Origin of the sequence: Aquimarina acroporae (genome assembly GCF_023195925.1) — a bacterium.
Classification (GTDB): domain Bacteria; phylum Bacteroidota; class Bacteroidia; order Flavobacteriales; family Flavobacteriaceae; genus Aquimarina; species Aquimarina acroporae.
Genome location: NZ_JALPRE010000007.1, coordinates 57672 through 115342, shown reverse-complemented (window position 1 = coordinate 115342; position 57671 = coordinate 57672). Strand labels below are relative to the sequence as shown.

Here is a 57671-nt window from a genome sequence, read left to right as displayed (position 1 = left end):
GAGGTTATTGGTGATTTTGTGCAGTTAAAAAAGGCTGGAAGTAATTTTAAGGGGTTAAGTCCATTTAGTGAAGAAAAAACACCTTCATTCATGGTTTCGCCGGTAAAACAGATATGGAAGGATTTCTCCAGTGGTAAAGGAGGGAATGCTGTTGCTTTTTTGATGGAACATGAGCATTTTACCTATCCGGAGGCTATTAAATACTTAGCTAAAAAATATAACATTGAAGTTGAAGAGACCGAGCAGACAGATGAGCAAAAGCAACAGGCAGATGCACGGGAGAGCATGTATTTAGTGAGTGAATTTGCAAATTCATACTTTAAAAATACCTTACATAAAACAGAGCAAGGAAAAGCAATTGGGTTAACCTATTTTAAGGAAAGAGGATTTACCGAGGAAACCATCAAAAAATTTGATTTAGGGTATTCTCCAGATTCTTGGGATGCCTTTACAACTGAAGCTATAAAAAAAGGATATAAGCTAGAGTACCTTGAAAATACCGGCCTTACCATTGTAAAAGAAGAAAAACAGTTTGATCGTTTTAAAGGTAGAGTGATGTTTCCTATACAGTCAATGTCAGGGAGAGTACTTGGTTTTGGTGGTAGAATTTTGACCAATGATAAAAAAGCGGCTAAATATCTCAATTCACCAGAAAGCGAAATCTATCATAAAAGTAAGGTGTTATATGGGATTTATCATGCGAAACAATCGATAGCCAAAGAAGATAATTGTTATCTTGTTGAAGGATATACCGATGTCATTCAGTTTCATCAAACCGGAATTAAAAATGTAGTTTCTTCTTCGGGTACCGCGTTAACAACCGATCAAATACGCTTAATAAATAGACTTACCAAAAACATTACGGTACTTTTTGATAGCGACGCTGCAGGAATGCGAGCATCAATGCGTGGAATCGATTTGATTCTGGAGCAAGGTATGAATGTGAAAGTGTGTTCTTTTCCTGATGGAGAGGACCCAGATAGTTTTGCGAAGCAAAATACCATGGAAGAGCTTACATCATATCTTGAAGAGAATGTGCAAGACTTTATGAGTTTTAAGGCTTCTATGTTGCAAGAGGAGTCTAAAAACGACCCGATAAAAAGAGCAGAGCTGGTAAGAGATATGGTAACTAGTATTTCCAAAATTCCAGATGTTATTAAGAGGGAGATTTATGTGAAAGAATGCGCGCGTATTATGGACGTTTCAGAAGATGTCTTATTTGATACTCTTGCTCAGATTAGGAACGTAGACATTAAAGATCAGCGAAAGCAACAGAAACAGCAAAAAAAGCCTCTTGAGGTGATTAAAAATGAGCCTCAAAAAGCTCCTAAAGTTGATCAGCAATATGAATTAGAGAGGAAAATAATCGAAATCTTATTGCTTTACGGGCAGCAAGAGGAAGAATTTGAAGATCTGGTACTAAAAGAAAATGATGAGGGAGAGCTAGAGTTGGAACCAGAAATACATCTTGCCAAGGTCTTTGAGAAAATTTATCTGGATCTTCAGGAAGATGAAATAGAATTTACCAATAATAATTTCAAGGAAGTATATTCTTTATTAATTGATCAGCTTCATCAAAATGAAAACTTTAAGATCGATAGTTTTATTAATCAAATTCCGCCAGAGATTGCTTCCGAAGTTACTTCAATTCTCATGATCGATGATAAGTACGCCTTGAGTAGATGGTATGATAAAGAGATTCATGTAAAACAAAAGGAATCATCGGTTTCTCAATATGTAAACGATACCATATTAAATTTAAGACGTTTTCTTATTAGTCAAAAAGTAGAAGAGCTTTCACAAGAAGTAAAAGCTCAACATGAGGTCGATAATCAGGAATCTTTGCAAGATATCATGGATTATCTTTCACTAAGAAAAATTCTATCTTATAAGTTAAATAGGGTTATTTAGCTTATATGTAATAATCTAGACTGATGTATCAAATCAGCTAAATTATCTACTTTAAGTTTTTTCAGTAATCTAGTTTTGTATGTGCTAACAGTCTTTTCGTTAATCGATAAAGTTGTAGCAATATCCTTATTTCGTTTTCCAGATGATAAAAGGTTAAGTACTTCGATCTCTCTCGAAGATAATTTTTTGTACTTAACTACCATATTGTTTTCATTGGCATTACCATTTGCCAATTGCTGTGTTAAATTATCATTTAAATATATTCCTCCTCTAGCGACTCTTTCAATAGCTTTCTTTAATATTTTAGTAGGAACAGTTTTCGATAAATATGCAGAAGCTCCCGCTTTAATTGCACTTAGTGCATACATTTCTTCAGGATGAGAGCTAAAAATAATAACTTTTATGCCGGTAAATTCTTTTTTTATGGTTCTCAATGCCATAATTCCATTGATCTGTGGAAGATCTAATTCCATGATCAAAACATCGGGTGTGTTTGCTTTTAATACATCATACATTTCGTTTCCATTGCTCACCTTCCCAGTGATCTCATAATCTTCTGAGTTGCGAAACAATGAAACGATCCCTTTCCTAGTAATTGGATGATGATCAGCGATTAGTACGGTTGTCATTCTTTGTTTACGATTGTTAATGTTATTTTAATTTTAAGAGTTTAACATTCTTAGGTTAGGGGTATTTTTTAATCTTGGTGCAAAATTACTAAGAACTAACCCTCGTAAACTTTTTTTTATCGATTTATCGATAAAATGTTGATTATAATAGATCAACGGGTATTTTACAGACCGGTATGGGGTTCATTTTATGCTGGTTTACGGTATTTAATCGAGTAAAAATCTTAAATACCTCATGTTCTCTTCCTGTAAAATCATCTATCTTTTTGCCTGCATCTTTCATTTTCATTGCCCATTCTAATTCGTCATAGCTTGCGCCAATTTGATCTTCATCACTTCGGCTATCACCAAATAGCCCATCTGTAGGGGCTGCAATCTGAATCGAATTAGGAACCTTAAGAGTTTTACCTATAGCATAGACCTCACTCTTAAGTAAATCTGCGATTGGTCCAAGGTCTACACCTCCATCTCCATATTTTGTGTAGAAACCAACACCAAAATCTTCGACCTTATTTCCGGTTCCGGCAACCAAATATTTATGCAATCCAGCAAAGTAGTATAAAGTGGTCATTCGCAATCTAGCTCTGGTATTAGCAAGTGATAAGTCTAATTGAGCACTAGCCTCTGTATGGGGTACTACGGTTTTTAATTCTTCAAAAACTGAAGTGAGATCTACCCGTACATCAGAAACATTTGAAAATCTATCTTTTAGTTGTGCTATGTGTTCTTGGGCTCTGGTTACTTGGCTTTGAGCCTGGTGAATTGGCATTTCTACACATAAGGTTTTTAAACCTGTATTAGCACATAACGAAGAAGTAACGGCACTATCTATCCCCCCGCTTACACCTACAACAAAACCTTCAATTCCGGCATTAGTAGCATATTCTTTTAACCAATTAGTGATATGATCAATTACTTTTTCTGTTTGCATATTTTAATTTTTAACTTATGATTCGTAAAGTAAGGAAAATACGTGTTAAAGAGATTGTTGTTGCATTATAAATGTTTTAAGTGTAACCTCTCGTTATTCGTAATACAATATAGTATCTTTGCGCTCATAAAATTAATAAAAAAAGATGGCGTTCTACAGTAATACAAATTATTTAAAAAGATCTTTTAAATTGATGAAGAATACTATAGGATACTTAAAAATTATAGCATTTTTTTGCTTTTTATGTTCTTGTTCTACGGAAAGTAAGATAGAGAAAGAAATAGCAAAAGTGCCGGTAACTGTAAAAGTAGAGCGTTTTGATCGATTGTTTGCAGAGTTAAATGCTGAAAACCTCCAGCAATTAAAGAAGGGGTATCCATTTTTATTTGCCGAAAAATATACAGATAGTGTTTGGGTTGCAAAGTCAAAAGATACTATTCAACAAGAATTAAACGAAGAAGTAACAAAAAGCTTTTACGATCTTTCTTCAGAAGAAGAACAACTGCATTCATTTTTTCAACATGTTAAGTATTATTTCCCAGAGATCAAAGAGCCGCGTGTGGTTGCTATTACCTCCGATGTAGATTACAGAAATAAAGTAGTACTGTCTAAGGGACTTCTGATTATTTCTTTGGATACGTATTTGGGTAAGGATCACCATTTTTATGAAGGTATTCAAAAGTACTTGAGACAAAATTTTGAAAGACATCAAATCATACCCGATATAGCAGGCGCCTATGCTAAAAACATGGTTGGGCCAATTAGGGAGCGTACTTTTTTGGGAAATCTTATTGGCTTCGGAAAAGAGATGTATGTGAAAGGTCTACTAATACCTTCTATTAGCGAAGCACAAAGGTTTGGTTATACAGAAGAACAGTATAATTGGGTTAAAGATAACGAAGCCGAGATATGGCGTTATTTTATAGATAAGCAATTATTGTATAGTACTGATAGTAATTTAATGCCCAGGTTTTTATATCCAGCACCGTTTTCAAAATTCTATTTGGAGGAGATAGATAAAGAAGCTCCAGATAGAGTGGGGCAATACATTGGTTGGAAAATTGTTTCGGCATATATGAAGAATAACAGTGTATCTTTGCGCCAATTATTACTTGAAGATTCAGAAAAGATATTTAATACATCAAAATACAAACCAGCGAAATAATGGCAAGTGTACATAAATCAGAAATCAATATTGATATTGAATTAGATGAAAATCGAGTTCCAGAAAAATTACAATGGACAGCAAAAGATGGTGGCATAGAAAATCAAGATACAAAGGCGCTGCTTCTGTCTGTTTGGGATAGCGCAAATCAAGAAAGTTTACGTATAGATTTATGGACCAAAGATATGCCTGTTGATGAAATGAAAGTATTTTTTCATCAAACATTGGTGTCTATGAGTGATACGTTTTATAGAGCTACTCAAGATGAGAAAATGTCTGCCACAATGAAAGATTTTTGTGATTATTTTGCAGAAAAGTTAGATCTAAAACAGCAGTAGACTGAAATGTTTAGGCATTTTTTTCAACTACATTAAAAAACTAAACTTGAAAAGAACCCTAATTTTTGTCTACAATGCAAAATCTGATGTCTGGAATAAATCCATAGATTTTGCTCATAAAATTATAAGTCCGTCAACATATTCCTGTAATCTTTGTAGTTTAACTCATGATAACTTTTCAGAGAGAAAAATTTGGAGAGATTTTAGAGAAAAATCTGAAGCAGGTTTTGAGTTTGTTTACAAGGACGAATTTCTGAAAGAATATGGAAAGAGTTTTGGAGAAGATTTTCCTATGATCTTTGAACAAATAGGTGGTGAACTTTGTTTGCTTTTTGATAGTTCTTCGATAAAGTCTATGACTTCTACTGAACAGTTAATCAAAGAATTAGGAGGTGCTTTTTAATTGCTTATTGATATCGTCTATATAGCTTAGTACTTCTTCTTTTCCTAATCCTGAAGAAGATGAGGTGATGAAATAGTTCGGCATTTCCTCCCAGTACTTTAGCATTTCTTTGATGTAGCTATTGATCTGAATTGGTAGTTTGTTTTTGGAAAGTTTATCGGCTTTGGTAAAAATAATAGAAAACGGAATCTGATTTTCCCCTAGCCATTGCATGAATTCTAAATCAATTTTTTGTGGTTCGTGACGACAGTCTACTAAAACAAAAGCACTTACTAATTGTGTTCTTTTAGAAAAGTAAGCAGTAATAAATTTTTGAAATACCTTTTTGGCAGATTTAGATACACGAGCGTAGCCGTACCCTGGTAAATCTACCAAAAACCAGGTTTTGTTTATGATGAAATGATTGATTAGTTGCGTTTTTCCTGGTCTTCCAGAAGTTTTGGCAAGGCTCTTGCGACTGGTTAGCATGTTGATTAAAGAAGACTTTCCAACGTTGGATCTTCCTATAAACGCGTATTCGGGTAGCTTGTCTTTTGGACATTTGGCTACATCGCTGTTACTCACTACAAATTCAGCGCTACTAATTTTCATTGAGAATGAATATATTGAAGATTAGAATTTTCGTTCTTTAAGCCATTCGTGCAACAACCTGTTAAATTCTTCTGGGTGTTCCATCATGGCGGCATGCCCACATTTATCTATCCAGTATAAATCGGAATCTGGTAGTAAACGGTTAAAATCATCTGCTACCTCAGGAGGGGTGACATTGTCATTTTTACCCCATATGATGCACGTTGGTGTATTCATATTTGGTAAATCTTTAGCCATGTTATGTCGAATTGCACTTTTAGCAATAGCTAAAGTTCTGATTAACTTATTTCTATCGTTTACTGTGGCGTAAACCTCGTCTACAATCTCTTTAGTGGCAATTGCAGGGTCATAAAACACGTTTTCTGCTTTGGCCTTTATGTATTCATAGTCTCCGCGCTTTGGGTAACTTTCTCCCATAGCACTTTCGTAAAGTCCCGAGCTTCCAGTAATTACAAGAGCTTTAACTTTTTCTGGATACATTTTTGTGCATAATAATGCAATATGTCCTCCTAGTGAATTACCAAGTAAAATAACTTCCTTGTCTCCATATCCTAAATGATCTATGAAATCTTTTAGATATTTGGCATAGGTGCTTACCTTGGTTTTTATCAATGATAAAGTGTAGACGGGTAGTTCAGGGATTAAAACTTTATATCCTTTTTCTGGGAAATATGAGCTCACTCCTTCAAAATTACTAAGACCTCCCATAAGACCATGTAAAATGATAATTGGTGTGCCTTCTCCGATATCCAGATAACTAAATTTTCCGTCTTTTTTTAATTCGTGCTTCATTAATACTTCTTACAAGAATTAAAGCAAATATAGCATTTTCATAATTAGTTTAGGTATTTTTTATCAATACTAAAGAATGAATTTTTACAAATCTTTTTTTAACAGTTTGTTTACTTGCCCAATTCGCGAAGACAAGTGGTAAAACGGTCTTTTGCTACTGTGTTGAAACACAAAAAATTAAGTCTTTGAATACTTTTTGGATGAGCTTTTGAAGAACAATTTATCAACAATGTGGTAAATTGTGGTAAAAAGTGGTAATTTTTTCAATATATTTGACTTATTAAACGTTTAAGGGGATTGAAGTGGTAAACCTAATCGGCACATATGAATGTAAGGCAGACGCTAAGGGACGTCTTATGATGCCAGTTGCTTTTAAGAAGCAGCTTTCATCTGTGTTGCAAGAGGGGTTCGTGTTGAAAAGATCTGTTTTTCAGCCATGTCTGGAGTTGTATCCGATGGAAGAATGGAATCTTTTGATGAAAAAAATCAACAAACTAAATCGCTTCAAAAAGAAAAATAATGATTTTATCAGAAGGTTTACAGCTGGAGTTAAAGTAGTTGAGATCGATACTGCTGGTCGTCTCCTGATTCCTAAAGATTTGGTGAGTTTTGCTGGTATCACAAAAGAGTTAGTGCTTTCATCTGCTGTCAATATCATTGAGATATGGGATAAGGATAAGTATGAAAAAGCAATCGATGATACAGCTGATGATTTTGCCGATTTAGCCGAAGAGGTAATGGGGTTTGATGACGAGGTAGATATTGATTAAAGATGATCTTTTTTGGTTGTAAATCAACTTTTGAGATTAATAGAAACGAATAGATGAAAGAGACAGAATATCATAATCCTGTACTGTTGAAAGAAACTGTAGATGGTTTGGCAATTAAACCAGATGGGGTTTATGTCGATGTGACTTTTGGCGGTGGAGGGCATTCTAAAGAAATTCTGAAACGACTTGGAGAAAAAGGTAAACTCTATGCTTTTGATCAGGATAAAGATGCTTTAGATAATGTAATTGATGATGCTCGATTCACCCTGATTAATGAGAATTTTAGATTCATTAAAAGGTTTTTAAGGTTTTACGGGGTTCGAAAAGTCGATGGTATTCTTGGTGATTTTGGGGTTTCTTCTCATCAGTTTGATGTTGCAGAGAGAGGGTTTTCTACTCGTTTTGATGGAGACTTGGATATGAGAATGAATCAGAGTAAAGATATATCAGCATATCATGTAATTAATGAATATGAAGAGGAGGGTTTGAGAGCGATATTTTTGCAATATGGAGAGTTGAGAAACGCTCCCAAACTGGCTAGAGTAATCGTTGGAGCAAGAAGAACAGGTGTCATCAAAACAAGTTCTGAACTTAAAGAAGTATTGCAACCTTTTTTACCTAGACATAAAGAGCATAAAGTATTGGCTCAAATTTATCAGGCTATACGTATAGAGGTGAATCAGGAAATAGAGGTTCTTAAAGAATTTTTGGAGCAGACAGAAGAGCTTTTAGAAACAGGTGGTAGAATTAGTTTGATATCCTATCATTCACTAGAGGATAGGTTGGTAAAGAGGTATATACGTAGTGGGATGTTTGAAGGTGAGCCGGAAAAAGATTTATACGGTAATGTGTCTGTGCCATTTAAAAAAGTTGGGAAACTAATTATTCCAGGGGAAGAAGAAATAAAACTAAATAATAGAGCAAGAAGTGCAAAACTTAGAATTGCAGAAAGACTATAAAGTGAGTTTTCGTGAGCTGATCTATATGGAGGTATGAAACAAACGGTGTATGACATATTAAAAGGAAAGTTTCTTATTGCAGATGATGCAATGAAGAATTGGAGAATGCTTCTTTTTCTCTCTTTTCTGGCAATAGTTATGATTGCAAGTTCACATAATGCTGAAAGCAAGGTGCATGAAATTGCAAGATTAAATAATGAAGTAAGAGAATTACGTACTCAATTTGTTGATGGAAAAACGGAGCTTATGAGATTGAAGATGGAGTCTTCGATTATTAAGAAAATGACACAAAAAGGATTAAAACGACCTACGCATCCACCAAGGAAAATAATAGTAAAAAACGATTAACAATTGGCGATTAAAGAGAAAAACATATTAAATCGATTGTATTTTATTGCGGCTTGTATGTTCGTTTTTGCTGTGGCAGTATTGGCTAAACTTGTTAATATACAATTTGTCGAAGGGGAAGAGTATAGAAAAAAAGCTCAGGAACGAGTTTTTCGCACTTTTGACATTCCTGCAAATAGGGGTAATCTTTATGATAGTAAAGGAAATTTGCTAGCTACATCTGTTCCTAAATATGATATAAGGTTTGATGCTTTAACAGTAACAGATAAGGATTTTAGAGAATATGTTAAGCCGTTATGTGAATCACTTTCTAAGGAGTTTGGGAAACCGGTTTCATACTATGATAAAATTATAAGAACTGCAAGAGCCAATAAAAATAGATATTTACTTATTCGCCGGGGGCTTGGGTATTCTCAATATATGAGGGTCAAGGATTTTCCATTATTTCGTTTTGGAGCTAACAGAGGAGGTTTCATCGTGGAACAACGAACTGTTCGGGAGCATCCTATCGGGAAAATTGCCGAACGTACCGTAGGATACGAAAGAAGAGATGATCAAGGGTATTATACTCGTGTAGGACTAGAAGGGGCTTATGGACCTTTTTTAAGAGGAAAAGAAGGAAAGCGTAAAAAGCAAAAGATAGCCAAAAACCAATGGAAACCAATTGGAGATGCCAATGAAGTAGAACCACAAGATGGATATGATGTTATCTCAACAATAGATGTTAATATTCAGGATATAGCGCATCATGCTTTATTAGCACAACTTGAGAAATTCGAAGCTGAGCATGGTACTGTTGTAGTTATGGAAACAAAAACAGGAGAAATCAAGGCAATATCCAATTTGGGGAGAACTAAATCAGGAAAGTATTATGAGAAGTTAAACTATGCTGTTGGGGAATCTCATGAGCCAGGGTCTACCTTCAAATTAATGACTATGGTGGCGGCTTTGGAAGATAGGAAAATCGATTCAAGTTATGTAATAGATACAGAAAACGGAAGGGTGAGGTTTTATGATAGAATCGTAAAAGATTCAAAATGGGGTGGATACGGTAAAATTTCTGCAGCAAGAGCTTTCGAAGTTTCTTCAAATACAGCTTTTGCAAAAATGATTAATGAAAACTATAAAGAAGATCCTAGGAAATTTGTAGATCGATTAATAAATATGGGATTGGCAGATCCTCTCGGTGTTTCTATTAAAGGAGAGGGAGTTCCTAAGATTCCATATCCTGGTGATAGTAATTGGTATGGTACTACGTTACCTTGGATGGCACATGGTTACGGTGTAGCGATTACTCCTTTGCAAACCTTGGCATTTTATAATGCTATTGCGAATGATGGGGAAATGGTTAAGCCGCGATTTATCAAAGAGGTGAGAACCTGGGATAAAACCAGAGAACGTTTTGATAAGGAAGTGATTAATCCAACAATTTGTTCTAAAAAAACAGCACAGATTGTTCAGGAAATGATGAGAAATGTGGTTAGAAGAGGAACCGCAGATAATATAAACACTGGTAACTTTCAAATCGCAGGAAAAACGGGTACCTGTTGGGGTAATTATGGGAAAGATAAGGAGCGCGAATATATCTCGTCTTTTGCAGGATATTTCCCTGCTGATAAACCTATTTTTTCTTGTATTGTGGTAATTCACAAACCTAATAAAGAGAAAGGTTATTATGGGAACGAGGTTGCTGGTCCGGTGTTTAAAGCGATAGCTACCAAAATATACAATGATATACCGGTTATCGACGAAGTACCTTATCAGGTTGTTGAAAGTAAGCCAGTAATCAATAGCTACGATACGTATTACGAAAAGGCTCAAAAGTATAAGACTATCATGCCAAATGTAAAAAACATGCCTGCTATGGATGTGATTTCTCTTTTGGAAAATATGGGACTCAAAGTAGAGGTGAAAGGTTCTGGGATAGTGAAAAAACAATCTATAGAGCCAGGAACAAAAGTGAAAATTAATCAAACTGTAAAGCTGGAATTATCGTGATAGAGCTAAAAGATATTATATATAAAGTTGCGATTGATACTGTAATTGGTAATACAGCTGTTGGCGTTAATGCTATAGAGTTTGATTCCAGAAAAATAAAGCAGGAAGACGTTTTTGTGGCGATTCGCGGAGTTGTTTCAGATGGTCATGATTTTATAGAAAAAGCAATTGACCAAGGAGCTATTGCAATTATTTGTGAAGAACTTCCTCCAATTACCATAGAAGGGGTGACCTATGTCAAAGTTGAAGATGCGCAGTCTGCATTAGCTATTATGGCAGCGAACTTTTATGGGATTCCTTCAGAAAATTTAAAATTGGTAGGAGTGACAGGGACCAATGGAAAAACGACCATAGCTACCTTGTTGTTCCAATTGTTTAAAAATGCAGGATATAAAGTAGGCTTGTTATCAACAGTAAAAATTCTTGTAGATGACACAGAATACAAGGCTACCCATACCACTCCAGATTCAATAACGATTAATCGCTACCTCAAAGAAATGAATGATGTTGGGGTAGAGTTTTGTTTTATGGAAGTAAGCTCACATGGTATTCATCAAAAAAGAACAGAAGGGTTGTTTTTTGCAGGAGGGATATTTACGAACCTTTCTCATGATCACTTAGATTATCATAATACCTTCAAAGAATATAGAGATGTGAAAAAGGTCTTTTTTGATGGTTTACCGCCAAGTGCTTTTGCTTTAACCAATAAAGACGATAAGAATGGGGCGTATATGTTGCAAAATACAAAGGCAAAGCAGTATAGTTATGCGCTACAATCTTTTGCAGATTTTCGAGGTCAAATATTGGAAAACAGTTTAGAAGGACTGCTTCTTAAACTCAATGATAATGAAGTGTGGTCAAAACTTATAGGAAGTTTTAACGCGTATAATCTTTTGGCAATTTTTGGCACTGCAGAATTATTGGGATTAGAGACCTTGGAGACACTAAGGTTGCTTAGCGATCTCAAAAGCGTAAGTGGGAGATTTCAATATTTAATTTCAGAAGAACAAAAAATAACAGCCATAGTAGATTATGCTCACACTCCAGATGCTTTAAAGAATGTATTGGAGACCATTAATGATATAAGGACCAAAAACGAAACGTTAATTACAGTTGTTGGTTGTGGTGGGGATAGAGATAAGATGAAGAGGCCAGTTATGGGGAATATTGCGGCAAAATTGAGTAATAAAGCAATTTTTACGAGTGATAATCCAAGAACTGAAAATCCAGAGCAAATAATTGAGGATATAGAAAAGGGAGTAGAACCTCAGGATTATAAAAAAATGCTGTCCATTACCGATAGAAAACAAGCTATAAAAACTGCTTGTCAATTGGCAGACAAGGAGGATATAATCCTGATAGCGGGAAAAGGTCATGAGGCCTATCAAGAGATAAATGGAGAACGATTTGATTTTGATGATTTCGAAATCGTAAAAGAAGAATTGAAGAAACTAAACAAATAAAACCCTAAGGTGTCTAGTGTATAGATACTGATGGTAAAAACGGAATGTTATATTATCTATTTGAATATTTAGAAAGCGAATATCAGTTTCCTGGAGCATCTCTGTTTCAGTTTATAACGTTTAGAGCAGCTATGGCTATCATATTGTCATTGTTGATTTCTACCATTTATGGTAAGCGTATTATTGCACTTTTGAGAAAAAACCAGATGGGAGAGAGTATTCGTGAGCTTGGTTTAGAAGGGCAAGCCGAAAAGGCTGGTACGCCAACTATGGGAGGTGTTATCATCATTCTGGCAACCCTTATTCCTGTTTTACTATTTGCTAAACTAGATAATATTTATGTCCTTCTACTAATTGTGACTACTATATGGATGGGGATTATTGGTTTTACAGATGATTTCTTGAAGATTAAAAGGAAAGACAAAGAAGGTTTAGCAGGAAGATTTAAAATCATTGGTCAAGTAGGTCTGGGTCTTATTGTGGGTTGTACTATGTATTTTCATAATGACATTACTGTGAGACAAGAAAAGCTGAATGCAGATGTAGTGCAGGTAGAGTCTGGAGAAGAAAAATCTGATTTTAATCCGGCAGTAAAATCTACAAAAACCACATTACCATTTTTTAAGAATAATGAATTTGATTATGCAGATTTAATAACGTGGATCAGCCCAGAGTTGTCTAAATATGCGTGGTTAGTATTTATTCCAATAGTCATATTTATTGTTACAGCTGTTTCAAATGGAGCAAATTTAACCGATGGTATAGATGGTCTTGCAGCAGGTTCTTCGGCAATAATTGTGCTTACCCTGGCATTGTTTGCATGGGTTTCTGGTAATATCATTTTTTCAGATTATCTCAATGTGATGTATATCCCAAACTCTGGAGAGATGACCATTTTTATTACCGCATTTGCAGGAGCACTTGTTGGGTTTCTATGGTATAATACCTACCCGGCACAGGTGTTTATGGGAGATACAGGTAGTTTGACTATTGGAGGTATCATCGCTGTTATTGCTATTGCAATTCGTAAAGAGTTTTTAATCCCTATCCTGTGTGGAATATTTTTTATCGAAACATTGTCAGTAATGATGCAAGTGAGCTGGTTTAAATATACCAGGAAAAAGTTTGGAGAAGGAAGGAGAATCTTTCTCATGTCTCCATTGCATCACCATTATCAGAAGAAAGGAATTCATGAGAGTAAGATTGTAGCTAGATTTTGGATTGTTGGAATTTTTCTGGCCATTCTGGCTGTAATTACTTTAAAAGTGCGGTAAATGAAAAGGTTAGTGGTGTTAGGCGGGGGAGAAAGTGGAGTTGGAACCGCCATTTTAGGAAAAAAAGAAGGTTTTGATGTTTTTGTTTCCGATAAAGGAACAATAGCAGAAGCATATAAAGAAGTTCTTAGAAATTTTGAAATCGAATGGGAAGAAAAACAGCATTCTGAAAAGAAAATTATGAATGCAGATATCGTCATGAAGAGCCCTGGTATTCCTGATAAAGTTGATTTGATAGAGAAACTGGTGCAGAAAGGAATTCCTGTGGTGTCTGAAATTGAATTCGCATCAAAATACACTTCTGCAGCCATTATAGGGATAACAGGGAGTAATGGAAAAACGACAACTACCATGCTTACTAATCATGTGTTGAAAGGAGGCGGGTTAGATGTGAATATGGCAGGTAATATAGGTGATAGTTTTGCCAAACAAGTAGCTCATAATGATGCCGAATTTTATGTATTAGAGCTTAGTAGTTTTCAATTAGACGGGGTCTTGGAGTTTGCACCTCACATTGCAGTGCTCACAAATATTACTCCAGATCATTTAGATAGATATGACTATAAATTTGAAAATTATATCGCTTCGAAGTTTAGGATTACAATGAATCAAAAAGAAGATGATTATTTCATTTACGATGCAGATGATGATGTAATTACTTCTTATTTAGAGAAACACCCAATTCGATCAAAGTTACTGCCGTTTTCCCTTACAAAAAGGGTTGAGAATGGAGCTTATTTAGAAAATGAAAATATTAACATAATAATCGATAACAACAAATTAATCATGCCAACAACAAATTTAGCATTAAAAGGAAATCATAATGTGAAAAACGCAATGGCTGCAGCTACAGTATCGCAGCTATTAAAAATTAGAAAAGCTACAATTCGAGAATGTCTCGAGAATTTCCATGGGGTAGAACACCGGTTAGAAAATGTATTGAAGATAAATAATGTACAATACATTAATGACTCAAAAGCTACCAATGTGAACGCTACTTTTTATGCGTTAGATGCGATGAAATCTTCTACGGTTTGGATAGTAGGAGGAGTCGATAAAGGGAATGATTATTCAGAGTTATATTCATTGGTAAATGAAAAAGTAAAAGCAATCATTTGTCTTGGTGTTGATAATACAAAAATTATCAATGCATTTGGGAATTGTATCGATAATATTATGGAAACAGAATCTATGAAAGAGGCGGTAAATATGGCATATAAAATTGCCGAAAGAAATGATAATGTTTTGTTGTCGCCAGCTTGTGCCAGTTTCGATTTGTTTAAAAACTATGAAGAAAGAGGGCGATTGTTTAAAGAAGCAGTAAGAGAATTATAATTAAACAGGAATAAAATAAGAATGACTAAAGTATTAGCAAATATAAAAGGTGATAGAGTAATATGGGCAGTAGCTGCCCTGTTGGCGTTATTCTCATTTTTACCGGTATATAGTGCTAGTAGTAATTTGGCATACTTATATGGTGATGGAGATACTTTTAGTTTTTTGGTAAAACATTTTGCGCATTTGGCACTTGGTTTTTTAATCATGTATGGTGTGCATAAAATACCATATCATTATTTCAAAGGGCTCTCAATTATTATGGTTCCGGTGGTGTTGATTTTGTTATTGGTAACAATGGCTCAAAATACTACCGTTCAGGGTGCTAATGCAAGTAGATGGATTCGTATACCTTTTGTAGGAATGACATTTCAAACCTCTACTTTGGCAGCAGTAGTGTTAATGACATATGTGGCGCGATATTTATCAAAAATTAAGGATAAAACAGTTTCTTTTAAAGAAACCCTCTTACCACTTTGGCTACCCGTTTTCTTGGTGTTAATGATGATTTTGCCCGCTAACTTTTCTACCACAGCGATTATTTTCTCTATGGTAATTATGTTAGTGTTTTTAGGAGGATATCCTATACGATACATTTTAATAGTATTGGGAACAGGTTTTATGATACTTACGTTTTTTATTCTTTTTGCCAAGGCATTTCCCGGGATGTTCCCTAATAGGGTAGATACCTGGGTAAGTAGAATTGAAAATTTCGCTGATAATAAGGAGACACAGGAGGATTACCAAATAGAACGAGCTAAGATTGCAATTGCTCGGGGTGGGGTTATAGGTACTGGTCCAGGAAAAAGTGTACAACGTAACTTTTTACCTCAATCTTCTTCAGATTTTATTTTCGCAATTATAGTAGAAGAATGGGGCTTTGTCGGAGGTGTATTTTTGATGCTGTTGTATTTATTGCTGCTATTCAGACTTGTAGTGGCTGCTCATAAATGTGAAGATGCTTTTGGTAAATTATTGGTGATTGGAGTGGGGCTCCCTATTGTTTTTCAGGCATTAATTAATATGGCTGTTGCAGTAGAGTTGTTTCCGGTAACGGGTCAAACACTCCCTTTGATAAGTAGTGGAGGAACTTCAATCTGGATGACGTGTCTAGCAATAGGAATCGTATTAAGCGTAAGTAGCAAGAGAGAAAATTATATAGAAGAAGAAGAAGAAAAAGAAGAAGAAGAAAACCCTTTAGAGGTTTTGCAAGAAATAGTATGAGTAAACGATTGAAGGTCATATTATCTGGAGGAGGAACAGGTGGGCATATATATCCAGCTATTGCAATTGCCAATGAGCTACGTAATCGATATGCTGATATAGACGTGCTATTTGTAGGTGCAAAAGACAGAATGGAAATGCAAAAAGTGCCTCAGGCGGGGTATGAAATTGTGGGACTATGGATTAGTGGGATTCAAAGGAAATTAACCTTGAGTAATCTCTTGTTCCCTATTAAGTTACTTAGTAGTTTATGGAAATCTAGATCTATCATTAAAAAATTTAAACCTGATGTGGTTATTGGTACTGGAGGATTTGCAAGTGGACCCTTGTTGCGAATTGCAAATTCAAAAAAGATTCCGACAGTACTTCAGGAGCAAAATTCATTTCCAGGAATAACCAATAAGTGGTTGGCAAAAGATGCAGGTAAAATATGCGTAGCCTACGATCATATGGAGCGATTTTTTCCGCAGGAAAAAATTATCAAAACAGGAAACCCCGTTCGACAAGATTTGCTCAGTATAGAAGGTAAACGAGATCAAGGCCAGAAAAAATATGGTATTGATGTTAATAAAAAAACCATTCTTGTTCTGGGAGGAAGTTTGGGAGCGAGACGAATTAATCGACTTATAGAAAAAGAACTCGATTTCTTTGAACAAAAAGAAATTCAAGTCATTTGGCAATGTGGGAAGTTGTATTATTCAGAATATGAAAAGTATAATACAAAAGAACATGTTCAGGTGCATCAGTTTTTGGATAGTATGGATTTAGCATATGCCGCTGCAGATATTATTATTTCAAGAGCTGGAGCAAGTTCAGTTTCCGAATTATGCATAGTGGCAAAGCCAGTGTTGTTTATACCCTCGCCAAACGTAGCTGAAGATCATCAAACCAAAAATGCTCAGGCTATTGTTAATGTTGGAGGAGCAAAAATGATAAAAGAAAATGAGTTGGATGATCATTTTGAAGATCGAATGTCTGAAATATTAGTATCAGAACAATTGCAGAGTCAATTGTCTAATGCTATAAAAACGATGGCATTACCTAATGCAACATCAGATATTGTTGATGAAATTGAGAAATTAATATGATTAAAAAATAGAGAAGAAGTAGCCTAGATGAACCAAGGTTTAGAACATATAAAAAACATTTATTTTATTGGTATCGGTGGTATCGGTATGAGTGCGCTTGCCCGATATTTTAAGTTTTTGGGTAAAAATGTAGCTGGATATGATAAAACCTCTACGCAGATTACCTCAGACTTGGAGGCATTAGGGATCAATATACATTTTGATGATCATGTAGATAATATTCCTCAAGTATTTAAAAATGTAAAAGATACTTTAGTTGTTTATACTCCTGCTATTCCTAAAGATCATAAAGAGCTTAATTATGTTCGGGATTGTGGTTTTGCTATCATGAAACGAGCACAGGTGTTGGGGGAAATTACTAAAAATGTATACACATTGGCTGTGGCTGGAACTCATGGTAAAACTACTACTACAGCTATTTTGGCACACTTGTTAAAAGAAAGCGGAGCTAAGGTAACGGCTTTTCTGGGTGGTATAAGCGAGAATTACAACTCTAACCTTGTGTTGGAGGGTAATGAAGTTGTTGTGGTAGAAGCTGATGAATTTGATCGATCCTTTTTACAGTTGCATCCAGATATAGGAGCGATTACTTCGATGGATGCTGATCATTTAGATATTTACGAAAAAGCAAATGCACTGGAAGAATCATTTATAGAATTTTCTTCTAAGGTAAAGGATCATTTATTAATTAGAAATGGACTTCCTATTTCGGGACTCACCTTTGGTATAGAAGATAATTCAGCTTATAGTGCACAAAATATAAAGATTGATAATGGTACCTATGTTTTTGATTTAAAAACGCCAAAACAAATAATTAGAGATTTGCATTTAAACCTGCCAGGTAAACATAACTTGTTAAATGCTATAACAGCCTTTGCCATAGCGATGATCTACGGCTCCCCGACCACATCTCTGGCAAAGGCTTTATTAACTTTCAAGGGAGTTCAAAGAAGGTTTAGTTATCAAATAAAAACGGAAGACCTGGTGTTTGTAGATGATTATGCACATCATCCAACAGAAATTAATGCGCTTCACCAGGCAGTACGAGAAATGCACCCAGGTAAACGGGTTCTTGCTATTTTTCAGCCTCACTTATATAGTAGGACAAGAGACTTTGCAGCAGATTTTGCAGCTAGTTTGAGCCAATTTGATGAAATATTACTGCTAGATATATATCCGGCGAGAGAATTACCCATAGCAGGAGTAACATCAAAGTGGTTATTAGAGATGGTAGATAGTGATCATAAAAAGCTGGTTTCAAAAGAAAATTTGATTGAAGAGATAAAGAAAAGTAACCTAGAAGTAGTTGTTACTATAGGTGCTGGAGATATTGGAGAAGAAGTAAAAGATATTAAAGAAGCATTGTTGATATGAAAAGAATGAAGACATATCTAAAATTTGGAGGTTTAATGGCGTTGATAATTACTCTTTTCGCTTTTACCAGTAATAGAAATAAAGAAAGAAAGATTGATAAAGTGCTCATAGAATTTATCGAAGAGCAAGATCCATACGTTAACGAATCCATGGTTAATAAATTGTTAATACAAAATCAGGATAGGGTTACGAACGTGGGTAAAGAAATTTTAGTTTTGAATACTGTAGAGCGGGAGTTAGATTCACACAAAATGATCGAACGCTCCGACGTGTATCTTACTGTAAATGGAGAACTTAGGGCGCTTATTAAGCAACGCACCCCAATTGCGAGGGTTAATGCGGTTACTCCTTTTTATGTAGATGTTACCGGAAAAACGATGCCTCTGTCTGATAGTTATTCAGCACATGTACCATTGGTGCATAATGTTTCTGAACGAGAAGTAGGAGAAGTTTTTCCTTTGTTGAAGAAAATTCAAAGGGATGAGTTTTTGAAGAAACATGTAGTTGGAATTTATAGAAATAGAAAAGGTCATTATGAATTAGAGTTAAGAGTATACTCATTCAAAGTGGTCATAGGGAAAGTAGAAAGTTTAGATAGTAAGATTAAAAACTTTAAGGCCTTTTATCAAAAAGCATTACGAGATAAAAGTCTTGATAAGTACAAAAAAGTCAGTTTACAATTTAGTAATCAAGTGGTTTGCACCATAAAATAATACCAATATGGAAAGAGCAGCAAATGAAATAGCGGTAGGACTGGACATAGGAACAACCAAGATTGTTGCTATGGTTGGCAAGTACAATGAATACGGAAAGATGGAGGTCCTTGGTGTTGGTAAATCCAAAAGTTTGGGGGTGCACCGAGGCGTGGTAAATAATATTACGCAAACCATTCAATCTATACAGCAAGCAATACAAGAAGCAGAAGCCGTTTCTGGAATGAAAATTAATGATGTCACCGTGGGTATTGCAGGACAGCATATTCGAAGTTTGCAACATAGCGATTATATCACCAGAGCAAATGCAGATGCTGTGATAGATGATGATGATATCGAAAAGTTATGTAATCAGGTTCATAAACTGGTAATGCTTCCCGGAGAAGAAATTCTTCATGTACTACCACAAGAATACAAGGTCGACGGACAAGCAGAGATTAAAGAGCCGGTAGGAATGTATGGTGGTCGATTAGAAGCAAACTTTCACGTGGTTGTAGGGCAAGTGACCTCAATTCGAAATATTGGTAGATGTGTAAAGAGTTCTGGTTTAGAGCTTTCAGACGTTACCTTAGAGCCATTGGCCTCTGCAAATGCAGTGTTAAGTCAAGAAGAAAAAGAAGCGGGAGTAGCACTCATCGATATAGGAGGTGGTACTACAGATCTAGCCATTTTTAAAGATGGTATCATTCGTCACACTGCTGTAATTCCTTTTGGTGGAAATGTTATTACCGAAGATATAAAAGAAGGATGCTCGATTATCGAAAAACAAGCAGAGTTGCTTAAAATAAAGTTCGGATCTGCATGGCCAGGTGAAAATAAGGATAATGAAATTGTTTCTATCCCGGGGTTACGAGGGAGAGAACCAAAAGAGATTACGCTTAAAAATTTATCCAAAATTATTCATGCACGTGTTGTCGAAATTATAGAACAAGTGTTTTTAGAGATCAAAAACTACGGGCATGAGTCTCCTAAGAAAAAATTGATTGCAGGAATCGTTTTAACGGGAGGGGGATCTCAATTAAAACATCTTAAGCAACTTGTAGAATATATCACAGGAATGGATACCCGAATTGGATATCCTAATGAGCATTTGGCAGGTAATAGTGATGCCGAAACAACTAGTCCTATGTATGCAACTGCTGTAGGTCTGGTGATGGATGGGCTTGTGCATATGCAAAAACAGAAAAAGACAGTGCCAAAAGAAACAGTGGTAAAAGCAGAAATAGGTCAGGATACCGAAACTGAAGTAGAAAGCACTGTAGGTACAGAAGAAGATAACCCAAGAGTAGACCTAAAACCAAGAAAGAATATTTTGGAGAAATGGACCGAAAAGTTTAAAGAATTCTTGGATAACGCAGAATAAATTAGGAAGTAATAATGTTCGGTTACGAACAGTGAAAAATATTTAAAAAAATTGGAGAACCAGAAAATTAGCGATTATGAGTAGTAATGAAGAATTTGAAAATATTTCTTTTGATTTACCAAAAAACCAATCAAATGTAATTAAGGTGATTGGTGTAGGAGGTGGTGGTAGCAACGCTATCAATCACATGTTCCTGCAGGGGATTAAAGGAGTAGATTTTGTGATCTGTAATACCGATGCGCAAGCTTTGGAAAACAGTTCGATACCTAATAAAATACAATTAGGTGTATCCTTAACCGAAGGTCTAGGAGCAGGAGCAAATCCCGAAGTGGGAGAAAAGGCAGCAGTAGAAAGCTACGAAGAGATTAAAAACATGTTGGATACCAATACCAAAATGATTTTTATCACCGCTGGTATGGGAGGTGGAACAGGTACTGGTGCAGCACCAATAATCGCAAAAATGGCTAAGGAATTAGATATCCTTACCGTTGGTATTGTTACTATTCCTTTTCAGTTTGAAGGTAGAATGCGTAATGAACAGGCGCAGTTGGGAGTCGAACGATTACGAGCTCATGTAGATTCCTTAATAGTAATTAATAATAATAAACTTAGAGAAGTTTATGGTAACCTTGGGTTTAAAGCTGGTTTCTCCAAAGCAGATGAAGTACTTGCTACAGCGTCCCGTGGTATTGCCGAAGTAATTACACATCACTACACTCAAAATATCGATTTACGTGACGCTAAAACTGTTCTTAGTAATAGTGGTACAGCTATCATGGGGTCTGCTAATGCCTCTGGTAATAAACGTGCTCACGATGCGATTGTTAAAGCATTAGATTCTCCGTTATTGAACGATAATAAAATTACAGGTGCCAAGAATGTTTTACTTCTTATTGTATCTGGAAAAGAAGAAATTACTATCGATGAAATTGGAGAAATCAATGACCATATTCAGCAAGAAGCAGGACATGGAGCCAATATCATTATGGGTGTGGGTGAAGATGAATCTTTAGAAGACGCAATTTCTGTAACTGTAATAGCAACAGGTTTTGATGTTGAACAACAAGATGAAATTGTTAATACCGAAACAAAAAAGATCATTCATACTCTAGAAGATGAGCAAAAAGCGACGGTACAGGATTTAACTCCAAAATCTACTGGTAAAACAACACCAATATTGTCTCCACTGCCTAAAAAGGAAGAGGTAGAAGAGCCAAAGGTTATTAAGCATGAGTTAGTTGAAGATGAAGAGGAGATAGAAGAGCCTTCAGGCCTTATAGCCACTACAGACTTACTTAAAAATATAGATGTAGAATATGAGGTGGTGAGCCCATTTTCTTCAGATAATGATTTTGTGATTATTAATGCGCAGGACATTATTAAGGAAATTGAAGTAAAAGATGCCGAAGAATTGAATAATGAAAAAGAGAGTACCGATCAATTTTCTTTATCTTTTGATATGCCATCTGGTAGTGACGAGGGGCTAAGAAACGATATTGAAGCACCAGTTGCAAAGGAACAGCCAAGAGAAGTAGAAGAAGAACAACCTATAGTATTCGATTTGAGTGATGATATTTTAAATATCGATGTTAACGAGCCTATAGAAGTGGTACCACCTACCGAAACTGTTGCTGGAGGAGTGCGAAAATATAGTTTAGAAGACTATATGGAAGAAGAAAAACGCTTAACCGAGGCACAACCTACAGAGGTTATAGAAGAGGAAGATGAAGAAGTGATTTTCGAAAAGAAAGTAGTAGCTCCAGAACCAAAAACTGAAGAGCCAGAAAATGCTGATCCGGTAAATCAACCTATATCAGAAATATTAAAAGCGAGAGCTGCAGAACGTAGAGCTAAAATGAAAGAATTTAATTACAAGTTCAGAAATAGTTCTTCGCATATCGATGATATCGAAAAAGAACCTGCTTATAAACGTGCAGGGATCGATGTAGATTCGAAACCTGAAGATTCTGGTTTGTCAAGAACTTCTTTGGGTACAGATAGTAACGACGATATACAGTTAAGAAAAAACAATTCATTCCTGCATGATAATGTAGACTAAGAATTTTTAACAGAAATCATAGATAACCGATAATCTGAACTTAGATTATCGGTTTATTTTTTATCTTCGCAATCCTAAAAGATTAAAACGAATTATTATGAGTTTACAGCAAAAAGTAATGACCGCTATGAAAGAGGCGATGAAAGCAAAAGATACCAATGCTTTAACATCATTACGTGCAATTAAATCGGCTATTTTGTTGGCTCAAACAGAAAGTGGGGCGAAGGAAGAGCTAAGTGAAGATCAGGAGTTAAAATTACTTCAAAAATTAGTAAAACAACGTAAAGATAGTGCAGCTATCTTTTCTGAGCAAGGAAGAGAAGACCTGGCACAGCCAGAACTGGATCAAGCTAAGGTAATAGAGCAATTTTTACCAGAGCAGATGAGCGAAGAAGAAATAGAGAAAATCGTTATAGATATTATTGCTAAAACAGGAGCAGAAGGAATGAAAGATATGGGTAAAGTTATGGGAATGGCGTCTTCTCAATTGGCTGGTAAAGCCGACGGTAAAACTATTTCTACTATCGTAAAAGGTAAATTGTCATAACAAGATTAAATATTTGAAGGCCCAGTAGTTCAACTGGATAGAATATCAGATTTCGGCTCTGAGGGTTGGGGGTTCGAATCCTCCCTGGGTCACATCAAGTGCAAAACCACGCCAATGGCGTGGTTCTTTGTTTTTCGGAAAACCCTAAAGCCCAAAAGCTACAGGGTTTTGTTGTTTTTGAGCAATATATTTTACATATCGTTTATTAAACTTTTTTTTCTATTCTATTGGAAAAAATAACGAAAGAAACCCCTCCTATAATTATTAAAACTCCCGCAATCACTATTCCCTTATCTAGATTTGATAAAGAAGATAACAATAGTATAAATCCACCAATTAAATTAATTGCTCCGGCAGTTAACCTTGTCAATAATATTCTTTTATTTATACTATGGTTTGAGTTTAAAACCATAAATGAAAATAAAATTTCAAAAAGGCCATACATAATTATAAAATAGGTCGTCAACATTAAAAAAGACGATAGAGAATCAATTATCAATGTCATTATTATGGCATAAGTGATCAATCCTATACCTTGGATTGTATGATATTCTATTGCAACTTTTGGTAGCTTATCATATTTGGAAAATATAAAACCACATATTCCTGAGCTTAAAAGAAAAAGAGGGACCAATGTTTTTGAGCTCGGAATACCTATTTGTTTTGAGATTATTAATACTATTCCTGAAGCGACCATCAATAGACCGCTAAGTGCTAAGTAAAATGTTTTTTTCATTATGTGTTGTTTGGTTAGTTTTAATGTAATTCTCCTTTTTCACCATCTACCCATTTTTGCATCATCACTCTTTGAGCAGGTGTTTGCTGTGCTCCACCTGCTAAGAGGTCAAGAAATTTATCCCAGAGATTTTTCTTTTGAGATGCTTCTTTCTTGATGTCTTCATAGGCTCGCATATACTCGTCTGCATACGTATACGCTTCATATGCTGAATACTTAAAAGGAATATGTTTTAAAATAGTGTCTGTTAATTCATCAACTTCCTCAGGTTTATAGTTTTCTATAAGCTTTAATTGAATACCACAAGCTTCAGCTTCATTTTTTATCTTTTTATGTGTATTAATTATATCGGTCCAGATACTCTGCCAGTTTTCTCTTTCATTTTCAGGAAGACAGTTAAATCCCAAATTCTTCAGAGTGGCATAACTACGTTCGATTTTTACGACATGTTTAGGGTATCTATTCCATTCTTCGGATAATTTTTCAGTACTTCTTCCTTTAATTTTTAAAATCGTATCAGACATTATTTTCTGTAAATGTTGATGCTCTTCACTATATTGTTTCAGTTCGTCTACCCATTTTTGCTTCGTATTTTCCGACGCATATTTATCTACTTTACCTGCAATTTCTTCAACGTCTGTTTTTAAGATTGCTCCAAGAGCTTTCATTGACGACCAATTGTCTGATGCTGCCATAGCAAAATGTCGAATGAATACAACTGCTTCAATGACAGGGTTAAAATTTCTATTTTCCATATAATATTATTGTTTATCTGAATGCAAATTCTTCATCATAGATGTCTTTTTGTTTAACTCCTTCGTCTTTTAAGCCTTTGAAAATACTTTTCTTTAAAGCCTCTGGACCACATATGAGATAAGCTTTCTTTTCAGGGTTTCGTAAGCTTAAATCTTCTACAGAAATGTGGCCTCTAGTTTTAGAGTCCCATAGAATGAATTCAAAGAGTGGATTCTTATTGGCATGAGATTCGAAATCTTCTTTGTGAGTGGCTTCACTTTCATTATTTACACACCAATACAGCGTGACCTTATTAGCATAATAATCTTTGATTAAGGACAAAAAAGGTGTAATGCCAATACCACCAGCAATCCAGACTTGCTCTTTTTCCTTTGAGAAAGCACTAGAGAATTTGCCATATGGCCCTTCAACTTTGGCCTTGTCATTAACATTTATTTTTTTTGCCAATCCATTGGTATAATCTCCCAACCCTTTTATAGTTATTCTTAAATTAGCTTCGTTGGGGTGACTACTTATGGTAAAAGGATGTTGTTCTCTTTTACCAATTGAAGAAAAGGTGAAAAATGCGAATTGACCAGCTCGAAAATCTAAGGCCTTAGTATCAGCTTGTAATTCCAACTCGGTAATATCATTTCCGAGGTCTTGAATAGATTTTACCGTATAATTTAGTTTTTTATTGAATAAACTAAAAAGGAAGGCTCGATAAAACCACGCAATTATTCCAATAAAGGACATACCAAAAACATAAACTCTAGTAATAGGGAGCTCTTTAATCAGGCTATCTACCAGAATTCCGTGAATTACTCCCATTACATAAAAGATTCCCATTAGTTTGTGAAAATTGACCCATTTATGATATGGAATTTTTCTTTTGAAAATTGGAGCAGCTGACAATATGACCCCTATGATAATAAGAACAAAAGCATAAAAACCTAAGGGCTTTCCGGGATTAAACTCAGCCAAATCTCTGGGGACCACTATAAAATGTGCTAGTAATAAGACAACGGCAATTACTCCAGACCTTCTGTGTATCAAATACATTTTATCTAGACCACCAAAAAGGTTCTCAACCCATTTAGCTCGGGTTGCCATTAAAAAATTGAATGCAAATACGGTAATTACCCAGGAAGAGAATACCTCTCCTAAAATTCGATGTGGGTTTTTCCAAGATATGTTGGTTAGTTCGCCGAATAGTAATGTGTCTGAAGACACTTCTTTAAAAGACCCATTATAAAAGTATAAGTCTATAGCCCAAAAAATGAAGTGAATGCCAATAATGATTGGAAAGTAAATTTCTTGTTTTAAGATTCGCATAATAAGTTTTTTTCAAACCTATAGCTTCTTAATATTCTTCAATTGTATAAATTGGTCATTTTGCTTTTGATATAATGTTCTCGGGGTTTGGCCTGTATGTTTTTTGACTTCACGAATAAAATGCGCCTGGTCGAAAAAGCCTTTTTCTGGGAAGAATTCGCCTTCTCTTATTTGCAGATATGCTCTATAGCATTTTTGAACATTCAAATACTTTTTAAGGGAAATACCAACGTATTTATTTAAGTAACGGTTTATTTCCCGATGCGACCAAAAAATTTGTTTGGCAACTTCCTGGGCTTGAATATCTCCAAAAGTATTATATAACAATTGGCTTAAACGTAAACGGTTAGGTCTTATCTCTTTATTTAAGGCTAGTCTTTTTAGAAATATAGCTTCAATTTGTTTAACTACATTTTCAAAAGAGGTAAACTCAATAGTATTAAAATTAAGATAATTGAAATCGAGAGGTATGGTATTGTTCAAAGTTTCTTTAGTATCTCTATGCAATATATATTCTGGAGCGATAATTTTTAATCGTATCCCATAAGAAACTACACCTGGAGGTGTTACTATGTCTAACTCCTTTGTCCACAGACCTGTCATTATAAACCTAACAACTTTCCCTTTTACTAATTGGATAATTAGCTTTACATAGCCATCTGGACAAATAGAAAAATGATGATGTTTTTTACTTAAGTTTTTGGCTTCAAAGTACGACGATATAAAATCGTCTAATTCTTCACTTGGGTACAGTTCATTATATATATGATCAGTGTTTTCTGTCATTCATAGTTTAGTTTTTTCAAACATAGAGGTATTGAAATCTCTAAAATTGTATAAACTGGTCATTTTTTGTTGATATAAAATAAGCTTTTAGCACTAAAAAAGATACTTTTTTAAATGATTCCTTTTGATTTTAGGTGATTTGAACCTTACTTTTTCGTCTTAACCATCTGCAAAGACTATACATATGACCTACATGTCAGATAAAAAATATCTTCTCTGCGTATAGAAAATCCAATTTTTTATTTGTGAAAGACTTTGATCAATTTAAAATAAATGATATCAGGTAGTTAGTATGCAGAAGATGCAGTAATAACCCTACTAGTATAACGGTTTAAATAAAATCTATTAAAGAGGAACGTTATTGTCTTGCTTTTTTACCGTTTATCTATAAATTTATAGAAAAAGGTATTGGTGTCAGAGAGAATCCACTCCTGGTTTATTAACAACTTGATAGAATTTGTTAGGTGAAAAATTGAAATACAAGACGTCCTAAATGAAAAAAAAAGTAAGTAATAAAATTGTCTTTTTTGTGCCTGAAAAAGTCCATCTTTTGGACTTATGTGGCCCAGCACAAGTGTTTTATGAAGCAGAAAATGCGGGAGCGCCTTTAGAAGTTGTTTTTGCAGGTTTTAATTCTTTAGAGGGGGTAAAGAGTAGTGCGGGGCTGGCTTTTAATAATTTGTTAGACATTGAGAATTTAAAATTAACTGCAAATGATTATGTATTCATTCCAGGAAGCGAAAATGTGGTGCAAATTATTAATAGTAATAAGACTTTTTTGAATCTAATAAAGCGCTGGAATAGTGAAAAAGTAAATATTTGTTCAATTTGTGTTGGAGTTTTTTGGTTGGCCTCTCTTGGGCTAGTTGATGGAAAAAAGAGTACAACTCATTGGCGATATCTTGACTTGTTAGAACGGAAACATCCAAATACAATTATTCAAAAAAATAATCTTTTTGTAATTGAACAAAATCTTTACATGAGCGCGGGTGTTTCTTCAGGTATCGATCTATCACTTTACATCATTGAAAAGTTATATGGTTATAATTTAACATTAAAGGTTTCTAAAGAAATAGTTTATTATTTTAGGAGAGCCGGTGATGACCCTCAAATTAGTACTTTTTTAAAATATAGGAATCATATTGATAATAGTGTTCATAAAATTCAAGATTATATCATTAAAAACATAAATAAAAAGATAACACTAGATGATATGGCGATAGAAGTCAATATGAGTAAAAGAAACTTGTCCAGAAAATTTAAAAAGACTACAGATATAACTGTCGGTAAATATATTGAGATGGTAAGACTTGAAAGAATCAATCATTTACTTTCAAATGGTCTTAAAATGGAGCAAGTAGCCATTGAATCTGGATTGAAGAGTACCAATCAAGTTCGAAATCTTATTAAAAAATATTCACAGAACTTGTCCATATAATGAGTTGTTTTGTCCTGATAAATTATGGTAGTTTATGGAAGTTTGCTATTTGTAATTAAACTTTCAGTATAATGATAAAAAGGACATTTTTAACTTTATTTATTTTTCTAATAATTTTAGGTTGTACAGACAAGAAAAGTGCATTCGTATGTGTGCCTTGCGATTTGTCATGCGATTTAAAAATTTTCAGTAGCGGTGGTTCTTGTGCTGCTTGTGGGATGAAATTGGCAGAAAAAGGAACCTATAATAAGGAGCTTACAACTAGCCAAATTTCTGAAGATTTTGATATTCTACTAACCACTTTAAAAAGTAATCATCCAGGACTATATGATTACCAAAATCAAAGCGATTTCGAGCGAAAAACAAAACTATTAAGGACAGAAATCGAATCTGCGAAAAATGTATTAGATGAATACAGAATACTCAGTAAACTTATAGCTATGGTTGGGGATGCACATACTTATGTAATGAACCCATACTATCAAAATATTTTACAAGAGGAGTTATTGTTTCCTATTGTACCTAGAATTGATAACAATCAAATTAGAATTAATGGGCAAAATTTGAGGTCGATCAATGGATATTCAAGCAAAGAATTACTAACACGTTTACAGTCGTTTTCTAATAGTGATGGTAATACTATTCCTTATAAAAATGCTTTTATAGAAATGGAATTTCCCTTAAAGTATTTCACCTTTGTAGATACTGCTTCAACATTCGATGTCACCTTTGAAAATGGTAAAAGTAAAACCGTAAGAGGTAAGTCTTATTTCAATAAAGGTTTAAGGCCTAAAATACAATCAGAATCGCTCATCATTAATGAGAATACCGCAATCATAAAAATACCTTCTTGGGAAGACGAATCTGCGTCCTCATTTAATAGTGACCTACAAGAAATGATAGAAAAGTCTAAACTTGCAAAATTTTTATCAAATTCAATGGAAAAAATTATAAATGCAGAGGTCGATAAATTAACCATTGATTTGAGGGGAAATAAGGGAGGTAAAAGCGGTCCTGCAGCCGTTCTTCTTAGTTATTTAATAGATAAGCGATTTAAATACTACACAGAAATTAGAGTTGCTTCTGACAGCTTCCCGACTAAACAATATATATCAAATAAGGAGTTGGTTCAGTTCTATGAATCAAATGATGCCAAAAAACTAATTAATAAAATTAATGGTAATTATTATTTTATAGATGATCTCTTACCATCAATTCAACCAAGTTTGAAACAGTATTTGGGGGCTATTGAGATTCTAGTAGATAAATATACGCTCTCAGTTAGTACAGATGTTGTAGCTATTTTAAAAAAGAATAGAAAAGTTAAAGTTACAGGAAATGAAATAGGAGGTAGTTTAGATCATTATTGTGCTGGAAATTATCTTAACTTACAGCTTCCAAATTCAAAAATAGAAGTAAACATACCTTTACAAAGATTGAGTTATTAAATTTTTGAACTTTTAAATGAATGAAGAGGCCTAACTTTGAAGACATAAAATCTGGTGATGAATTTAACAATTGGTATTGGCTTAAAGAAGAGATGGTAAATATTTGTAAACTATCTGGACTGCCTTCAAGTGGAAGAAAATTTGATCTGAGAGATAGAATAATGTTTGCACTTGATAACGATGGTAAATTAAAACCTGAAAAGAAGAAGTATAAACCTACATCAAAATTTAATTGGGCGAAATCAGAATTATATTTAGAAACAAAGATTACTGACAATGTATCTTTTGGTTCTAATTTTAGAAGTTTTATGAAAAAACAAATCGGGAATAAGTTTGTTTGTCATAGTGATTTTATGGATTGGGTTAAATCAAATCCAGGTAAAACTTTATCAATGGCAGTTGAAAAATGGTATCAATTGGAAAATCGGAAAGTTGACCTTAATTTCAAAAGAAAAATAGCCGATAACAATATGCTAGCGCAGTATATCAGGGATTTTTTAGCAGATAATAAAAACAAAACAATGAAGGATGCTAAAGAATGTTGGAATCTTAAAAAACAAATGCCTACAAAAAAAGGATTTGTAAAATATGAAAGTACAGATTTAAGTCTTGGAAAATAGGAATAACCATGAAATTATAGCTTAACTATTTTTGTTTAAGCAATCGTTTGAACAGGGAAAAACTTTTCTGGCAGCTGCTATTCTTATAAACTTAATGTGGTTATGCATACTGGAGAAGGTTACAATCTGTTAGGTCATGAAGATTTAACCTATTTGTTGAGCGATATGGCAAAATTGAGTGGTATATTGAAGTCGCTAGTATAGAATAATGGTATTGTCTAGAAAATAGAAATGCAGAGAACAATTTGGAGACATAAAAATATAATGAAAATGATAAGGTTTCTTTTTATATCAATTTTGATTACCGTAGTTATTGGTTGTAAAACAAATCCCGATGCTGTTTTAACAGAGAAAATTAATCCTATTGAATACTCAATGGATAATAATGCGAAGTTAATTTTAGAGTATCCAGAGATTAGTTCAATTTCGATAGGAATATATAAAGACGGAAAAAAATATACCAAGTATTATGGAGAAATAGATAAAGGGAAAGGTAATAAGGCAAATGACAAGTCTATTTTTGAAATAGCATCTGTCACCAAAACGTTTACTGCATATTTGACAGCTCAAGCAGTGCTAGATGGAAAATTAAAGTTAGATGATGATATTAGAAAATATATAGAAGGTTCTTATACTAACCTCGAATTTAACAATCGTCCCATTTTTATAAAAGATATATTGACGCATACAACAGGAATTGAACGAAAACAGTTTTCGGAGATTTTGGCAAAGATGTTTTCTATAGATGTAACCAATGAAGAGCGAAAAGAAATAAAGGAATATGGTACAGCAGATTTTGTAGATGATTTAAAAAAATACCAGTTAGAAGTTACTCCAGGAGAAAAATACAACTACTCGGGGTTTGTTGCGCCAGAAATATTGGCCTTAATTCTTGAGCAGGTTTATCAAACAACATATAATGAACTCTTAGAAGAATTTATTCTAAAAGAGGCTCAAATGAGTCAAACTTTAATGAATGTGAACCTTGAGGATAAAAAATACGTTCTTAATGGATACACAACGAATAATCGATTAGTGGAACCCATGCAAATGCCTTTGACGGGTGCTGGTGGGGGGCTAAAATCAACAGTCCCAGATTTATTAAAGTATATTGAGTTTCTGCTTGAAAAAGATAATCCAGTAGTTAAAGAGATGCAAAAACCTTTGTTTTTCGATGAGGAAGAAGGAGATCAATATGGATATTTTTGGATGTTAGGTGATGATAATATCATGATGCATAATGGTGGAACAGGAGGGAGCGTCAATTGGCTTATTTTGATTCCAGAATCGAATAGCGGATTTACAGTTTCATTTAATTATAATGGAGATATGGCCAATGATTTGATAAATTATATTGCCTCATCTATTGTTGATGACATTATAAACTATCCTCAAAAAAATGCTTATTTCATTGTTCGAGATGCTATTCGTGAAAACCCGGACAATTGGAAGAAAATCTACAAAAAGATTAAAGAGGAAACTAAAGAAGAATATGATTTTGATGATCCAAATATGTTAAATAGTTTGGGTTACGAATTGATGGGGCAAGATAAAATTGAAGAAGCAATAGAAGTCCTAGAATTATTAGTTTCTGAGTTTCCTGAGTTATCTAATCCTTATGATAGTTTGGGAGAAGCTTATTTTATGAATAAACAATACGATCTTTCATTGGTTAACTATAAAAAATCTTTAGAATTGAATCCAAAAAATGATAATGCCGTAGAGATGATTGAAAAAATTAAGACAATAAAAAAGAACTGATACATCTTAATAGTAAGCGTATTACGAATATGTTCAAACTTATGTATACATAAGAAAGAGCTTCTTTATCGGTTTTTATCGAAACCTTTACCTTTCTAATTTACCAACAGTTTGGATTCATTTAACACACTTTAGTTTCTCTAATTTGTGAATATCAAAGGTGCTTTCATTAATAAAACCTAATATAAATTTAAAATCGTGTTAAAGTTATTTAATGCAACAGTGTTGCGTTATATTTTGTTATTTTCGCCCGAAAAAATAACAAATTGAAACCATTCTTCTCAATCATTGTGTTCTTGCTTTTGCATAGTTCAATATTTGCTCAAACCCTTACAGGTAAAGTGGTAAATCAAAATGAGCAGGCGATTAAAGAAGCTAATATTTTGAATACAACCACAAATGAACATACTCATACCAACTCCCACGGTAGTTTTAGTTTAGAAAATGTTTCCTTAGGTGATGTGATCAAGTTTTCGCGCTTAGGGTACCAAAGTGAAGAAGTAACAATTAATGATCTAAGTACACCTCTCACTATTATATTATCTGTAGAATCTATTGATCTTGATGAGGTAATTATTTCTTCAGAAGTCAATCCACTTCAATTAATTACAGATATAGATATACAAGTAACCCCAGTAAATTCTTCCCAAGATGTTTTGAGAAAAGTTCCCGGATTGTTTATTGGGCAGCATGCCGGTGGAGGGAAAGCAGAACAGATTTTTTTACGTGGTTTTGATATTGATCACGGTACCGATATTAACCTTACTGTTGATGGGCTCCCGGTGAATATGGTGTCTCATGCCCACGGACAAGGATACGCAGATTTACACTTTGTAATTCCTGAGACCATAGATAAGGTGGACTTTGGCAAAGGGTTATATTATGAAGATAAAGGTAATTTTACAACTACCGGGTATGTAGATTTCAAGACCAAGGAACATATTGATATCAGTATGATTAAGTTAGAAGCTGGACAATTTGATACATACCGGCTTTTGGGAATGTTCAATATTATGAATACGGCACAGCATACAGCATATCTGGCATCAGAGTATTTGTCTACAGACAGTTTTTTTGACAGTCCGCAGAACTTTAATCGAATTAATATTTTCGGGAAGTATACGGGTTTCATAACCGAAAGTGATAAACTTGGTGTTACTATTTCTAATTTTAGTAGTAAATGGGATGCATCTGGACAAATACCGCAACGTGCAGTTGATAGCGGTTTAATTTCTCGATTTGGAGCTATTGATGATACCGAAGGAGGTAATACGTCAAGAACTAATCTTTTGGTAAACTATGATAAGATTATTGATGGATCTTCGACACTAAAAAGTAGTGTGTATTGGAGTGCTTATGATTTTGAGCTCTATTCGAATTTTACTTTTTTATTAGAGGATCCTATCAATGGAGATCAAATTAGACAAAAAGAAGATAGAACAATCTTTGGATTGAATAGTGAATACCAAAAAGCCTTTTCTTTGAATAAAGTGAAAGGAACCTGGCAGGCTGGGATTTCTCTTAGAAATGACCAAAGTAAGGATAATGAATTGTCTCGTTCTCGTAATCGAATAGAAACTTTAGAACAAATTCAATTCGGTGATGTAAATGAAACCAATGTTGGAGCTTACTTAGGGGCAAATATTCATCTGAATAAATGGACATTTAACCCTTCTGTACGGATAGATTATTTTGATTTTCAGTATAATGATAATCTGCTGGGGATATATGAAACTCAAAACGAAACAGAAGCTATTGTTAGTCCTAAGTTGAATGTTTTCTATAATGCTTCGAATAAGTTACAACTTTACGCAAAAGCAGGACAAGGTTTTCACTCAAATGATACCAGAGTTGTTGTTGCCAGAGGAGGTGAAACGATATTACCATCGGCTTTTGGTGCCGATGTAGGATTTGTTTGGAAACCTACTTCTAAGATGCTTTTTAATCTAGCTTATTGGTATTTGCATCTTGAACAAGAGTTTGTTTATGTTGGAGATGCTGGAATAGTTGAACCCAGTGGAGAAACCCAACGTCAAGGAATTGATCTTAGTTACAGATATCAAGTGCTTCCATGGTTATTCTTTAATCTAGATGCTAATTATACCCATGCTAGATCGGTAGATGAACCCTCAGAAGCAGATCTCATTCCTCTTGCTGCAGATTTTACTTTGGTTGGAGGATTAAATATCGTTCATAAATCAGGCTTTTTTGGAAGTATTAATGTAAGACATTTAAACGATCGCCCGGCAAATGAAGATAATAGTATCGTGGCCGAGGGATATACCATAACAGATATGAATCTAGGATATACCTGGAAAAAGGTTAGCCTAGGTATTCAAATACAAAACTTATTTGATCAAGAGTGGAATGAAACTCAGTTTGCTACAGAATCTCGTTTATCGGGTGAGCTTGACTCTGTCGAAGAGATTCATTTTACCCCAGGAACGCCTTTCTTTTTCAAAACTACATTGCAATATAATTTTTAATAGGTATAGGAGTGTTCTGTAACCTTGTCAATGAGTTATAAAATCTTAACTAGAGGATTTAACTCTAATTTATGTTTAGTACTAATCCAATACCAGGTGTTCTAAAAGTGTTTAAAAGTTATATTTTGCACCAAACTGAGCCCTCCATCTAGAGTTGAACAAATCAGTCACATAGGGCTGTGTTCCTTCGGGAATATTAAATTGAAATTGAGGTTGGTTATTTTCTATTCCTCTGAAGTTTAATAAGCTAAAACTTGAGTTTACCACATTAGGCACAAATACCAATCGTCCCCAATCTTTATTTATAAAATTGAATACATTTAGCATATCGAATGATAACGAAATAGCATGACCATTTTTTAGATTTAATCCATATTCTAATTTCATATCAAGTTCATGGTTCCAAGGAGTACGTGCTCCATTGCGCTCAGCTACTTGTCCGCGTCTTTCTCTCAAGTAAGGGTCATTTTCTATAAATGCATTTAAACGTTGCCATTGTTCTGCCGCACTCACGGTTACATTCCCCTGCGCATCTGTTATATCTATCAAGTTAATTTCAGACACATCTCTAGGCACATAAATTATGTCATTTCTTGATGAGCCATCTCGATTTAAATCTCCTTGATAGACGTAAGAAAAAGGGCTTCCGGCTCTACCATTGTATAAAAACGAAACAAAACCTGTACTTCTCTTTCCTAGGTTAAAGCTGTAGGAATGACTACTTACAAATTTGTGCCTAAGGTCAAAGTTTGAAAACGAAATAGCGGGGTCATTGGCTACTAATGCTTGATTCCATTCAAAATTGGCGGCAGGAGAACTACGTACCGTACTTGATATGTCTTCACTTCTTCCGTAGGTATACCCAAGATATCCACTATATTTCCCAAGCTGTTTGCTTATTCCTAGGGTAAGGTTATATCGAAACCCTTTATCGGTGTTGGTTAGTAGAAAAACATTGGTAAAGTTTGGGTTTACTTTAATCGCATCTCCGGTTTCTAGGAAGTATGGTCTATTATCTGCACCATCAAAATTACCGGTGATATCTCTTCTGTTAATAGATTGAAAAAGTAGTCCGTTGACGACTTCAGTATAGGTTCCTTCAAGATCAATGGTCCATCGGTGAGGAAGTTTTGCTTTAAAAGCAATATTTGTTTTCCAATCTCGAGGTAGACTAAAGTCAGGATCAAGTAGATTAATTTCTGTTAGGTCGGGTTGGGTACTACGTAAATCTTCGAGATTTTCGGTTAATGGAACTGCTCCATCTGGTCTAATATCGATATTGAAATATTCTGTTCCAGAAATGTACTCTGCATAAGCAAACCAGAGGTAAGGAATACGACCTGAGAAAAGCCCGGTTCCTCCTCTAAGGGTATATTTCCCATTGGCGTCTATGCTATAGTTGAACCCAAATCTAGGATTGAGCTGTGGTTTTTTAGATATGGAATTATCAAATTGAGCAAATTCTGGAGTATTAAGCACCTCTTCACTAATGGGCAGTTTTTGAGTGAGGTATTGCCCGTCTATTCTTACTCCTGCTGTTATTTCTAATTTTTCAGTCAATCTAAAATTATCCTGTAGAAAAGCTGCGGTTTCAAAAACTCCTATTGTGGCTGAAGGACGATTACTAACAAATTCAAAATCATTGTTGTTCGCGTTATACACACCTCTTATTCGTGCAGGACGATCATTTAAGAAATCGTCTACCGATCGATACTCCCATCTACCATTCCATGCCGATAGGAAACCATAATCAACATCGTGTAATTGTCCAAATACTCCAGCTGTGAAATGGTGTTGATCGATATTGAAAGTATAGGTGTTTGCCAGCTGTAATGTTGAGAAATCGGTGTTGTATACTGATGCTTCTCTGTAGGTGCCGGCAAAAATCCTACCGGCAGATGAAGTAGCAATTTGTATATGAGGAAAAACACGTCCTTCGAAATCTCGATGCTCTTTTACAATATTGTATCCCAGAGAAAGTTTGTTGGTGTTTCCATTTTTGAAGTTTGATTTTAATTCTAGAGCGAGACTATTTGCTACACTATTATGCCTGTATCCTTGATTTCCAAAATTAAAAAAGGTACTGTTCCATTCTAGATTATCTGTAAAACTATTTACATAATTGTTGCGTAGAGTAAGTTTGTGAATATCAGAAATGTTATAATCTAAACGGGTAAAGAGTTTTGTGCTAGATGTTTGTAAATCTGCACTTTGAAAGGCTCCTGGATCATAATTATAGGTGTCTAATAATCGGTTTCTAATTGCTGTTACATCTTCTAAAGCAATATCCGATGAAGAACTTCCAGGGGCGTTTAATACTGGAGTGTTAGACAATGCTTGTTCAAAATTTACATAATAGAATAACCTGTCCTTAACCAGAGAACCTCCAATACCTCCACCAAATTGAACATCATAAAATGATTGAACTTCTTGTTCGGTACCGGCGGCATATCTACCAATTAGGTTTTGAGTGTTTCCATATCCATATATTTCAGCTTTGGTAGTATTGGTTCCATTTTTTGTGACCAAATTGATACTTGCTCCATTAAAATTACCAATACTAACATCAAATGGTGACAGTTTTACGCTTACCTGTTTTACGGCTCCCAGTCCAATGGGTTGACTTCTCGAAAGACTACCAGGTGTACCATTGGCCGAAGAGCCAGATGCCCCGCTAGCAGGCTCTTGAAACCCAATAATGTCATTGTTAGCTATTCCATCTATATTTAAGTTATTGAATCTATTGCTGGCTCCGCCAAAAGAATTTAGGTTGTTTTCAGGTAGGTTCTTAGTTAGGTCTTGTATACTTCTATTAATAGTGGGTGTAGCTTTTAAATCTTTTTGACTTAGCAATGTCTCATTACCATTTTTTTTAGGTGCAGATTCTGCGATCAATACGATTTCCTCTAGCGATGTACTTTCTTCGAGAAGCACAAAATCTTTAATAGTAGTGTTTCCTAGATTAATTATGATGCGATCTTGGGTGACTGTTTTATATCCTAAAAAAGAGATGTTGATTTTGTAATTGTTTCCAGGGGGGATATTATTGAATCTGTAGAAGCCATTTTCTTGTGAAATTGCACCATAAGTGAAGTTAGTTTCCGAATCGGTTAAAGTTATGTTTGCAAAAGGTACGGGGTTGGTTTGTTGGTCTTTTAGAGTTCCTTGAAGAATCCCTGTAGTTTCTTGTGCATTAGTAATTATGCTAAAAATAAAGATAGCAACTAGAGTTAGAATTTGCTTCATGCTAAGCAGCGAATTAATGCTCTTAAGTACGTGCATATAACTGAGTACTTAGAGTAGATTTTTAAAATTTTAAACGGATGTCGAGTGGGAGTTTGTTTATAACTGATAAACTCCTAAAACTGGAAATAGGATGAAAGCGGGGAGCCTTTATTTAAAATGACTTTGTGTATAAGGAGTGAGGTGTTCAAGTCCTTATTTGGATGATTATATTGACCACGACTTTGTATACTAGTGATGCTATTACGCAAAGAGTTGTTGGTTATTCTTGTTATTGAAAGTCGTTCGATATCAACGAGATAATCTATATCTCTTAGTTTTTCTAGAATTATGCAATCTTTATGAGATCTCGAAAACGTATGTCGTACCTGTTCATAAACAACTTCAGAATTCCAGGAAAAATCAAGAAAATCCGAGCGGTTAAAACTTTCTTTTGATATACCCATCAAGTAAAAACCTCCATCATAGGTTGGCCCTAGAACCGAATTCCCATTTTCTAGAGCATTTTTTGCTTTATGAATATGAATGGGTTGTAAATATGGGCAATCATTTCCTATAGTAATTATGGCATCGTACCCCTGGTCATAGGTATATTGTATAGCATTGGTAAACCGAGAACCAAAGTTATTTCCTTTTTGAAGTTTTTCATCAAAGTAAATTACTGGTAACCCAGCCGTAGATATAACACTTTTGGTATGAGCATGTAGTGATTTTATAAGATTGCCTTGCGCCAAAAAGGGTTTTTGCTTTATTTCCTCCTTATCAGAAAGTGCAAATACAAGTAAAGCTATCTTTGGTTTAATCATTTACGTTTATATCATAATTACATGTGCGACTAAAATACTTGGTCGTGAAGAATAATACATCATTACATATATACTTTCAAATTTAACTTTTTAATCTGTTTTTGTCTATAATAGTTGAGCTATTGTTTAGCGCATATAGAAAACTAAATTTGCAATTGTAGTATGTGTGGTAAGAAAAAGGATACTTCAGAAAGGTACTAACTCCTTAAATCACATTGATTCTAATGATAAACCCGATACTGAACTAATTATCAGTTATCTACTATGTTAGTGGAAGTTGGAGAAGACTAAGATATTAGCATTGGGTCATTAAGGTGTCATCCTGGAGTTTTGCAAGTATATCGATAATGGCCTGTTTGGATAACATTTTTCCGGAACATCCTTTCACATTTGGAATTTTCTTGATTAGTTCCTTTTTTTCATGAGGTAAGTCTACTCCAATCATGACAATAATTCCAACGTCTTTATAAGCAGCATCTAGCTTTTGAAATTCATTTAAAAATTCCCAACCGTCCATAACAGGCATATTAATATCCAATAGGATAAGATCTGCAAAGTAGGGGTTATTTAATATTTGCAAAGCTTCTTGCCCGTCTTTTGCAATTAGAATTTCATCAACAATGTTAGCTTTCTCAAGCATAATTCTATTGAAAAAGTTCGTCGAAGCACTGTCATCTACCAGTAGGAATTTTAGTTTTTTCATTATGTTTTTTCGGGGGGATAATGTTTAACAATTATGGGTTCATCTCGCTATCTTATATGAAAAATGTTTATGCACTACTTTATCTATAATACTTATGGTTAATGGTTTGTTTACAAAATCACTAACAAATCGATTTTCGATAGCCCTTTGTATATCGTTAGGATCGGTCGAGGTAGATAGCATAACGATTTTGATACCATCAATAACTTCATCTTTAAGTTGAGCAAATTTTTCTAAAAAGTCCCAACCATTCATTAATGGCATATTGATATCGAGAAAAATAAGATCTGGTTTCAAATTCAATTTATGGTCTATGTTTTTTAAATACTCAATAGCATCTTTTCCTTTATGTAAGGTTTTTACATTTTTAAAAGCTTTATGCTTTAATAGTAGGTATCGATTAAAGAAAGTCGTAGCCTTGTCATCATCGATTAATAGTGAAGAGTTTACAATATGGTTCATTAAAATATAAGGTTTATAAAGTGATGTAACTAGTTATTATGCTACAAGAAAAGAATACTGGGGGTATATCAATAGAAACTATACATTTCTACTTATGTGTTGCCTTTTCTTATACATAATTTGTTTGGTTTATAAATTCTGATGCAAAAGTATAAGTAGTAAAAGGGAAACGATTAAAAACTAACAAATTAGACCATGTTTTATCGATGAAATTCCATTTTATCAGATAAAGCGCGTTATTTTGTTGTGGATGGCTTAATTGTTTTGTTTCTAGATAATTAACATGCGGTTTAAGATTGTTTTTATTCCGTAATTTTATTGATTTTTTACCGTATTTATGTTGATCATAATAATTAGAATTGTATCTTTTCGAAGATTGTGTTATTTTCAAATCAGAGACTAACTTAAAGTATGAGTATTTCAATACAACATCATTTTGAACTTTCAGATTCAGATTTTGAAGCACAATTTGCTAATTGCACTTTGGATGCCAAACTCTTTACACATGAGGCACATATACGATTAGCTTGGATATTGATACAAAAACATGGGATTAGATTGGCAGAAGAAAAGATTCAGGAACAAATAAAGGACTTTGTTAAATCTGTTGGAGCATTAGATAAATATAATACAACTCTTACTATAGCTGCAATACGAATTGTCAACTGTTTCATGCAAAAGTCGAATTCTGAAAGTTTTAAAGATTTTATTGTCGATTTTCCAAAGTTAAAGACAGATTTTAAATCATTAATTAAAAGTCATTATAGTATAGATGTATTCACTTCTGATAAGGCGAAAAAAGAATTTTTAGCTCCCGATTTATTACCTTTATAGACACTATAGCTCTTTTATAAGGCGCAAATAACTTCGACATTGACAATAGAAAAATTCTCTCCCGAAATTGATAAAGTATATTTTATAGAAAATTATACGCTCATACACATATTATCGGGTAAGGGAAGCATTCAAGTAGATTTTAATGATTACTTTGATTGGCAAGAGAAGGCTATTTTTCTTGAGAAAGGGCAATATATTAAGTTCTTATCTGATGATTTTGAAGTAAGAAGAATTGAATTTTTAGACAAGAACAAGTTTCATAACGAGGAGGTTCGAGTATTGTTTAAGCATCTTATTTCTTTAGGGTATATAGATCTTATGGAGTGCGCAGAGTGCCGAACTTTTTTATCAGAGTCTTTGGTAAATCAAAACGCTTCTCATATTGTTGACGTTTCTGCAAAACAATGGTTTTGGCAAAACCCATTTAACGCCAATCGAGAGGAATATCAGATTATTTTTGATGTAAAAGACGTTATTGATTTAGAATTTGGTAACAGATTAACCAGTGCAGACTTAATGGGTTTAATCAATGATCGAGGGTATAATGCCCAAGAGCTGGTTAAAAACAAGATAGGATTTTCTGTTAAGAATTTGATGGGGGCCAAAAGATTAAAAGAAAGCAAGAAAGAAATTGCTTTTACTGATAAGAGTATTCAGGAAATTTCATATGATTTTGGGTTTAAGGATGATGCTTATTTTAATCGAGTTTTTAAAAACTCTACAGGACAAACCCCTCGCCAGTTCAGAGAAAGCTTTGATTTTGAAAAAAGAGATTTATTTGTGCAGAACATTCTTGAATTGCTTCATGAGTATCATACCCAAGAGCGATCCTTAGGCTTTTATGCAGATAGAATGAATCTTTCTGTAAAAACGTTATCAAAAAAGGTACAGTCAAAAATGAATACTTCACTGGGGCAGCTCATTCGACTAGAACTTATTCATACCGCAAAACTCATGCTGCTGGCAGGCGAAAATGTTACCGCTATAGCGGCTCAACTTGGTTTTGAAGAACCAAATCATTTTTCTAGTTTCTTTAAACGATACTCAGGTATCACACCTACCGACTTCAAATTAAAAAAGTACAATTCTTAGCTCCTTTTTTGTAGCTATTACACTTGTTTTCTCCCTCATCTTTGTGGTGTATTAATTCACTAAAAAAATTAAAAAGATGAATATTAAAGAACAAGTATCAAAAATGGATGCGATAGTAGCTCAGGGAGCTATTGTTGATGCCGTAAAAGAATTTTTTGCCGATAATGCCACTACTTCAGATTATGGTAATGGTAAAACCAATGGTAAACAAGAAATGATTTCCAAAATGGAAGGTTTTGCTGGTGCTATAGCACAGGTAAATGGAATCACACATCATCATTCCATAGTAGATGGTCATGTTTCAGCTTCAGAATTTACTTTCGATTTCAATATGAAAGACGGAAGCAAAATATACTGGCACGAAATTATTCGAAGAATTTGGAACGAGAGAGGAGAAGTGATTCAGGAAGAATACTTCAATGCAGAATAAGTAAACGTTAAATTTTTAAGCTATGAAATTTGTAACCAAAAAAATACATGCATTTTTAGATTATCCCGTGGCAATTGCCCTAATAGCACTTCCTTTCTTATTGGGATTGGGAGACTCAAATCCAATTGCAGTTTCATTATCGGTAGGCACAGGGATTGCAGCATTTGTATTAACATTACTTACCGATCATCAATTAGGCGTATATAAAGTGGTTTCGTACAGACTCCATTTGATAGTAGACTTTTTGGTGGCAATCGTTTTTATCATCGCTCCCTTTGTCTTTTCTTTTCAGGGTATTGATGCCTGGTATTACTGGATAAATGGAGGAGCGGTTTTAACCGTAGTTAGTTTACACAAGCCAGAAATGGCTATTTAAAAAAAATAAAATAATCTCACATAATTATATAAAACATGAAAACATTAAAATCAATACTTTTAGTACTAGCAGTTTTGGGTTCTTTTTCTGTATCAGCTCAAAATAATATGGCAAACAACATAGATAATAGTAATATTGCATTACAAGGGTACAGTCCTGTATCCTATTTAGACCTTAATCTTGCACAAAGAGGAAACAAGAATTTTAAATCAGAATACCAAAAGGTGGTATATTACTTTACTTCGGCAGAACAAAAGGCTACTTTTGATAAAAATCCTGCTAAGTATATGCCTCAATACGGTGGTTTTTGTGCCTTTGGTATATATGCCGGGGCAAAGTTTAGAGTAGATCCTAATAAGTTTTTGGTCAAAGACGGAAAGTACTACCTATATCTAAATAATATTGAGTTAGATGCAAAACAGTTGTGGTTAGCCGAGAATAACCATCAAAAGTTAAAAAATACTGCAGATAAAAACTGGAAAAAGCTAGAGAAAACTCATAATTAGTTTACGTATGAGATATAGCAAATCTGGTACATCGTAGAATACTCAAAAACCTGCAACCTAGGATGCAGGTTTTTTGTTTTTTTGGAACAAATTTAATCAACAAAAAAGGGCTCGCGATTTAGATAATACAAGATTACAGTTAATGATTTATGGTTATTTGGTTTGAATATTAGTGTTAAATTATAATTTTAATAAGATTTTTATTTCTAAAACGTTATTTTTAGTAGCCTTTAATCTACATTTTTATTTTTTTGAGTTTTTATATAGCCATCTTATTATCCCTTCAGGAAGAAGTATCTAATTCTGTGCTTCAAAATCTCATTGGATTATTGTTGACATTTACTATCGTGTCTATTTGTGTGTATTATGTATTACGCTATATGGAATCTGTATATGTAAAACATAAAGATAAACCCTACTATATTCACTTTTACCCTAAGCTTAGAAAACTACCTGCCGGTTCAAAACTCTTTCTGGAAGAAAACGACTTTTATAAGGCACTGAGCAAAACAAAACAAAAGTATTTTGAGCATCGTTGCACTCGCTTTTTAGATGAGGTAACTTTTGTGGGCAGAGAAGGGTTAGTGGTAGATGAATATATGAGGATGCAGATTACCATTTTATTTATTCAACTCACTTTTGGGATGAGACACTATATACTCGAATATCTCAGTGCTATTATCATATATCCAAAGTCTTTTTATTCTATATTAAATCAAACTGAAAATATTGGAGAGTTTAATCCTAGATCAAAAGCTTTAGCGTTATCATGGAAACATTTCCAAAAAGGAAACGAACATAAAGATGATGGTAGAAATTTGGGTATTCATGAAATTACTCATGCAATTCATTACAATTCCATAAAGAAGAATGATATAAGCTCAGAAATCTTTTATGATACTTTTTTACAGTTGGAAGAGTATTTGGGCTCTGCAGAAGTGCGTAAACAAATTGTTGAAGCAAAGCTTTTGCGAGAATATGCGTTTACTGATAAATTCGAATTTATTGCGGTATTGATAGAAGTTTTTATGGAAACTCCTAAAGAACTTAAAACTAAATTTCCTGAAATATATGAATATGTCGTAAGAATGCTTAATTTCAGGTATTTCGAAGATCTACGCTAATTTTTGTTTTTGCTTTTCAGTAATAGATGCCAATATCGTTGTAGCATGAACCCTTGAGTTTTCAATAAACCACACGTGAGTATCCATCCCTCCACAAATTACACCTGCCAGATATAGATTCTCAATATTAGTTTCCATAGTGTTGTCATCATATTGAGGGTACAGTTTTTCGTCCTTAGAGAGTTCGATTCCTATTTTCCGAAGAAATTCAAAATTAGGCTTATATCCCGTAAGTGCCAGTACATAATCATTGTCTATACTTACTTTACCGTTAGGTGTATCGATTACAATAGCATCATCGAGAATTTCATTCACCAAAGCGTTATAAAAAGCTTTAATACTACCTTCGGCTATTCTATTCTCTATATCTGGTTTTACCCAATATTTTACTCTTCTCCCTATTTCGGGGCCTCGAACTATCATTGTTACCTCGGCTCCTTTTCTATAGCATTCTAATGCTGCATCTACTGCAGAGTTACTTGCACCAATAACTGCAACCTTTTGTTTTGCATAAAAATGAGGATCTTTATAGTAATGAGAAACCTTTGGTAAATGTTCTCCCGGAACATCAATGGTATTAGGAAGATCATAAAAACCGGTGGCAACAATTACATAAGTAGCAACATATTTTTGTTTGTTGGTTATAATCGTAAAATTTGTATCAGCTTTTGTAACATCTTGTACGGTTTCAAACAAATTGATGTTGAGGTTATTTGAAGTAACGATTCTTCTATAATACTCTAATGCTTCGTTTCTTTTGGGTTTTGCTTCTTTACTAATAAACGGAATATTATCTATTTCCAGCTTTTCAGAAGAAGAAAAGAATTGCATATTAATTGGGTAGTTAAATAAGGAATTAACTATAGGGCCTTTTTCAAGTATAAGGTAATCTAATCCTTTTTTCTTTGCTTCTAAACCACAGGCAATTCCTATAGGTCCACCTCCAATAATAATTAAATCAGTATGTTTCATCCTGCAAAATATCTCAATACGTGGTCGTTTCTAAATTCGATTTCTTACACGCAAAATAAAGTATAAAACTACTAATTTTTGAACGTTAGATGGGAAAAAGGCAAGTCTTTATGGTAAAACTTGCCTTGGTGAGATGGAAAAGTAACAGACTTATTTTATAACCAACTTTTTTACAACATTCTTTCCATCTATTGTGATATCTAGGCAATAATTTCCCTTGGGTAGAGAAGAAGTGCTTAATTCGATATTCTCGTTATATTCGAAGGTGTTTTCTGAGATTTGTACTCCTGAACTATCCAATAATTTGATGAGAATTGTAGATACTATTGTGTTGCTAATAACTTTTACCTTAACAAACTTTTTAGCAGGATTTGGGTAGACAATGACTCTAGGTTGTATTTCCTTGATGGGTGGAGCAATGGGCTTTTCTTTACCCTCTTCAATGGTATAGAATTTATTCACTCTAAGATTAAGATATGTATCGGTATTTCCGGAAGGCCAATAAATTGTAAGCTTGTTGATTCTTGGAGCTTTGTTTAACCCAAAATGAGCACGTAAACTATTATGCCCCATGAAAGTATTCGACGCTGAAATTTCACGTTTTTGAGTAACCAGTTTTCCGTTAATTCTAGCCGTAAGTTCTATTCTTGCACCTAATGCTGCTTTGTTAGAAGGGTTACCTACAAGTTTTAAGTTTACAAAATGATTTTTGATGTTAAGATCATTTCTTACTAGTGCTTTTAGACTTCGACCCACCACAAAAAAGTCTAAGTCGCCATCATTGTCATAATCTCCAATGGTTATACCAGTAGAATTTCCTGAGGTAAGATTGTTGATGAAGTTGGTATCACGCTCACTGAAAGTGCCATCTCCATTGTTGATATAATACCCGCTTCCGGTTGGATTTGAACCGGTAATGAGAACGTCTAGATCCCCATCATTATCAAAATCTCCCCAGGCGTTTGATAAATTCTGATTGTTGGTAGTAGAAAATGGTACATCGGTTTCTACATAGTTTCCATTGTTATTGATATAAAATTTATTTTCAACACCAGAATAATTCGTAAGACATATATCTAAATCTCCATCATTGTCATAATCGATAACATTGTAGCATTGGCCATCTTGAGGATCATCTGCAAATGATAATTCTGAGGTTTTTATTTTTTCAAACCCTTCAGCTCCGGTTTCAACCTGAAGATTCTTAAAAAGGAAGTCTGGTTTAATACCATTTGGTCCTGCAGCCGGGCCACTTGCAATAAATAAATCGGTATCTCCATCTTCATCATAATCGGTCCAATTTGAAACCGTATAAGCTGCTTTTTCCGTGAGGAATTCATAAGGAGCTACAACCTGGGTAAAAGAGCCGTCTGGGTTTCCGCGATATAGTCTGTTCGAGAAACTTAAGGGGTCTAAAAAACCATCAGCAAAAGTTAAAATAAAATCAGGATAACTATCATTGTTATAGTCGCACCACTGTGTACTCCAGGTACCTGAACTAATGGTGTTTAGAATAGTATTGATTTCGGTAAAATTTCCTGAACCATCATTGGCATAAATTCTGGTTTGCAACGTAGATGGGGTAACAAACCTGGAGTAGATAAGATCTAAATCTCCATCGTTTTGATAATCGGCCCAACTGCAACCCACCAATGCTGTGGCAACTGGGATTGCAGATGAACCTGTAGCAACTTCGAATTTTCCTTTTCCTAGATTTCTATATATAGTACCTCCATAGAACAAATCAATGAGATTATCATTATCTATATCTGTCCAAGCAGTTCCAAAATAAGTTCCTCCAATGGTAGGTTCTGATACTATAGGATTAGAAGTATCGTCGATTAAAGTGAAGTTTTGTGCAAAAAGAGTTAGTGAAAAGTAACTAAAAAGAGTACATAAAATATAAGTTCTCATAAGCCAAAGATTTTAAGATTTATGAGAATAAAATTCATCAAAACCCAAGCAGAATGGGTTTAGAATTATAATATTTTACTTATTTATCCTGTACGACAAGGTGTTTTCTTTTGTATTCTGAAGGCGTACACTTGAATTTGTTTTTAAAAGCAGCGTTAAAAGTAGCTTTGTTATTAAATCCAACATCAAAATATATGGTTTTAATACTCGTGGTAGTATCTTCAATGAGTAATTTTTTGGCTTCTTCTAATCGATAATCATTAATGAACTGATTAAAATTCTTTTTAGCCTTTTCATTAATAAGTTTTGAAAGTATGTGGCTAGAAAACCCAACTTTATCCGCCAACTGTACTAACCTAAGATTATTATCTAAATAGGGTTTTTCATTTTCTATGCAGATAAGTAATCGACTGTAGAACTCTTCTTTGGTACTTTCTGTGAATTCAGATTGATTTGAACTTTTAATAAATAGATGGGACAATAGTTCTCCATTAAAAATAGAAGGTTCTTTATATACCATATAGCCAATGGTATAGATTGAGAGGGACATAGAAAAAGAGATCGCATAATCCCATGTTGAGTTAAAAAACGGAAACTTTACCAGAATATAATAGCTTATAAAGGATATAGTAAAAACGAAAAATAGCTTAAATAGGAGAGAGGTCCATTTTTTTCGTGTGGTTTCATATTGGGATTCTGGATGATGGCGATAAAATGAAATAAAATCTTTAATGATAATAAGGTAAATAAGTAATGACAGTGCAGATAGCCATGGAGAGGTGATAGACCAGAAAAAATAAAACACTAAATCATTACGGTGATCTTTAACGTTTTGAAAGCCATTTGTAATATAAAAACAAATAACGCTAAGGATCAGGCATATTATAGCTGGAGCATAGTGATACCATCGTACTTTAAACTCAGAATTATAAAATTTTGTAATATAACTATAGAGAAGTGGTCCAAATAATAAATACCACGTACTGTCAAAAAAATAGATAAACGGGTATTTTTCTTTATGGCCTGTCCAGAAAAACACATATTGTAACAACACAAAAGAAAACCCAAGTATTAAAAATACAATAGGTAAATTATTACTTCGGTTTCTTTTGTTTACACTTAAAATGATACTAAGAAAGAATCCAAACGAGCTGACCAATAGGAAAATAGAGGTCCATGTGTCAAACGAAGGAGACATTTCTGTTAGCATGATTTAAGTCACGATTTAGTAATTTCTTTTAATTCTTGAATAGTTTGAGTAGGGTTTTCACTTTTGAAAACGAAACTTCCGGCAACTAGAACATCTGCACCAGCATCTATCAATTGTTTTGCATTTTTGCTAGTTACTCCACCATCAATTTCGATCATGGTGTTAGCATTATTACGCTCAATAATTTCCTTTAATTGTTTTACTTTTTTATAAGTATTTTCAATAAAGGATTGCCCACCAAATCCTGGATTTACACTCATGATACAAACGAGATCAATATCATTAATGGTATCTTCAAGTAAACTAACGTTGGTATGAGGATTAATAGCAACTCCGGCTTTCATTCCTTCAGCTTTTATAGCTTGCAGTGTTCTGTGTAAATGGGTACATGCTTCATAATGAACGGTTAGGATGTTACTTCCCAATTCTGCAAAAGTTTTGATATATCGATCGGGATCTACAATCATTAAATGTACATCAATAGTTTTGTTTGCATGTTTTACAATATCTCTAAGTACAGGCATTCCAAACGAGATATTGGGTACAAAAACACCATCCATAATATCGATATGAAACCAGTCTGCCTGACTGTCATTTATCATTTCAACGTCACGTTGTAAATTTGCAAAATCTGCTGCTAATACTGAAGGAGCAATAAGTCTTGAAGCCATATAGTTGTATTGTTTCCGGCAAAAGTACTATTTAAGTTTTAATTAATATGCTAAGAAAGCTTCATAAATTTTTGAGTTAAATAGGAGATACTTTGAAAATGCTCTGGGTTATCTTTTTTCTGTTGCTCTAAAAAAAGCTGTAGCTCACGATGACTATAATGATTAGAAATAACTGTAAATGAAGAGTGGTATTTGGAGAAAGAATGGTCTTCAATTTCTTTATCCAATATTTTAATAATATTATAATGTCTGGTATCGTTTTTAATTTTGTTAAAAATGGAATGTATGATGTCCTTTTCGCCTTCGAGAACTTGAAAAAAATTGCCTTCGGAGTAAATGAGAATTCCAGTAATTTCTAGGTCGGTATTACGATGTTTTACATGATCCATAAGTTCGGTTACATTCATGTCCGAGACTTGAGGATTTATTGTACTTACATAGCTTATTACATATCTCATAGAATTGAGATTTAAAAGGACTATGAAGTTACTGTTTTCTTAACAAAGGTTTTGTCGTTTTAAGTATTTTTTAATTTTTTAGATCGATCTGTTAAACAATAGGCAAGAAAAAACCTCCGGTAATCAGCCGGAGGTCATTCATCAATCAAAAAACGAACAGTTATGTTATAAAACTGTTTGTAACCGCAATTTAGGAATTTATCCTAAATATGTCTTTAATATTTTACTTCTAGATGTATGTTTTAATCTTCTAATCGCTTTTTCTTTGATCTGACGTACACGTTCACGAGTAAGATCGAAAGTTTCACCAATTTCTTCAAGTGTCATTGGGTGTTGATCCCCAAGACCAAAATACAATCTAATAACATCTGCTTCTCTAGGAGTTAAAGTCTCGAGAGCTCTCTCAATCTCTGTACGTAGAGATTCATGTAATAATGATCTATCAGGATTTGGAGATTCACCAGAATTCAATACATCATAAAGGTTAGAATCTTCACCCTCTACAAGAGGAGCATCCATACTTACATGACGACCAGAGTTTTTCATAGACTCTTTTACATCATTGATAGTCATATCTAACTCTTTTGCGATCTCTTCAGCACTTGGTGGGCGCTCATGAGATTGCTCTAAGAAAGCATATGTTTTATTTATTTTATTTATCGAACCAATTTTATTCAATGGTAAACGTACAATCCTAGATTGCTCCGCAAGAGCTTGTAAAATAGACTGTCGAATCCACCATACCGCATACGAGATAAATTTAAAACCTCTGGTTTCATCGAAACGTTTAGCAGCCTTTATCAATCCTAGATTACCCTCATTAATTAAATCAGGAAGTGTAAGTCCTTGGTTTTGATATTGCTTTGCTACAGATACCACGAATCTAAGGTTTGCCTTTGTTAATTTTTCAAGGGCTCTCTCATCACCAGCTTTAATACGCTGTGCTAATTCTACTTCTTCATCGGCAGTAATAAGATCTACTTTACCTATTTCCTGCAAATACTTATCCAGCGATGCAGTTTCACGATTCGTTACCTGCTTCGTAATTTTAAGTTGTCTCATCTATGTTCTCCTTGAAATTTTATAGTGAATAATTTAGGGACTTTACTTCTTATACGTAATATGTTAGATAAATGTTACAAAAAGGTTTATTTTTTTGTTTTTAACACTTCATTTTTTTTATTAGTCGTATGTTATATCCCTTACTAACACTGCATTTGTAAGTTTTTTAAATTTTTGAATTTTTTTCAAAAAAAAAGCGAGCCTCACAAAGTAATTTCCAGATTTTAACAAGAATAGAAGTTGAAGTTTATGTTCAGTTTTATTCAAATTCCAGTAATTTTGGATTAGTAATAAGGGTTTGTAGACTTTCAATTTTTTTAAGCATTTTATTGAAAAAAATGTTTCTTTCTTTTACATCGGCTTTGCTTAATAATTTTGATCCTTCCATTTGGATATTCAAAAAACCTTCAGCTTGATTACAAGTATTTATATCGTTTGTTCTATAATACGATAATATTGTAAAAGGTACATAAAGTGATTTAGAAGTCGGAGTAATCACCAAAACTCTATTATTCATTAACAATAATTCATTATAGTATAGTTTAAAGGTGTTGTTTTGCGAGGTGATTTTTTGAGATATAGAATGCATTAGGGCAACTAAGTCGTCACATATTTCTAAAGCATCTTCTTTAGCTAAAATTTTTGCTTCATAATAGAAATGGATCTGTTTAAGTGTACTATTTATTGTAGTTAAGTCCCATATTTCTATGGCATTGATTCCATTATATAGTTGTCCTAGATTTTTTGCAGCTTCTAATAAAGCCAGTGGAGGGTTAAAATTGCTAAACTTTGTGTCCGCTAGGCTAGTATCCATGATTTTTAACCAAACATACATTTTGAATTTAGATAATAGATTATCGTTTGAAGTATAGAAAATAGGAAGGTCTTTGGCTGAATAGATCATTTTTACCTTCGGGTTATTGATTAACGGGAGTAATGATTTATAAGAGTTTTGATAATAAGCCAATAGACTTTTAATGTCTTTTACAGGTGCTGTTTTTTTAACGGCAACAATATGTTCTACTTCGTTAGAGAATAATTGATCTATAGAAACACTATAGTGTTTTGCAAGAATTACAGATTCTTCGAGTGATAACTTACTTTTATAGGTTACTCTTCTATGAGAAGCATCGTAACTTATATCTAATACTGTGGCGACTTCATCGATTAATGAACTTTTGGGAGGGAGCTGCGATTTTATTAATTCTAAAAAAGCTTTCTGGTTCATTTTGTTGAGTTTAAATGATAAAATGACAATCTAATTTGAGTCAAAAGGTAAATTAGAAAATTATATCTTTTTTGCGATTATCGCAAAAAATAATGTTTGTTATCGCAGTTTTTACTATATCACATTAAGAGGGAGTTAGTATGTTTGATTACCTAATAGTATCAAATAAAATAGCGCTAAAATGGATCTTAAAAAAAATATTTCCCCTACATACTTCTTTAAGATAATAACTCTTTTCTTATTATTCATAAATACAGGGTGTTTCAGTTATCGAAGTATAGAAATAGTTTCTGAAGAATTAGAAGTTGATAAAAAGTACAAAATAACCACTTCAGAATATCAAAAGAAAAAAATGATTATTACAGAGTATGATGAATCTGGAATTGTGGCTACAATAAAAAAAGAGGAAGTGCATATTCCCTTTTCTGAAATAAAGGAAATTAGAAAGGTAAAATTCTCCTATTTTAAGACTTTTATTGTTCTCCCGGCTTCATATATTGCATCTGGATTTGGGTTTGTCTTCCTAGCTCTGGCAGTTCGATAGCACAAAGGGGGTACTTTTCTTATTTCTAGCATTGAGATAACCTTTTGTTCTTTTGAATAACTAAGCTTTAAAATTTGTAAGATAAACCTGTTTGAAGAGTAATAAAGAAATGCTTATAACTCTCAGTATTTTTACTAGCTTCTTTAAGCTGAAAATTAAATATTGGCTCTGCTGTTACATCAATAGATTTGGTAATAGGATAGGCAAAGTTAGAACCAACATTGAAATTCAAACTAATTTGTTGAAGGTTTCGACTACTTCCAGCATTAATTTTGTTGGATGAAGTACGAATTGAAATAGTGTTGTTATCTAAGAATAAAGCATTCATTCCTAAAAGTATAGATGTTTTGATGTCTTTATCTATGATTTGGTGTTGTAGTCCCAAAGAAATTTCGTTGTACGATATTTTTTGAAGAAGATCTATACTATTATCATTTTGAAGCATAAAACTGTCGCTCGGTTGTATTCCGGTATCTCTTAAAATAGACGGTATCTGTTCTGACGAAACGTTTTTGGTAATACTACTGATCTTTGTACGGTTATACCCAATTCTTAAAGCAGTTTTTTCAGAATAATAGGTTTTGAACATAATTCCGTAGCTCAAAGAAACTCTTCCAGAATTGGTGTTATCTGCAATTTGATTACTTATTAACGAGCCTTTTGACGTGAATGTATATGTAGGACCGAAATGAACCCCAACACTAAACTTTTGAAAAAGAGATTTTTTCTTAGGCTGCATATAAATTAAAGTGTCTTTGGGTTTACGAGCAACTAAAACAGAGTCTTGAGAAGTCTGTGATGATATATTTAAAGAATCTTTCGTAGCGATATTATCGATAGAAGTCGTTTTTTTTGATTTCAGAGAAGATAATTCTTGGTTCTTTGTTGAGTTAATATCTGTATTGAGAGTGTCTTGTGTTGGTTTGTACATCTCCCTCCCAAAATGCCTAGAATTGATGTTTGATGTTTGTTTTGGCCGTTTTATTTCAGATATTGAAATGTTATTACTCTTATTAGTAGAACTGTTTCTATATTTTGAATTGGGAGTAATGATTTGGGGTTCATTTTTTATGTTATTATCAATCTGTTTATCTACTTGGGTAATGGTGTTTATTTTATTGCCACTAGTATTTACCTCTGAATTTGTAATGCCATTAGTATTCAAATCTGGTTCTTTGCAAGGTTCTTCAGATGAATATTCTATAGTGTTTTTGGAATCTGGATCATTTTTGGAAGCAGTATTATAAATGATAAAAAACATCGCCGAAGCAACAACTAATAAACCTCCAAGTTTTACCCAAAACAATAAAGGGCGCTTTTCTTTTTGAGGTAAATTAGGTTCGATATCTTCCCAACGCAAAGAGCTAGAAACCGAATTAAAATCATTCAGTTTCTCTTTGAAAACTTTTCCTATGTCTTTTGGGTTAGCCATCGTTAATTACTATTTTTTTTAAATTATTTTGAGCAGACATAATTTTTGTTTTCAGAATAACTTTTGCTCGATGTAAATTTGATTTTGAAGTACCTTCTGAGATTTGAAGCATTTTTGCTATTTCCTTATGGGAATAATCATCTAATTCGTAGAGATTAAATACCAATCTATATCTATCGGGTAATTCCTGTATATGAAGGAGTAATTCATCTAATGAAACATGTAGCGAGTCTGTATCGATATTGGTATCTTCAATTTTATCCTCTTTCAACGAAAGGTCAGATAACGTTGAGTGTTTATATTTATCTATCGCATTATTTATGGTTATCCTTTTTATCCAGCCTTCAAAAGATCCTTTAAAATTATACTGATGTATTTTCTTAAAAATGGTTAAAAAAGAATCGTGCAAATTGTCTTCGGCTTCTTTGTAATTTTTACAATATTTTAAACTAAGAGCAAAAAGTACATCTTTATAAAGATAAAAGAGCTCGCTTTGCGCCTGGCGATCATTCTTTTGACACTTTTTGATTAGCTTTTTGTTGTTCAACGTGTTCTTAACTTTTGTAAAACTGGTAATTATAATTTTTTATAACCGTATTTCATAATTCTAGCTTATTAGTTACAGTTTTTAGTATGGACTGAAATGTTTTGAAAGGTTGCGTAAAAATTTACATTTTTTTATTTAGGTAAAAAAACACACTCTTTCCTGTTTATAAGGAAAGAGTGTTTAGAACTAATTTAAGGTTCATCATTGGCTTCGCAGGCTTCTACAAATAAAACAATTCTAATAATTTTTGACTCATCGGTAGTCGTGTCTTTAATATTTACAAATATGAGTTGGGGATTGGTTATGTTGTTGTAGGTCGTAGATGAGATAATGGGATTTGTGTCTTGCTCAGCGTCAGCTATAGTTTCAAAGAAAGATAATAATAGTTGCTCTGGGTTTGTGATGTTGTCTTGAAGGGAAATTATGCAATCTTGATATTCATCCAATAAAAATTCTCCTATTTCCATTTGATTAGAAAGTTCACAGCTTCTAAACTCGACGTAGTTGCAAGAATTCTCTACATTACATTTTCTTTGAATCCGATATTTTTGATCTTCATTTAATATTTCTATGGTATTATCATCTATTATCGTCGCTTTCCAGTTAAAGTTCCAGTCTTCAGCGATGTCTGAATCTCCTTCCAGCTTAATATTAACATGTAATTCCTCGTCTATAAATAAAGAAATCCATGAGGTTCGATAAGCGTTTCCTGGAGTATACAAAATACCGGTGCCATCATTATAAAAATCAAATATGACATCTTCATATTTCGCGTTTTCGGTTAAGGAAGTGACTTCCCATACACAATTTTCTTCTTCTAATATATTATTGCAATTGGCAATGATTTCAGATTCAATACAGGCTTTTATAGCTGCTGCAAGTTCTTCATTATTTTCGATAGCGACACTCTCCCCATTTTCAAGAGTACTGGTAATGGGGTAACTTAAACCAATTGCTCCCTCTTGATCTGTGTCTTCTAAGGCAGCAATGAATTCTAAGTTATTTCCTATGATTCTACTATCAACAATTTCAGATTCTTCATCATAAAGGTATATATTGAATGGGTATACAAATGTGAGGCAAACGATTTCTTTATCTTCTTCTTTTTCTTCAGAAATGTTCTTTAGAGAATTAAATAACTCAGATTGTGCATCGATCTTTCCAATAAGAAGTAAATCATATGGTTCATTGTTACAAGAGATGATAAGCAGGGCAATAATAATGGTTAAGGAATAACATTTAATTTTTTTCATGGTAAACTTTTTAGAGTCTTCAATCTTATAGACTGGAAACCCCAAAAAGGTTGCTTATTAGACAGAATATTTTAAACTAAGCACAAAAAAACGCCCTTAGATTTTCTAAGAGCGTTTATAGTATAACTTATAAAAAGTTTAGTCTTCCTTTTTATTTTGTTGTTGAGGTCTTCTATCTCCTTTTGGTTTACCTTCTGGTCTAGGAGGTCTTTGTAAAAGAGCTTTTCTAGAAACCTTCTCTTTTCTTGTTTTTGGATCGATACCAAAGTATTTAACATCAATAACATCACCTATGTTTACAACATCAGTAACATTGTTGGTGCGTTCCCAAGCTAATTCAGAAATATGAAGTAATACCTCATTTCCAGGGGCTTCAGTATATTCTACAACGGCACCAAAATCTAAGATTTTAATTACTTTTACTTCGTAAACGCTTCCTACCTTTGGCTTAAAAGTAATTGCTTCTATTTTTCGGATAACAGTATCTATAGCATCTTGATCAACTCCTAGAATTTCTACAATTCCGTGTTCTCCATCTTCTTCAATTACAATAGTAGTTCCAGTTTCTTTTTGCATTTCCTGAATTACCTTACCACTTGGTCCAATAACTGCTCCTATATAAGATTCTGGAATAGTCACTTTCACCATTTTTGGTGCGTGAGCCTTAACATTTTCATTTGGTTGCGCAATGGTGTCTGTAAGCTTTTCAAGAATATGTAAGCGCCCGTCACGAGCCTGCTTCAATGCTTTTACCAGTATTTCATAGGAAAGACCTTTGATCTTGATATCCATTTGACAAGCAGTAATACCATCAGCAGTACCGGTAACTTTAAAATCCATATCTCCTAAGTGATCTTCATCACCAAGAATGTCAGAAAGAACCGCATAACGATCTCCATCAGAAATTAATCCCATAGCAATACCAGAAACTGGTTTTTTAAGATTAATTCCAGCATCCATTAATGCCATAGTTCCAGAACAAACGGTAGCCATAGATGAAGAACCATTAGATTCTAAAACTTCAGAAACTACACGAACTGTATATGGGCAATCTTCAGGGATCATTCCTTTTAATGCGCGTTGCGCAAGATTTCCGTGTCCAATCTCTCTTCTAGAAGTACCTCTAAGCGGTCTTGCTTCTCCAGTCGAAAAAGGAGGGAAGTTGTAGTGTAAGTAAAATGTTTCTTCTCCTTGTTGTGTAGGAAGATCAATTACATTGGCTTCTCTAGAGGTTCCTAGAGTAACTGTAGCCAAGGCTTGAGTTTCACCCCTGGTAAATATTGAAGAACCATGAGTAGATGGTAAATAATCAACCTCACACCAGATGGGTCTGATATCTGTAGTCTGGCGTCCATCTAAACGTATACCTTCATCAAGCGTAAGGTTTCTTACAGCTTCTTTATGCGCTTTACCAAAATATTTAGAAATAAGACCTCCAATTTCTTCTAATTCTTCTTCTGAATATTGTGATTTTATTTCCTCTTTTACCTCAGAAAACGCTAAACCTCTTTCTTTTTTTGAAGAGCCCATTTTAGCGATATCATAGCACTTTTGGTAGGCAGCATCATAGATCTTTTTCTCTAGTTCTTCATTTTCTTCTTCTGGCTCATATTCTCTGGTTTCTTTTTTACCAACTGCTTCTGCAAGACGAATTTGAGCTGCGCACTGTACTTTGATAGCTTCGTGAGCAAATTTTATAGCTTCTGTCATTTCTTCTTCAGAAACTTCATCCATTTCTCCCTCAACCATTGCTACAGAATCTGCAGATGCACCAACCATAAGATCGATATCAGCATTTTCTAATTGAGCTCTACTCGGATTTATAATAAACTCTCCGTCTATACGAGCTACTCTTACTTCTGAAATTGGAGTTTCAAAAGGAATGTCAGATAATTGTATTGCCGTAGAAGCTGCTAATCCTGCAAGGGCATCTGGCATTACATCTTCGTCATGAGACATTAATTGAATCATGACTTGTGTCTCAGAATGATAATCTTTAGGGAATAGTGGACGTAATACTCGGTCTACTAGTCTCATGGTTAAGATTTCTTCTGTACTTGGTCTTGCCTCTCTCTTAAAGAAACCACCAGGATAACGCCCGGCAGCGGCAAATTTTTCACGATAATCAACAGTTAATGGTAAAAAGTCAACTGTACCCGCATCATAAGATGATACAACGGT

Annotated in this window: 53 protein-coding genes and 1 tRNA gene (2 of these 54 cut by a window edge); 31 read left to right on the top strand and 23 right to left on the bottom strand. The window is 33.9% G+C overall.

All coding sequences use genetic code 11. The annotated features are described in order from the left end of the window. Window positions 1-1911, top strand: partial view of a DNA primase gene (dnaG, locus tag M0D21_RS11740; protein ID WP_248329686.1) — the 3' portion only. It extends 51 nt beyond the left edge of the window; 1911 of the gene's 1962 nt are visible here — the last part of the coding sequence; its start codon lies beyond the left edge, outside the window; the stop codon is at window positions 1909-1911. Here dnaG and M0D21_RS11735 read toward each other — a convergent pair. Both M0D21_RS11735 and nadE read right to left on the bottom strand, forming a co-directional pair. Beyond that, complete coding sequence (locus M0D21_RS11735; protein ID WP_248329684.1) at window positions 1908-2540, bottom strand: response regulator; 633 nt, start codon at window positions 2538-2540, stop codon at window positions 1908-1910. The genes dnaG and M0D21_RS11735 overlap by 4 nt on opposite strands. 142 nt (window positions 2541-2682) lie before the next feature. Beyond that, entirely contained in the window at window positions 2683-3471 is a 789-nt protein-coding gene (gene nadE, locus M0D21_RS11730; RefSeq protein WP_248329682.1) for an NAD(+) synthase, read from the bottom strand. A 193-nt stretch (window positions 3472-3664) separates the two neighbouring features. Here nadE and gldB point away from each other — a divergent pair, with 193 nt between their 5' ends. Genes gldB through M0D21_RS11715 form a run of 3 tightly spaced genes read left to right on the top strand, consistent with a single transcriptional unit; the run spans window position 3665 to window position 5377 of the window. Then, window positions 3665-4636 carry a gliding motility lipoprotein GldB gene (gene gldB, locus M0D21_RS11725; protein WP_248329680.1) on the top strand — a complete coding sequence of 324 codons (972 nt, stop codon included), beginning with the start codon at window positions 3665-3667 and terminating at the stop codon, window positions 4634-4636. Then, window positions 4636-4974 carry a gliding motility protein GldC gene (gene gldC / locus M0D21_RS11720; RefSeq protein WP_248329678.1) on the top strand — a complete coding sequence of 113 codons (339 nt, stop codon included), beginning with the start codon at window positions 4636-4638 and terminating at the stop codon, window positions 4972-4974. Before gldB ends, gldC begins: the two co-directional genes overlap by 1 nt. A 46-nt stretch (window positions 4975-5020) precedes the next feature. Then, complete coding sequence (locus M0D21_RS11715; protein ID WP_248329676.1) at window positions 5021-5377, top strand: GTPase; 357 nt, start codon at window positions 5021-5023, stop codon at window positions 5375-5377. Here M0D21_RS11715 and yihA read toward each other — a convergent pair. Both yihA and M0D21_RS11705 read right to left on the bottom strand, forming a co-directional pair. Continuing rightward, window positions 5360-5968, bottom strand: a complete 609-nt coding sequence (yihA, locus tag M0D21_RS11710) for a ribosome biogenesis GTP-binding protein YihA/YsxC (protein WP_248329674.1) — start codon at window positions 5966-5968, stop codon at window positions 5360-5362. The two genes, M0D21_RS11715 and yihA, sit on opposite strands and share 18 nt — an antisense overlap. Window positions 5969-5989: 21 nt before the next feature. Continuing rightward, window positions 5990-6760, bottom strand: a complete 771-nt coding sequence (locus tag M0D21_RS11705) for an alpha/beta fold hydrolase (protein ID WP_248329672.1) — start codon at window positions 6758-6760, stop codon at window positions 5990-5992. A 302-nt stretch (window positions 6761-7062) separates the two neighbouring features. Here M0D21_RS11705 and mraZ point away from each other — a divergent pair, with 302 nt between their 5' ends. From mraZ to M0D21_RS11630, 15 genes are all read left to right on the top strand, one after another. Continuing rightward, complete coding sequence (mraZ, locus tag M0D21_RS11700; protein WP_248329670.1) at window positions 7063-7530, top strand: division/cell wall cluster transcriptional repressor MraZ; 468 nt, start codon at window positions 7063-7065, stop codon at window positions 7528-7530. 53 nt (window positions 7531-7583) lie between these two features. After that, window positions 7584-8489 carry a 16S rRNA (cytosine(1402)-N(4))-methyltransferase RsmH gene (gene rsmH / locus M0D21_RS11695; protein ID WP_248329668.1) on the top strand — a complete coding sequence of 302 codons (906 nt, stop codon included), beginning with the start codon at window positions 7584-7586 and terminating at the stop codon, window positions 8487-8489. A 33-nt stretch (window positions 8490-8522) separates the two neighbouring features. Then, on the top strand, window positions 8523-8837 hold the full coding sequence (locus M0D21_RS11690) for an FtsL-like putative cell division protein (protein WP_248329666.1): 315 nt from the start codon (window positions 8523-8525) through the stop codon (window positions 8835-8837). A gap of 3 nt (window positions 8838-8840) precedes the next feature. Continuing rightward, on the top strand, window positions 8841-10835 hold the full coding sequence (locus M0D21_RS11685) for a penicillin-binding protein (RefSeq protein ID WP_248329664.1): 1995 nt from the start codon (window positions 8841-8843) through the stop codon (window positions 10833-10835). Beyond that, window positions 10832-12298 carry a UDP-N-acetylmuramoyl-L-alanyl-D-glutamate--2,6-diaminopimelate ligase gene (locus tag M0D21_RS11680; RefSeq protein ID WP_248329661.1) on the top strand — a complete coding sequence of 489 codons (1467 nt, stop codon included), beginning with the start codon at window positions 10832-10834 and terminating at the stop codon, window positions 12296-12298. Before M0D21_RS11685 ends, M0D21_RS11680 begins: the two co-directional genes overlap by 4 nt. A gap of 44 nt (window positions 12299-12342) precedes the next feature. Then, window positions 12343-13572 carry a phospho-N-acetylmuramoyl-pentapeptide-transferase gene (gene mraY, locus M0D21_RS11675; protein ID WP_248329659.1) on the top strand — a complete coding sequence of 410 codons (1230 nt, stop codon included), beginning with the start codon at window positions 12343-12345 and terminating at the stop codon, window positions 13570-13572. Beyond that, the gene (gene murD / locus M0D21_RS11670) at window positions 13573-14907 is read left to right on the top strand and encodes a UDP-N-acetylmuramoyl-L-alanine--D-glutamate ligase (protein WP_248329657.1); all 1335 of its coding nucleotides are present in this window, start codon (window positions 13573-13575) and stop codon (window positions 14905-14907) included. Between the two features lie 21 nt (window positions 14908-14928). Then, on the top strand, window positions 14929-16131 hold the full coding sequence (locus M0D21_RS11665; RefSeq protein WP_248329655.1) for an FtsW/RodA/SpoVE family cell cycle protein: 1203 nt from the start codon (window positions 14929-14931) through the stop codon (window positions 16129-16131). Next, on the top strand, window positions 16128-17219 hold the full coding sequence (gene murG, locus M0D21_RS11660; protein ID WP_248329652.1) for an undecaprenyldiphospho-muramoylpentapeptide beta-N-acetylglucosaminyltransferase: 1092 nt from the start codon (window positions 16128-16130) through the stop codon (window positions 17217-17219). The genes M0D21_RS11665 and murG overlap by 4 nt, the downstream gene beginning before the upstream one ends. 27 nt (window positions 17220-17246) lie before the next feature. Further along, entirely contained in the window at window positions 17247-18593 is a 1347-nt protein-coding gene (gene murC / locus M0D21_RS11655; protein WP_248329650.1) for a UDP-N-acetylmuramate--L-alanine ligase, read from the top strand. 5 nt (window positions 18594-18598) lie between these two features. Further along, window positions 18599-19306 carry a cell division protein FtsQ/DivIB gene (locus tag M0D21_RS11650; protein ID WP_248329648.1) on the top strand — a complete coding sequence of 236 codons (708 nt, stop codon included), beginning with the start codon at window positions 18599-18601 and terminating at the stop codon, window positions 19304-19306. 7 nt (window positions 19307-19313) lie between these two features. After that, complete coding sequence (gene ftsA / locus M0D21_RS11645; RefSeq protein ID WP_248329646.1) at window positions 19314-20669, top strand: cell division protein FtsA; 1356 nt, start codon at window positions 19314-19316, stop codon at window positions 20667-20669. A 76-nt stretch (window positions 20670-20745) separates the two neighbouring features. After that, window positions 20746-22728 carry a cell division protein FtsZ gene (ftsZ, locus tag M0D21_RS11640; protein ID WP_248329644.1) on the top strand — a complete coding sequence of 661 codons (1983 nt, stop codon included), beginning with the start codon at window positions 20746-20748 and terminating at the stop codon, window positions 22726-22728. Window positions 22729-22825: 97 nt separating this feature from the next. Continuing rightward, the gene (locus M0D21_RS11635; protein ID WP_248329642.1) at window positions 22826-23275 is read left to right on the top strand and encodes a GatB/YqeY domain-containing protein; all 450 of its coding nucleotides are present in this window, start codon (window positions 22826-22828) and stop codon (window positions 23273-23275) included. A gap of 18 nt (window positions 23276-23293) precedes the next feature. Next, window positions 23294-23367, top strand: a tRNA-Arg gene (locus M0D21_RS11630). A 113-nt stretch (window positions 23368-23480) separates the two neighbouring features. Here the strand turns inward: M0D21_RS11630 and M0D21_RS11625 are convergent. The 4 genes from M0D21_RS11625 to M0D21_RS11610 are packed head-to-tail and all read right to left on the bottom strand — an operon-like array spanning window position 23481 to window position 26867. After that, complete coding sequence (locus M0D21_RS11625) at window positions 23481-24011, bottom strand: hypothetical protein (RefSeq protein WP_248329640.1); 531 nt, start codon at window positions 24009-24011, stop codon at window positions 23481-23483. Between the two features lie 20 nt (window positions 24012-24031). Further along, the gene (locus M0D21_RS11620) at window positions 24032-24766 is read right to left on the bottom strand and encodes a hypothetical protein (protein WP_248329638.1); all 735 of its coding nucleotides are present in this window, start codon (window positions 24764-24766) and stop codon (window positions 24032-24034) included. A 13-nt stretch (window positions 24767-24779) separates the two neighbouring features. After that, complete coding sequence (locus M0D21_RS11615) at window positions 24780-26081, bottom strand: ferredoxin reductase family protein (RefSeq protein ID WP_248329636.1); 1302 nt, start codon at window positions 26079-26081, stop codon at window positions 24780-24782. Window positions 26082-26099: 18 nt separating this feature from the next. Continuing rightward, entirely contained in the window at window positions 26100-26867 is a 768-nt protein-coding gene (locus tag M0D21_RS11610) for a helix-turn-helix transcriptional regulator (RefSeq protein ID WP_248329635.1), read from the bottom strand. Window positions 26868-27360: 493 nt separating this feature from the next. Between M0D21_RS11610 and M0D21_RS11605 the strand changes: the two genes are divergently transcribed. The 5 genes from M0D21_RS11605 to M0D21_RS11585 all read left to right on the top strand — a co-directional run bounded on the left by M0D21_RS11605 (window position 27361) and on the right by M0D21_RS11585 (window position 34620). Next, the gene (locus tag M0D21_RS11605) at window positions 27361-28305 is read left to right on the top strand and encodes a GlxA family transcriptional regulator (protein WP_248329633.1); all 945 of its coding nucleotides are present in this window, start codon (window positions 27361-27363) and stop codon (window positions 28303-28305) included. Between the two features lie 71 nt (window positions 28306-28376). Then, complete coding sequence (locus M0D21_RS11600; protein ID WP_248329631.1) at window positions 28377-29753, top strand: S41 family peptidase; 1377 nt, start codon at window positions 28377-28379, stop codon at window positions 29751-29753. A gap of 20 nt (window positions 29754-29773) precedes the next feature. Beyond that, window positions 29774-30373 carry a DUF6434 domain-containing protein gene (locus M0D21_RS11595; protein ID WP_248329629.1) on the top strand — a complete coding sequence of 200 codons (600 nt, stop codon included), beginning with the start codon at window positions 29774-29776 and terminating at the stop codon, window positions 30371-30373. Window positions 30374-30643: 270 nt separating this feature from the next. Then, window positions 30644-32134: a serine hydrolase gene (locus M0D21_RS11590; RefSeq protein ID WP_248329627.1), complete on the top strand. Its 1491-nt coding sequence runs from the start codon at window positions 30644-30646 to the stop codon at window positions 32132-32134. A gap of 266 nt (window positions 32135-32400) precedes the next feature. Continuing rightward, window positions 32401-34620 (top strand): TonB-dependent receptor, encoded by a 2220-nt coding sequence (locus M0D21_RS11585; RefSeq protein WP_248329625.1) that lies wholly within the window; start codon window positions 32401-32403, stop codon window positions 34618-34620. 111 nt (window positions 34621-34731) lie between these two features. Here M0D21_RS11585 and M0D21_RS11580 read toward each other — a convergent pair whose 3' ends face one another. The 4 genes from M0D21_RS11580 to M0D21_RS11565 all read right to left on the bottom strand — a co-directional run bounded on the left by M0D21_RS11580 (window position 34732) and on the right by M0D21_RS11565 (window position 39834). Next, complete coding sequence (locus M0D21_RS11580; RefSeq protein ID WP_248329623.1) at window positions 34732-37866, bottom strand: TonB-dependent receptor; 3135 nt, start codon at window positions 37864-37866, stop codon at window positions 34732-34734. Between the two features lie 113 nt (window positions 37867-37979). Continuing rightward, window positions 37980-38669, bottom strand: a complete 690-nt coding sequence (locus M0D21_RS11575; protein WP_248329621.1) for a TIGR04282 family arsenosugar biosynthesis glycosyltransferase — start codon at window positions 38667-38669, stop codon at window positions 37980-37982. Window positions 38670-38964: 295 nt separating this feature from the next. After that, complete coding sequence (locus tag M0D21_RS11570) at window positions 38965-39372, bottom strand: response regulator (RefSeq protein ID WP_262922105.1); 408 nt, start codon at window positions 39370-39372, stop codon at window positions 38965-38967. A gap of 39 nt (window positions 39373-39411) precedes the next feature. Further along, the gene (locus tag M0D21_RS11565; protein ID WP_248329617.1) at window positions 39412-39834 is read right to left on the bottom strand and encodes a response regulator; all 423 of its coding nucleotides are present in this window, start codon (window positions 39832-39834) and stop codon (window positions 39412-39414) included. Window positions 39835-40245: 411 nt separating this feature from the next. On the opposite strand from M0D21_RS11565, the gene M0D21_RS11560 reads away from it, so the two are divergent. The 6 genes from M0D21_RS11560 to M0D21_RS11535 all read left to right on the top strand — a co-directional run bounded on the left by M0D21_RS11560 (window position 40246) and on the right by M0D21_RS11535 (window position 44199). Then, a complete protein-coding gene (locus tag M0D21_RS11560) occupies window positions 40246-40668 on the top strand; it encodes a hypothetical protein (protein ID WP_248329615.1) in 423 nt (140 codons plus the stop codon). A 39-nt stretch (window positions 40669-40707) separates the two neighbouring features. Continuing rightward, window positions 40708-41763: a helix-turn-helix domain-containing protein gene (locus M0D21_RS11555; protein ID WP_248329613.1), complete on the top strand. Its 1056-nt coding sequence runs from the start codon at window positions 40708-40710 to the stop codon at window positions 41761-41763. A gap of 76 nt (window positions 41764-41839) precedes the next feature. Beyond that, the gene (locus M0D21_RS11550; RefSeq protein ID WP_248329611.1) at window positions 41840-42193 is read left to right on the top strand and encodes a hypothetical protein; all 354 of its coding nucleotides are present in this window, start codon (window positions 41840-41842) and stop codon (window positions 42191-42193) included. Between the two features lie 22 nt (window positions 42194-42215). Further along, entirely contained in the window at window positions 42216-42569 is a 354-nt protein-coding gene (locus tag M0D21_RS11545; protein WP_248329609.1) for an SPW repeat domain-containing protein, read from the top strand. A gap of 35 nt (window positions 42570-42604) precedes the next feature. Then, complete coding sequence (locus M0D21_RS11540; RefSeq protein ID WP_248329607.1) at window positions 42605-43075, top strand: YHS domain-containing (seleno)protein; 471 nt, start codon at window positions 42605-42607, stop codon at window positions 43073-43075. A gap of 251 nt (window positions 43076-43326) precedes the next feature. Then, window positions 43327-44199, top strand: a complete 873-nt coding sequence (locus tag M0D21_RS11535; protein ID WP_248329605.1) for a zinc-dependent peptidase — start codon at window positions 43327-43329, stop codon at window positions 44197-44199. Here the strand turns inward: M0D21_RS11535 and M0D21_RS11530 are convergent. The 7 genes from M0D21_RS11530 to M0D21_RS11500 all read right to left on the bottom strand — a co-directional run bounded on the left by M0D21_RS11530 (window position 44191) and on the right by M0D21_RS11500 (window position 51714). Beyond that, the gene (locus M0D21_RS11530) at window positions 44191-45171 is read right to left on the bottom strand and encodes a YpdA family putative bacillithiol disulfide reductase (RefSeq protein WP_248329603.1); all 981 of its coding nucleotides are present in this window, start codon (window positions 45169-45171) and stop codon (window positions 44191-44193) included. The two genes, M0D21_RS11535 and M0D21_RS11530, sit on opposite strands and share 9 nt — an antisense overlap. Before the next feature lie 150 nt (window positions 45172-45321). Then, entirely contained in the window at window positions 45322-47085 is a 1764-nt protein-coding gene (locus M0D21_RS11525) for an FG-GAP-like repeat-containing protein (protein WP_248329601.1), read from the bottom strand. Between the two features lie 79 nt (window positions 47086-47164). Continuing rightward, on the bottom strand, window positions 47165-48295 hold the full coding sequence (locus M0D21_RS11520; protein WP_248329599.1) for a helix-turn-helix domain-containing protein: 1131 nt from the start codon (window positions 48293-48295) through the stop codon (window positions 47165-47167). A gap of 8 nt (window positions 48296-48303) precedes the next feature. Further along, complete coding sequence (gene rpe, locus M0D21_RS11515; RefSeq protein ID WP_248329597.1) at window positions 48304-48966, bottom strand: ribulose-phosphate 3-epimerase; 663 nt, start codon at window positions 48964-48966, stop codon at window positions 48304-48306. Between the two features lie 50 nt (window positions 48967-49016). Beyond that, entirely contained in the window at window positions 49017-49424 is a 408-nt protein-coding gene (locus M0D21_RS11510) for a BLUF domain-containing protein (protein ID WP_248329595.1), read from the bottom strand. A 198-nt stretch (window positions 49425-49622) separates the two neighbouring features. Then, a complete protein-coding gene (locus M0D21_RS11505) occupies window positions 49623-50486 on the bottom strand; it encodes a sigma-70 family RNA polymerase sigma factor (RefSeq protein WP_027395748.1) in 864 nt (287 codons plus the stop codon). 259 nt (window positions 50487-50745) lie between these two features. After that, complete coding sequence (locus tag M0D21_RS11500; protein ID WP_248329593.1) at window positions 50746-51714, bottom strand: hypothetical protein; 969 nt, start codon at window positions 51712-51714, stop codon at window positions 50746-50748. A 181-nt stretch (window positions 51715-51895) separates the two neighbouring features. Between M0D21_RS11500 and M0D21_RS11495 the strand changes: the two genes are divergently transcribed. After that, entirely contained in the window at window positions 51896-52258 is a 363-nt protein-coding gene (locus tag M0D21_RS11495) for a hypothetical protein (protein WP_248329591.1), read from the top strand. Window positions 52259-52325: 67 nt separating this feature from the next. Here the strand turns inward: M0D21_RS11495 and M0D21_RS11490 are convergent, their stop codons facing one another. The 4 genes from M0D21_RS11490 to M0D21_RS11475 form a co-directional block, all read right to left on the bottom strand. Beyond that, the gene (locus tag M0D21_RS11490; protein WP_248329589.1) at window positions 52326-53690 is read right to left on the bottom strand and encodes a hypothetical protein; all 1365 of its coding nucleotides are present in this window, start codon (window positions 53688-53690) and stop codon (window positions 52326-52328) included. Further along, complete coding sequence (locus M0D21_RS11485) at window positions 53683-54237, bottom strand: RNA polymerase sigma factor (RefSeq protein WP_248329587.1); 555 nt, start codon at window positions 54235-54237, stop codon at window positions 53683-53685. Before M0D21_RS11485 ends, M0D21_RS11490 begins: the two co-directional genes overlap by 8 nt. A 191-nt stretch (window positions 54238-54428) precedes the next feature. Then, on the bottom strand, window positions 54429-55490 hold the full coding sequence (locus tag M0D21_RS11480; RefSeq protein ID WP_248329585.1) for a hypothetical protein: 1062 nt from the start codon (window positions 55488-55490) through the stop codon (window positions 54429-54431). 138 nt (window positions 55491-55628) lie between these two features. After that, a protein-coding gene (locus M0D21_RS11475) for a polyribonucleotide nucleotidyltransferase (RefSeq protein WP_248329583.1) crosses the window boundary here: on the bottom strand, window positions 55629-57671 show its 3' portion. Its footprint extends 132 nt past the window's final position; 2043 of the gene's 2175 nt are visible here — the last part of the coding sequence; its start codon lies off the right edge, out of view — the gene reads right to left on this strand; its stop codon occupies window positions 55629-55631.

Coding starts and splice junctions, on each gene's coding strand:
- M0D21_RS11545 (WP_248329609.1), top strand. CDS start 42,216: ATGAAATTTGTAACCAAAAAAATACATGCATTTTTAGATTATCCCGTG.
- M0D21_RS11610 (WP_248329635.1), bottom strand. CDS start 26,867: ATGACAGAAAACACTGATCATATATATAATGAACTGTACCCAAGTGAA.
- rpe (WP_248329597.1), bottom strand. CDS start 48,966: ATGGCTTCAAGACTTATTGCTCCTTCAGTATTAGCAGCAGATTTTGCA.
- M0D21_RS11565 (WP_248329617.1), bottom strand. CDS start 39,834: ATGAACCATATTGTAAACTCTTCACTATTAATCGATGATGACAAGGCT.
- mraY (WP_248329659.1), top strand. CDS start 12,343: ATGTTATATTATCTATTTGAATATTTAGAAAGCGAATATCAGTTTCCT.
- M0D21_RS11595 (WP_248329629.1), top strand. CDS start 29,774: ATGAAGAGGCCTAACTTTGAAGACATAAAATCTGGTGATGAATTTAAC.
- gldC (WP_248329678.1), top strand. CDS start 4,636: ATGGCAAGTGTACATAAATCAGAAATCAATATTGATATTGAATTAGAT.
- M0D21_RS11550 (WP_248329611.1), top strand. CDS start 41,840: ATGAATATTAAAGAACAAGTATCAAAAATGGATGCGATAGTAGCTCAG.
- M0D21_RS11525 (WP_248329601.1), bottom strand. CDS start 47,085: ATGAGAACTTATATTTTATGTACTCTTTTTAGTTACTTTTCACTAACT.
- murG (WP_248329652.1), top strand. CDS start 16,128: ATGAGTAAACGATTGAAGGTCATATTATCTGGAGGAGGAACAGGTGGG.
- M0D21_RS11615 (WP_248329636.1), bottom strand. CDS start 26,081: ATGCGAATCTTAAAACAAGAAATTTACTTTCCAATCATTATTGGCATT.
- rsmH (WP_248329668.1), top strand. CDS start 7,584: ATGAAAGAGACAGAATATCATAATCCTGTACTGTTGAAAGAAACTGTA.
- M0D21_RS11530 (WP_248329603.1), bottom strand. CDS start 45,171: ATGAAACATACTGATTTAATTATTATTGGAGGTGGACCTATAGGAATT.
- ftsA (WP_248329646.1), top strand. CDS start 19,314: ATGGAAAGAGCAGCAAATGAAATAGCGGTAGGACTGGACATAGGAACA.
- M0D21_RS11690 (WP_248329666.1), top strand. CDS start 8,523: ATGAAACAAACGGTGTATGACATATTAAAAGGAAAGTTTCTTATTGCA.
- M0D21_RS11490 (WP_248329589.1), bottom strand. CDS start 53,690: ATGGCTAACCCAAAAGACATAGGAAAAGTTTTCAAAGAGAAACTGAAT.
- M0D21_RS11540 (WP_248329607.1), top strand. CDS start 42,605: ATGAAAACATTAAAATCAATACTTTTAGTACTAGCAGTTTTGGGTTCT.
- M0D21_RS11600 (WP_248329631.1), top strand. CDS start 28,377: ATGATAAAAAGGACATTTTTAACTTTATTTATTTTTCTAATAATTTTA.
- M0D21_RS11705 (WP_248329672.1), bottom strand. CDS start 6,760: ATGAAGCACGAATTAAAAAAAGACGGAAAATTTAGTTATCTGGATATC.
- M0D21_RS11505 (WP_027395748.1), bottom strand. CDS start 50,486: ATGAGACAACTTAAAATTACGAAGCAGGTAACGAATCGTGAAACTGCA.
- M0D21_RS11575 (WP_248329621.1), bottom strand. CDS start 38,669: ATGATTAAACCAAAGATAGCTTTACTTGTATTTGCACTTTCTGATAAG.
- ftsZ (WP_248329644.1), top strand. CDS start 20,746: ATGAGTAGTAATGAAGAATTTGAAAATATTTCTTTTGATTTACCAAAA.
- M0D21_RS11560 (WP_248329615.1), top strand. CDS start 40,246: ATGAGTATTTCAATACAACATCATTTTGAACTTTCAGATTCAGATTTT.
- M0D21_RS11650 (WP_248329648.1), top strand. CDS start 18,599: ATGAAGACATATCTAAAATTTGGAGGTTTAATGGCGTTGATAATTACT.
- M0D21_RS11510 (WP_248329595.1), bottom strand. CDS start 49,424: ATGAGATATGTAATAAGCTATGTAAGTACAATAAATCCTCAAGTCTCG.
- M0D21_RS11625 (WP_248329640.1), bottom strand. CDS start 24,011: ATGAAAAAAACATTTTACTTAGCACTTAGCGGTCTATTGATGGTCGCT.
- M0D21_RS11620 (WP_248329638.1), bottom strand. CDS start 24,766: ATGGAAAATAGAAATTTTAACCCTGTCATTGAAGCAGTTGTATTCATT.
- M0D21_RS11520 (WP_248329599.1), bottom strand. CDS start 48,295: ATGCTAACAGAAATGTCTCCTTCGTTTGACACATGGACCTCTATTTTC.
- gldB (WP_248329680.1), top strand. CDS start 3,665: ATGAAGAATACTATAGGATACTTAAAAATTATAGCATTTTTTTGCTTT.
- M0D21_RS11735 (WP_248329684.1), bottom strand. CDS start 2,540: ATGACAACCGTACTAATCGCTGATCATCATCCAATTACTAGGAAAGGG.
- yihA (WP_248329674.1), bottom strand. CDS start 5,968: ATGAAAATTAGTAGCGCTGAATTTGTAGTGAGTAACAGCGATGTAGCC.
- M0D21_RS11500 (WP_248329593.1), bottom strand. CDS start 51,714: ATGAACCAGAAAGCTTTTTTAGAATTAATAAAATCGCAGCTCCCTCCC.
- M0D21_RS11495 (WP_248329591.1), top strand. CDS start 51,896: ATGGATCTTAAAAAAAATATTTCCCCTACATACTTCTTTAAGATAATA.
- murC (WP_248329650.1), top strand. CDS start 17,247: ATGAACCAAGGTTTAGAACATATAAAAAACATTTATTTTATTGGTATC.
- M0D21_RS11580 (WP_248329623.1), bottom strand. CDS start 37,866: ATGAAGCAAATTCTAACTCTAGTTGCTATCTTTATTTTTAGCATAATT.
- M0D21_RS11665 (WP_248329655.1), top strand. CDS start 14,929: ATGACTAAAGTATTAGCAAATATAAAAGGTGATAGAGTAATATGGGCA.
- M0D21_RS11590 (WP_248329627.1), top strand. CDS start 30,644: ATGATAAGGTTTCTTTTTATATCAATTTTGATTACCGTAGTTATTGGT.
- M0D21_RS11635 (WP_248329642.1), top strand. CDS start 22,826: ATGAGTTTACAGCAAAAAGTAATGACCGCTATGAAAGAGGCGATGAAA.
- murD (WP_248329657.1), top strand. CDS start 13,573: ATGAAAAGGTTAGTGGTGTTAGGCGGGGGAGAAAGTGGAGTTGGAACC.
- nadE (WP_248329682.1), bottom strand. CDS start 3,471: ATGCAAACAGAAAAAGTAATTGATCATATCACTAATTGGTTAAAAGAA.
- M0D21_RS11605 (WP_248329633.1), top strand. CDS start 27,361: ATGAAAAAAAAAGTAAGTAATAAAATTGTCTTTTTTGTGCCTGAAAAA.
- M0D21_RS11480 (WP_248329585.1), bottom strand. CDS start 55,490: ATGAAAAAAATTAAATGTTATTCCTTAACCATTATTATTGCCCTGCTT.
- M0D21_RS11570 (WP_262922105.1), bottom strand. CDS start 39,372: ATGAAAAAACTAAAATTCCTACTGGTAGATGACAGTGCTTCGACGAAC.